At 72.5% G+C, this 57671-nt stretch carries 31 protein-coding genes and 1 pseudogene (2 of these 32 cut by a window edge); 18 read left to right on the top strand and 14 right to left on the bottom strand.

Features of this window, described 5'->3' with window-relative positions; all coding sequences use genetic code 11:
• Window positions 1-275, top strand: partial view of a GH92 family glycosyl hydrolase gene (locus IE225_RS13805; RefSeq protein ID WP_190057768.1) — the final stretch only. The gene continues 3469 nt to the left of window position 1, outside the view; only the last 275 of its 3744 coding nucleotides appear in the window; its start codon lies off the left edge, out of view; its stop codon occupies window positions 273-275.
• Window positions 276-418: 143 nt separating this feature from the next.
• On the opposite strand, the gene IE225_RS13800 is transcribed toward IE225_RS13805, so the two are convergent.
• The 3 genes from IE225_RS13800 to IE225_RS13790 all read right to left on the bottom strand — a co-directional run bounded on the left by IE225_RS13800 (window position 419) and on the right by IE225_RS13790 (window position 8433).
• Complete coding sequence (locus IE225_RS13800; protein ID WP_190057767.1) at window positions 419-3694, bottom strand: GH92 family glycosyl hydrolase; 3276 nt, start codon at window positions 3692-3694, stop codon at window positions 419-421.
• Window positions 3695-4406: 712 nt separating this feature from the next.
• A complete protein-coding gene (locus IE225_RS13795) occupies window positions 4407-5264 on the bottom strand; it encodes an SAM-dependent methyltransferase (RefSeq protein WP_190057766.1) in 858 nt (285 codons plus the stop codon).
• A gap of 319 nt (window positions 5265-5583) precedes the next feature.
• On the bottom strand, window positions 5584-8433 hold the full coding sequence (locus IE225_RS13790) for an aconitate hydratase (RefSeq protein WP_190057765.1): 2850 nt from the start codon (window positions 8431-8433) through the stop codon (window positions 5584-5586).
• 632 nt (window positions 8434-9065) lie between these two features.
• Here IE225_RS13790 and IE225_RS13785 point away from each other — a divergent pair.
• From IE225_RS13785 to IE225_RS13775, 3 genes are all read left to right on the top strand, one after another.
• Complete coding sequence (locus IE225_RS13785) at window positions 9066-9263, top strand: DUF4236 domain-containing protein (RefSeq protein ID WP_190057764.1); 198 nt, start codon at window positions 9066-9068, stop codon at window positions 9261-9263.
• 64 nt (window positions 9264-9327) lie between these two features.
• Window positions 9328-10857, top strand: a complete 1530-nt coding sequence (locus IE225_RS13780; protein ID WP_190057763.1) for a helix-turn-helix domain-containing protein — start codon at window positions 9328-9330, stop codon at window positions 10855-10857.
• Window positions 10858-11063: 206 nt separating this feature from the next.
• The gene (locus tag IE225_RS13775) at window positions 11064-12083 is read left to right on the top strand and encodes an Lrp/AsnC family transcriptional regulator (protein WP_190057762.1); all 1020 of its coding nucleotides are present in this window, start codon (window positions 11064-11066) and stop codon (window positions 12081-12083) included.
• A gap of 78 nt (window positions 12084-12161) precedes the next feature.
• Here IE225_RS13775 and IE225_RS13770 read toward each other — a convergent pair whose 3' ends face one another.
• Window positions 12162-13613 (bottom strand): MFS transporter, encoded by a 1452-nt coding sequence (locus tag IE225_RS13770; RefSeq protein ID WP_190057761.1) that lies wholly within the window; start codon window positions 13611-13613, stop codon window positions 12162-12164.
• A gap of 418 nt (window positions 13614-14031) precedes the next feature.
• Between IE225_RS13770 and IE225_RS33120 the strand changes: the two are divergent.
• The 5 genes and pseudogenes from IE225_RS33120 to IE225_RS13750 all read left to right on the top strand — a co-directional run.
• Window positions 14032-14265 (top strand): annotated as a pseudogene (locus IE225_RS33120) (amino acid permease); the annotation flags it as partial.
• 460 nt (window positions 14266-14725) lie between these two features.
• Entirely contained in the window at window positions 14726-21082 is a 6357-nt protein-coding gene (locus IE225_RS13765; RefSeq protein WP_190057760.1) for a protein kinase domain-containing protein, read from the top strand.
• A gap of 50 nt (window positions 21083-21132) precedes the next feature.
• Window positions 21133-24099 carry a DEAD/DEAH box helicase gene (locus tag IE225_RS13760; protein ID WP_190057759.1) on the top strand — a complete coding sequence of 989 codons (2967 nt, stop codon included), beginning with the start codon at window positions 21133-21135 and terminating at the stop codon, window positions 24097-24099.
• Window positions 24099-28280: an Eco57I restriction-modification methylase domain-containing protein gene (locus tag IE225_RS13755; RefSeq protein WP_190057758.1), complete on the top strand. Its 4182-nt coding sequence runs from the start codon at window positions 24099-24101 to the stop codon at window positions 28278-28280. The genes IE225_RS13760 and IE225_RS13755 overlap by 1 nt, the downstream gene beginning before the upstream one ends.
• 70 nt (window positions 28281-28350) lie before the next feature.
• Complete coding sequence (locus IE225_RS13750) at window positions 28351-28947, top strand: hypothetical protein (RefSeq protein WP_190057757.1); 597 nt, start codon at window positions 28351-28353, stop codon at window positions 28945-28947.
• Window positions 28948-29007: 60 nt separating this feature from the next.
• On the opposite strand, the gene IE225_RS13745 is transcribed toward IE225_RS13750, so the two are convergent.
• From IE225_RS13745 to IE225_RS13735, 3 genes are all read right to left on the bottom strand, one after another.
• Entirely contained in the window at window positions 29008-29199 is a 192-nt protein-coding gene (locus IE225_RS13745) for a DUF397 domain-containing protein (RefSeq protein WP_190057756.1), read from the bottom strand.
• Window positions 29196-30101 carry a helix-turn-helix domain-containing protein gene (locus IE225_RS13740; protein ID WP_190057755.1) on the bottom strand — a complete coding sequence of 302 codons (906 nt, stop codon included), beginning with the start codon at window positions 30099-30101 and terminating at the stop codon, window positions 29196-29198. The genes IE225_RS13745 and IE225_RS13740 overlap by 4 nt, the downstream gene beginning before the upstream one ends.
• 429 nt (window positions 30102-30530) lie before the next feature.
• Window positions 30531-33086, bottom strand: coding sequence for a competence protein CoiA family protein (locus IE225_RS13735; RefSeq protein ID WP_190057754.1), 2556 nt, complete (start codon window positions 33084-33086; stop codon window positions 30531-30533).
• 488 nt (window positions 33087-33574) lie between these two features.
• On the opposite strand from IE225_RS13735, the gene IE225_RS13730 reads away from it, so the two are divergent.
• The 4 genes from IE225_RS13730 (at window position 33575) to IE225_RS13715 (ending at window position 38985) form a co-directional block, all read left to right on the top strand.
• Window positions 33575-35410 (top strand): hypothetical protein, encoded by a 1836-nt coding sequence (locus IE225_RS13730; RefSeq protein ID WP_190057753.1) that lies wholly within the window; start codon window positions 33575-33577, stop codon window positions 35408-35410.
• Entirely contained in the window at window positions 35407-35691 is a 285-nt protein-coding gene (locus tag IE225_RS13725) for a hypothetical protein (RefSeq protein WP_190057752.1), read from the top strand. Before IE225_RS13730 ends, IE225_RS13725 begins: the two co-directional genes overlap by 4 nt.
• Window positions 35688-36320, top strand: coding sequence for a nucleotide exchange factor GrpE (locus IE225_RS13720; RefSeq protein ID WP_190057751.1), 633 nt, complete (start codon window positions 35688-35690; stop codon window positions 36318-36320). The genes IE225_RS13725 and IE225_RS13720 overlap by 4 nt, the downstream gene beginning before the upstream one ends.
• Before the next feature lie 166 nt (window positions 36321-36486).
• Entirely contained in the window at window positions 36487-38985 is a 2499-nt protein-coding gene (locus tag IE225_RS13715) for an Hsp70 family protein (protein WP_190057750.1), read from the top strand.
• A 289-nt stretch (window positions 38986-39274) separates the two neighbouring features.
• On the opposite strand, the gene IE225_RS13710 is transcribed toward IE225_RS13715, so the two are convergent.
• From IE225_RS13710 to IE225_RS33115, 4 genes are all read right to left on the bottom strand, one after another.
• A complete protein-coding gene (locus IE225_RS13710; RefSeq protein WP_190057749.1) occupies window positions 39275-40387 on the bottom strand; it encodes a DEAD/DEAH box helicase in 1113 nt (370 codons plus the stop codon).
• Entirely contained in the window at window positions 40384-42264 is a 1881-nt protein-coding gene (gene drmB, locus IE225_RS13705) for an MrfA Zn-binding domain-containing protein (RefSeq protein WP_190057748.1), read from the bottom strand. Before drmB ends, IE225_RS13710 begins: the two co-directional genes overlap by 4 nt.
• On the bottom strand, window positions 42261-45410 hold the full coding sequence (locus tag IE225_RS13700; protein WP_190057747.1) for a helicase-related protein: 3150 nt from the start codon (window positions 45408-45410) through the stop codon (window positions 42261-42263). The genes drmB and IE225_RS13700 overlap by 4 nt, the downstream gene beginning before the upstream one ends.
• Window positions 45411-45484: 74 nt before the next feature.
• Window positions 45485-46402, bottom strand: a complete 918-nt coding sequence (locus tag IE225_RS33115; protein WP_229879517.1) for a sigma-70 family RNA polymerase sigma factor — start codon at window positions 46400-46402, stop codon at window positions 45485-45487.
• Window positions 46403-47432: 1030 nt separating this feature from the next.
• Between IE225_RS33115 and IE225_RS13690 the strand changes: the two genes are divergently transcribed.
• From IE225_RS13690 to ulaA, 4 genes are all read left to right on the top strand, one after another.
• Window positions 47433-49568, top strand: coding sequence for a UvrD-helicase domain-containing protein (locus IE225_RS13690; protein ID WP_190057745.1), 2136 nt, complete (start codon window positions 47433-47435; stop codon window positions 49566-49568).
• 301 nt (window positions 49569-49869) lie between these two features.
• Window positions 49870-51345, top strand: a complete 1476-nt coding sequence (locus tag IE225_RS13685) for an amino acid permease (RefSeq protein ID WP_190057744.1) — start codon at window positions 49870-49872, stop codon at window positions 51343-51345.
• Between the two features lie 389 nt (window positions 51346-51734).
• Window positions 51735-52517 carry a PTS sugar transporter subunit IIAB gene (locus IE225_RS13680; protein WP_190057743.1) on the top strand — a complete coding sequence of 261 codons (783 nt, stop codon included), beginning with the start codon at window positions 51735-51737 and terminating at the stop codon, window positions 52515-52517.
• A gap of 91 nt (window positions 52518-52608) precedes the next feature.
• Window positions 52609-54255 carry a PTS ascorbate transporter subunit IIC gene (ulaA, locus tag IE225_RS13675; RefSeq protein WP_190057742.1) on the top strand — a complete coding sequence of 549 codons (1647 nt, stop codon included), beginning with the start codon at window positions 52609-52611 and terminating at the stop codon, window positions 54253-54255.
• Between the two features lie 108 nt (window positions 54256-54363).
• Here the strand turns inward: ulaA and IE225_RS13670 are convergent, their stop codons facing one another.
• Complete coding sequence (locus tag IE225_RS13670; protein ID WP_190057741.1) at window positions 54364-55701, bottom strand: lipase family protein; 1338 nt, start codon at window positions 55699-55701, stop codon at window positions 54364-54366.
• Between the two features lie 349 nt (window positions 55702-56050).
• Entirely contained in the window at window positions 56051-56533 is a 483-nt protein-coding gene (locus tag IE225_RS13665; protein WP_190057740.1) for a DUF6299 family protein, read from the bottom strand.
• Window positions 56534-56794: 261 nt separating this feature from the next.
• On the opposite strand from IE225_RS13665, the gene IE225_RS13660 reads away from it, so the two are divergent.
• On the top strand, window positions 56795-56995 hold the full coding sequence (locus tag IE225_RS13660) for a DUF5999 family protein (protein WP_190057739.1): 201 nt from the start codon (window positions 56795-56797) through the stop codon (window positions 56993-56995).
• 359 nt (window positions 56996-57354) lie between these two features.
• Here the strand turns inward: IE225_RS13660 and IE225_RS13655 are convergent, their stop codons facing one another.
• On the bottom strand, window positions 57355-57671 hold the 3' portion of the coding sequence (locus tag IE225_RS13655; RefSeq protein ID WP_190057738.1) for a RidA family protein. 82 nt of this gene lie beyond the right edge of the window; 317 of the gene's 399 nt are visible here — the last part of the coding sequence; its start codon lies off the right edge, out of view; it ends in the stop codon at window positions 57355-57357.

The following is a 57671-nucleotide window of genomic DNA, read 5'->3' as shown; positions in this document are numbered from 1 at the left end:
CCAGCGTGGACCTGCCGGTGAGCGACGCGCCGAAGGCCGTGCAGTACACGCTGACCTCGTCCGCGGACCACACGAAGGCGCCGGCCGCCTGGACCCTGCAGGGCTCGGCGGACGGCACCGAGTGGAAGACGCTGGATACGCGCTCCGGGGAGTCCTTCCGGTGGGACCGGCAGACGCGGGCCTTCACCATCGCCGCGCCCGGCGCCTACCGGCACTACCGGCTGGTGCTGGACGGCGGCGCGGCGACGCTGGCGGAGGTGGAGCTGCTGGCCTGACGGGACGCGGGCGCACGGACGTGTGACCGCGTGGCCGCACGACTGTGTGATCGCACGACCGTGTGACCGTGTGACGCGGAAGGGGGCGGGCCCGTTTCGGGTCCGCCCCCTTCTTGCTTGCTCCGGTCGGTCCGCCCGCTTCGTCAGCCGGTGGCCAGCGTGAAGACGTGCAGGTCGGTGTGGTCCGGCAGCCGCACGCTGCTGATCTCCTTGCCCTCCGGCGCGGTGAAGGGCCGGGTGGCGAAGACGTACGTCGTCACCGGGTCCCGGTCCGCGCCCGCGACGTTGCGGTACGGCGTCCTGGCGACGACCTCGTTGCCGTACCGGACGCCGCCGGCGCCGCCGCCGACCGTCCAGTCGGTGAAGGAGAGGTCGACCGTGCCGGTCGTTCCGTCGGTGTAGGTGAGGGTGGCGGTGTCCTGCTGGTCGCCGTTGACGGCGGAGCCGACGAAGGACAGCCGGCGGGCGGGACCGGCCAGGCGGATGGTCTGGCCGGCGGCGGAGGCGTTGTCGGGCCGGCCGGCCGGCGAGGCGGGCCAGGTGAAGGCGAGGCCGTCTACGGTGCCGTGCGCGCCGGGGGCGAGGCCCGCGGCGGCCAGGGCCTGGCGGGAGTAGCTCCAGCCGCCGCCGTCGTAGTCGGCCTCGTCGTGCTCGCCGTCGTCGTCGGAGGCCCCGGTGTTGTTGTAGGCGGCGAGCAGGCTGCCGGGCGCGGCCACCGTGAGGGAGACCGGCTGCGCGTAGGAGGTGCCCTCGGAGGTGACGGTGACCTTCACGTCGTAGTAGCCCTGCGCGATGTCCTCGGCGGTGGAGAGGGTGATCTCCCGCAGGCCGCCGGTCACCGTGCCCTCGGCGGGGGTGGCGGTGACGCCGGGCGGGGTCTCGACGCGGAAGCGGACCTCGGGGCCGCTGCCGCCGGTCAGGGACAGGGCGCGGACGGCAATCCGGGTGCTCTGCCCGGGGGCGAGGGTGGCCGCGGTGGGGCCGACGCCGATCTGGTAGGGCTGCTCGCCCTTACGGAAGGACGGCGGGGCGTCGGCCGGGTCGCTGCCCCAGGCGCGGTCGGGGATGGTGCCGAGCGTGTAGTCCAGGCGGCCGCCGTCGCGCACGAAGGACGCCGGGAGCCACGGGCGGTCGTGGGTGCGGCCGTCGACCTTCAGGGACTGGACGTACGGCGCGTCGGCCGCCGCGCCCCGGGCCCGGATCGAGATGTCGTTGCCGTACGGCCGGTCGATCTCGATGCGCTCGAACAGCGGGGAGGCCAGGACGAGTTCGGCGCGCGAGGGCACCTGCGGGTACATGCCGAGCGCGGAGAAGACGTACCAGGACGACATCGCGCCGAGGTCGTCGTTGCCGGGGATGCCGCCGGGCGCGGTGGACCACAGCCGCCGCAGGGCGGCGCGGACGGTCTCCTGCGTCTTGTAGGGGGCGCCGGCGTAGTCGTACAGGTAGGGGACGTTGATCGACGGCTCGTTGTCGAGTTCGGCCTTCTCGCCGCCGCTGCCGGTGAAGGCCCAGTCGCCGTCCGCGTCGTGGAAGAAGGCGTCGAGGCGGGCGAGGGCCTTGTCGCGGCCGCCCATCGCGGCGAACAGCCCGGCCGGGTCGTGCGGCACCATCCAGGTGTACTGGGCGGCGGTGCCCTCCACGAAGCCGTTGCCGGTGGCGGGGGTGAAGCCGGTGACCCAACTGCCGTCGGCCTTGCGGTTGGCGATGTAGCCGCCGCTGTCGTCGGCCGCGATGTCGAAGTTGTTCTGCCACCACTGGGCGCGCTTCTGGAAGACGGCCCGCGTGTCCTTCTCCCCCGCGGCGGCGGCCAGTTGGGAGATCGCGAAGTCGGCCGTGGACATCTCCAGCGTCTCCGCGGCGCCGCCCCAGGCGTTGGAGACGGACGGCATGTAGTGCAGCTTCAGGTACTTGTCGAGCGAGGGCCGCTGGCCCACCGACAGCACCGGCTTGCCCGCCGGCGACAGGTCCTGCTCGGTCGGCACGGTCGCCGCCCGCACCAGCGAGGCCAGCGCGCCGCGCAGGTCGAAGCCGGTGCCGCCGAAGGCGCGGATGCCGGCCAGGGCGGTCGGTGAGGGGTCGCCGTTCATGACGTGGGTGCCGGCCGCGCCGTGCAGCCACCGGTCCCACACCCCGCCGTTCTGCCGGGCCAGTTCGTACAGCGACTGCGCGACGTCGGAGCCGGTGCGCGCATCGAGCAGAGTCAGCAGCTGCACCTGGTCGCGGTAGACGTCCCAGCCCGAGAACGTGCCGTACTGCGCCCGGTGGCCGGCGCGCACCCGGTGCACGTCGCCGTCGCTGCCGCGGTAGCGGCGGTCGGCGTCGCTGATGACGTTGGGGTGCAGCAGGGAGTGGTAGAGCGCGGTGTAGAAGGTGGTGCGCTCGGCGTCCGTGCCGCCGCCCACGCGGATCGCGGCCAGCCGGTGGCGCCAGGCGCGGCGGGCCGCCGCGCGGACGGAGCCGAAGGAGCGGCCGGGCGGGTTCTCGGCCCGCAGGTTGGCCTCGGCGCCCTCGGGACTGACGTAGGAGATGCCGACCTTGACGTGGACCGGGCCGGTGCCGGGCGCGAACTCGACGTAGCCGCCGGCGCCCTTGCCGGCCACCGGGCGCCCGCCGTCCGCGAAGCCGCCGGTGCCGCCGGTGGTGTGGGTCGAGCCGGGGCTGAGGCGGTCGTCCCGCCAGGTGCCGGTGGCCTTGAAGGCGCGGTCGAAGCGGGCGGTGAAGTACAGGGTGTAGTAGGCGCGGCGGCCCTCGGGGTCGAGGTAGCCGCAGAAGTTGCCGGAGGTGACCGAGCCGGAGACGGTGCGGGTGGCCGGGTCGATGGTGACCGAGGAGTCCGTGGAGCCGACCTCGGAGTTGGCGGTGCGGATCAGCAGCGAGGCGGGCTTGCCGGCCGGGTAGGTGAAGCGGGCGGAGCCGGTGCGGGCGGTGGCCGTCAGGTCGGCGGTGACGCCCGAGGCGAGGGTCACCTGGTAGCGGCCGGGTTCCGCGGTCTCGTCGGCGTGGTCGAAGCCGGAGGCGTACACCGCGTCCTTGGTGTCGCTCGCGGGCGAGGAGGTGACCTCGCCGGCGTACGGGAAGAACGGGATGTCGCCGCTGCCGCCCGCGCAGCCCGTGCCGGACATGTGGGTCAGGCTGAAGCCGCGGATGCGGGTGGCGTCGTACTGGTAGCCGCCGGGGGCGGCGGTTCTGGTGGCGTCGCCACGGGTGTTCTCCGGGCTGAAGGACAGCATGCCGAACGGGACGACGGCGCCCGGGAAGACGTTGCCGCCGTTCTTCGTGCCGATCAGCGGGTCGACGTAGGGGGTGGGATCGCGGACGAGGTCGGGTGGGGGTGCGGCGGACGCCGCGAGGGCGGGAGTCGAGCCGCCGGCCGCCAGCGCGGCGGCGAGCAGCAGGGACACGGGACGGAAGCGCATGACGCGGCCCCTCCTTGGTCGGACGGGTCGCGCACCACGGGTCGCACAAGCCGCGAGGACAGTAGCGTGGGCCGCGCCCGCCGCGGAAGACCGCGGACGGACCGTGCGGCGGGCGCGCCTCATCCGGGCGTGCGTGCCTCACTCCGCTCGCCGGTCTGCTCGCCGCCCCCTGAACGCGCCTCATCCGGGCGTGCGCGCCTCACCCGGGCGTGCATGCCTTGTCCGGGCGGGTCGGCGGTGAAGTGCCTTGACATCGTTGTCGGTTGGCGCGGTAAGGTCATGTCCGGACCAGTCCCGGATCTCTCGGCCGATGCGGTGGAGGGGTCCGGCCCACCGTTGCGACAACGTTGTCGCGTGCCGCAGCGTCGCCACAAGCCGCACGCCGCATCCGTACCACACCGCACGGACCCGGTGGCCTCACCCCCGGCCACCGGGTCCGCCTTTCGCATCCCGCAACGCCCCGGGACTCCGGGCCGCTTCGGACCGCCGTGGAGCCCCGCCCCTGCGGGTGTGGGGTGGGGGCACACCGGGGCAGGTTCCGGTCTACCCATGGGAGCGCTCCCACCCCACTCCTCCGTGAAGCTAGCCGCCACGGCCACGCTTGTAAACGCCCTTGACGAATAAGTGTGGTGACGATCCGTCAGATTCTGCCTCCGGCTGCCCCGGCTCCGTCCGCCCGTGGGCGGCTCAGCCCCGCCCGTCCGTGGGCGGCTCAGTCCCGCCCGTCCGCCGGCGCGCGGCGGGCCGAGAGCAGGACGTAACCCACCTCGGGGCAGGCGCCGAAGGCGGCGATCACGTCGGCCCCGGCACGGATCGACGCGCCTCCCGGGGTGTCGGCAGCGGCGGCGAACTCCCGCATGACGGAGGTGACATGGTCGTAGGAGGGCCGTACGGCGTCGCCGATGTCGGTGAGCTCCTCCAGCTCCCAGCCGGTGCGCTCCAGCAGGCCGCGCAGGTCGTCGGCGGTGGCGAAGGAGGTGACGCGGAACATCTCGGCCGTCGCGGCGACGGCGGCCGCGGCGGGCCCGGTGACCGGGCCGCGCAGCAGCAGGTCCGCCACGGCCAGGCGGCCGCCGGGGCGCACGGCCTGGTGGAGCCGGCCGAGCACGGTGGCCCGGTCCGGCATGTGCAGCAGCGACTCGACGGCGAACGCGGCGTCGAACGAGGCCGCGGGGAACGGCGGCCGCATGGCGTCGGCGAGCAGGAACCGCGCCGACCACCGCTCCCCTGCGTCCCGGGCCGCCCGGTCCGCCGCCTGCCGGGCCTGCCGGAGTTGGTGGCGGCTGACGGTGATGCCGGTGACGTGGACGGCGTGGCGGGCGGCGATGCGCAGGGCGGGGTGGCCGTTGCCGCAGCCGACGTCGAGGACCCGGTCGCCGGGGCGCAGGGCGAGGCGGTCGGCCACGAGGTCGGTGAGGAGGTCGGCGGCCTCGCCGGGGGAGGCGACCGTGCCGTCCTCGGGCCAGACGCCCAGGTGGACGTTGCCGCCGAGGGCCTGCGCCCACACGTCCGTGAACCGGTCGTACAGTCGGCCCACCGCGTCGGGGTCCGTGTCGTGCTGCCGGGTCATGCCGCATCCGCCTCCCACCGCCGCCGACGACGCGGGCGACCGGGCCGGTCGCCGCGGTGGCCCGTGCCTTCCCTGCCGGGCGGCCGAACATGCCCTTCCGCCGCCGTTTCGACGCCGCTTCACCGCTGCTTCGCCGCTGCTTCGCCGCCGTTCCGACGCCCCTTCACCTCCGTTTCGCCCGTTCCGGCCGGAGGGTGGCGGAAAGCCGACGGGCCGCGGTTCCTGCGGAAAGCCGACGGGCCGTGGTCCCCCTCGCGGAAAACGGAAGGGCCGCGGCCCCCTTGCGGGAAGCCGCGGCCCGGTTGCCGTGCCGGCCGGCCTACTTGCGGATCAGGTTGCGCAGCACGTACTGCATGATGCCGCCGTTGCGGTAGTAGTCGGCCTCACCGGGGGTGTCGATGCGGACGACCGCGTCGAACTCGACACCGGTGTCGGTGGTGACCTTGACCGTGCGCGGCGTGCGGCCCTCGTTGAGCTCGGTGACGCCGGTGATGGAGAAGGTCTCCTCGCCGGTCAGGCCGAGGGACTCGGCGTTCTGGCCCTCGGGGAACTGCAGCGGCAGCACGCCCATGCCGATGAGGTTCGAGCGGTGGATGCGCTCGAAGGACTCGGCGATGACGGCCTTGACGCCGAGCAGCGCGGTGCCCTTGGCGGCCCAGTCGCGCGAGGAGCCGGAGCCGTACTCCTTGCCCGCCAGGACGACCAGCGGGATGCCGGCCTTCTGGTAGTTCTGCGCGGCGTCGTAGATGAAGGAGACCGGGCCGCCCTCCTGCGTGAAGTCGCGGGTGTAGCCGCCCTCGGTGCCCGGCGCGATCTGGTTGCGCAGGCGGATGTTGGCGAACGTGCCGCGGATCATCACCTCGTGGTTGCCGCGGCGGGAGCCGTAGCTGTTGAAGTCGCGGCGCTCCACGCCGTGCTCCAGCAGGTACTTGCCGGCCGGGGTGTCGGCCTTGATGGCGCCGGCCGGGGAGATGTGGTCGGTGGTGACCGAGTCGCCCAGCTTGGCCAGGACGCGGGCGCCGGTGATGTCGGTGACCGGGTCCGGCTGCGCCTTCATGCCCTCGAAGTACGGGGGCTTGCGCACGTAGGTCGACTCCGGGTCCCACTCGAAGGTGTCGCCGGTGGGTACCGGCAGCGCCTGCCACTGGGCGTCGCCGGCGAAGACGTCCTGGTAGGACTTGTTGAACATGTCGTCGCCGATGGCGTGGGCGATGACCTCGTTGATCTCCTGCTCGGACGGCCAGATGTCCTTCAGGAAGACCGGGTTGCCGTCCTTGTCGGTGCCCAGCGGCTCACGGGTGAGGTCGATCTTCATCGAGCCGGCGATCGCGTAGGCCACGACCAGCGGCGGGGACGCCAGGTAGTTCATCTTGACGTCCGGGTTGATGCGGCCCTCGAAGTTGCGGTTGCCGGAGAGGACCGAGACGACCGCGAGGTCGTTGTCGTTGACCGCCTGGGAGATCTCCTCCGGCAGCGGACCGGAGTTGCCGATGCAGGTGGTGCAGCCGTAGCCGACGAGGTTGAAGCCCATCTTCTCCAGGTACGGAGTCAGGCCCGCCTTGTCGTAGTAGTCCATGACGACCTTGGAGCCCGGCGCGAGGGTGGTCTTCACCCACGGCTTGCGGGTCAGGCCCTTCTCCACCGCCTTCTTGGCCAGCAGCGCGGCGCCGACCATCACGGACGGGTTGGAGGTGTTGGTGCAGGAGGTGATGGCGGCGATGGCCACGGCACCGTGGTCGATCTCGAAGGTCTGGCCGTCGGCGGTGGTGACGGTGACCGGGTGGGACGGGCCGGCGCCGGGGACGACGGCGGAGTGCTGCGGGGCGCCGGCGCCGTTGTCCTCGTGGCCGTAGGCCGGGGCGTCGCTGGCCGGGAAGGACTCGGCGCCGGCCTCGTCGACCGGGGAGGACACGCCGTGCGGCTGCTCCTGCTGCGGCACGCCCGGCTTGCGGTCGTCGCCGCCGGTGACGCCGGCCTGCACGTAGTTGAGCACGTCGCTCTTGAACTGCTCGGCGGCGGCGGCCAGTTCGATGCGGTCCTGCGGGCGCTTGGGGCCGGCGATGGACGGCACCACGGTGGACAGGTCCAGTTCGAGCTTCTCGGAGTAGTCCGGCTCGGCGGACGGGTCCAGCCACAGGCCCTGCTCCTTGGCGTACGCCTCGACCAGGGCGACCTGCTGCTCGCTGCGGCCGGTCAGGCGCAGGTAGTTCAGGGTCTCGTCGTCGATCGGGAAGATCGCGGCGGTGGAGCCGAACTCCGGCGACATGTTGCCGATGGTGGCGCGGTTGGCGAGCGAGGTCTTGGCCACGCCCTCGCCGTAGAACTCGACGAACTTGCCGACCACGCCGTGCTTGCGGAGCATCTCGGTGATGGTCAGCACCAGGTCGGTGGCGGTGGTGCCGGTGGGCAGCTCGCCGGTGAGCTTGAAGCCGACGACGCGCGGGATGAGCATGGAGACCGGCTGGCCGAGCATGGCGGCCTCGGCCTCGATGCCGCCGACGCCCCAGCCGAGGACGCCGAGGCCGTTGACCATGGTGGTGTGCGAGTCGGTGCCGACCAGGGTGTCCGGGTAGGCCTTGCCGTCGCGGACCATGACGACGCGGGCCAGGTGCTCGATGTTGACCTGGTGGACGATGCCGGTGCCCGGCGGGACGACCTTGAACTCGTCGAACGCGGTCTGGCCCCAGCGCAGGAACTGGTAGCGCTCCTTGTTGCGGCCGTACTCCAGCTCGACGTTGACCTTGAAGGAGTCCGGGGTGCCGAACTTGTCGGCGATGACGGAGTGGTCGATCACCAGCTCGGCCGGGGCCAGCGGGTTGATCTTCGACGGGTCGCCGCCGAGCTCCTTGACGGCCTCGCGCATGGTGGCGAGGTCCACGACGCAGGGCACGCCGGTGAAGTCCTGCATGATCACGCGGGCCGGCGTGAACTGGATCTCCTGGCTCGGCTGGGCCTGGGAGTCCCAGGTGCCGAGCGCGCGGATGTGGTCGGCGGTGATGTTCGCGCCGTCCTCGGTGCGGAGCAGGTTCTCCAGCAGGACCTTCAGGCTGTAGGGCAGCCGGGCCGAGCCCTCCACCTTGTCCAGGCGGAAGATCTCGTACGATTCGTCGCCCACCTTCAGCGTGCTGCGGGCGTCGAAGCTGTTCGCCGACACGACAGTCTCCTTCATTTATGTGCGCGTACCACCGCAATCCTGCCGCCACGCCGTCCCGGCCGATCAGCTAAGGTAAGGCTAAGTAAGGTCACCCTTACCGCGGTGACGGCTGCGGTGCGCCTCGGCAGATATCTCGATGTCGAGATAACACTAGTACATGGGGGCCGGATGGTCATGCCCAACCCGGAGAACGCCCTGCCCCGGCGAGGGCCGGGCGGCTCCCGGCAGGACCCACGGCCCCGCCTCCCGGGTCACCGGACTCGCGGTTTCGATGCACGGCCGACGGGGCGCCACCTCCCGGCTCGGCACCGCCTCTCGGCTCGGTGCCGTCTCTCGGCTCGGCACCGCCTCTCGGCTCGGTGCCGTCTCTCGGCTCGGCACCGCCTCTCGGCTCACGGGATCCGGCCGCCGGGGAGACGGCACTCCGCCCGGCCACCAAAGCCCTGCCCTGCCACCGAGGGCCCGTCCGGCCACCAAAGCCCTGCCCTGTCGCCAAGGGGCCGCCCGGCCGTCGAGGACCCGGCCGGCCGCCGAAGCTCCACCGACCCCGAAGCCCCGCCCCGCCGCCGAGGGCCGGCCATCAAGGGGCCGACGCGGGGTATCCGCGTGAGCGGGAGGATTTCGGCACCGGCCGGAAGGAGACACGCATGCCGCTCACGTTCCGCAAGAGCTTCCGCATCCTGCCGGGGGTGCGGCTGAACATCAACAAGCGGTCCTGGTCCATCACCGCCGGCGGCGGGAAGGGTCCGCGGTACACCCGCAGCAGCACGGGACGTCGTACGACATCGGTGGATTTGCCCGGACCTTTCGGGTGGCGTCGCACCCGTACGGAGCGCCGTCGTTGACGGCACGTCACCCGAACGGACCCCCCAGGAGGTGCCATCTCATATCTGAGATAACCTCAACCTCATGGCAGACGACTACCTCGTACGCATCGGCAAGCTCATCCGTGACGCCCGCAAGCACCGGGGCTGGACGCAGAGTCAGCTCGCCGAGGCGCTCGGAACCAGCCAGAGCGCCGTCAACCGCATCGAACGCGGCAACCAGAACATCAGCCTTGAGATGATCGCCCGTATCGGCGAGGCGCTGGACAGCGAGATCGTCTCCCTGGGCTACGCCGGTCCGATGCACCTGCGGGTGGTCGGCGGCCGCCGGCTGCACGGCGCCATCGACGTCAAGACGAGCAAGAACGCGTGCGTGGCACTGCTGTGCGCCTCGCTGCTCAACCGGGGCCGCACGGTGCTGCGCCGCGTCGCCCGCATCGAGGAGGTCTACCGCCTTCTGGAGGTCCTCAACTCCGTCGGCGTGCGCACCCGTTGGATCAACGACGGCACCGACCTGGAGATCGTGCCCCCGGCCGACCTCGACGTGGGCGCGATCGACGCGGAGGCGGCCCGCCGGACGCGGTCCATCATCATGTTCTTCGGCCCGCTGCTGCACCGCATGGACCACTTCAAACTGCCGTACGCCGGCGGCTGCGACCTGGGCACCCGCACCATCGAACCGCACATGATCGCGCTGCGCCGGTTCGGGCTGGACATCACGGCCACCGAGGGCTGGTACCACGCCGAGGTGGACCGCGCGGTGCGTCCCGGCCGCCCGATCGTGCTGACCGAACGCGGCGACACTGTCACCGAGAACGCGCTGATGGCCGCCGCCCGGCACGACGGCGTGACCGTCATCCGCAACGCCTCCTCCAACTACATGGTCCAGGACCTGTGTTTCTTCCTGGAGTCCCTGGGCGTGCGGGTGGAGGGCATCGGCACCACCACGCTCACCGTGCACGGCGTGCCCGACATCGACGTCGACGTCGACTACTCCCCCTCCGAGGACCCGGTGGAGGCGATGAGCCTGCTGGCCGCCGCCGTCGTCACCGGATCGGAACTGACGATCCGCCGGGTGCCCGTCGAGTTCCTGGAGATCGAGCTCGCGGTGCTGGAGGAGATGGGCCTCGACCACGACCGCACGCCCGAGTACGTCGCCGACAACGGCCGCACCCGGCTGGTGGACCTCACCGTGCGGCCCTCCAAGCTGGAGGCGCCGATCGACAAGATCCACCCCATGCCGTTCCCCGGCCTGAACATCGACAACGTCCCCTTCTTCGCGGCCATCGCCGCCACCGCGCAGGGCAAGACCCTCATCCACGACTGGGTCTACGACAACCGCGCCATCTACCTGACCGACCTCAACCGCCTCGGCGGCCGCCTCCAACTCCTCGACCCGCACCGGGTGCTGGTGGAGGGCCCGACCCGCTGGCGGGCGGCGGAGATGATGTGCCCGCCGGCCCTGCGGCCCGCCGTGGTCGTCCTGCTGGCGATGATGGCCGCCGAGGGCACCTCCGTGCTGCGCAACGTGTACGTCATCAACCGAGGTTACGAGGACCTGGCCGAGCGCCTGAACTCCGTCGGGGCACAGATCGAGACCTTCCGGGACATCTGAAAGCCTTCGGAAAAAGCGCCGCCACGCCCCACCTGAGCTGCGTGAATACGAAGCGAGAGAGGGGGCGTGGCGGCGCCGCTGGGAGTTTTCTGGGCCTTTTGGCCGGTACCGAAGAATCACCGGTCGCCCTGCGTCCGCATGCTGCGTGATCGGCGAGGTGTCCACCCGAGCCGGTCACGACTGAGCCTCTGCTGAAGGATGTGTGCATGCTGGACGACCTGGACCGTGCCCTGATCCACGCGCTGCACATCGACGGCCGCGCGCCTTTCAGCCGGATCGCCACCGCCCTCGACGTCTCCCCGCAGACCGTCGCCCGCCGCTACCGCCGGTTGCGCGCCGAGGCGTCCTTACGGGTCGTGGGTCTGCCGGACCCCCGTCAGGCGGGTCGGACGCAGTGGCTCGTCCGGCTCACCGCGGCGGCCGGTTCCGCGCAGGACCTGGCCTACGCCCTCGTCCGCAGACAGGACACCTCGTGGGTGAAACTCACCTCCGGCGGCACCGAGATCGTCGCGATCATCCACACCCCGACCGACGCCGGCGCGGGCAACTCCCTGTTGCTGCGCGACATTCCGCGCACCAGCAACATCACCGCCGTGTCCGCGCACTGCATCCTCCACACCTACCTGGGCGGACCGACGAACTGGCGCCGCAGCGCCGACACCCTGGACGAGGAGCAGCAGCGCATCCTGCGCGAGCACGAGGCGGCCGGCACCTCGTACGTGCCGGTGCCGCGCCACCTCACGGACGCTGACGCGGACTTGCTGCTCGCCCTGCAGAAGGACGGGCGTGCCACCCACGCGGAGCTGGCCCGGGCGACCGGCTGGTCCCCGGTCACGGTGGCGCGCCGGCTCGCCGATCTGCAGGCGAGCGGCGCGATCTTCTTCGACGTGGAGGTCGACGCCGGGCACTTCGGGGTCAACACCAGGGCGCTGCTGTGGATGTCGGTGAGTCCTGCCCATCTGGAGAACGTGGCGACGACACTGGCGGGCCACGACGAACTGGCCTACGTCGCCGCGACCACGGGACGCACCAATCTGGTGGCCCAGGCCCTGTGCCGTGACCCCGCCGACCTGCACCATTACCTGACCCGGCGGCTGGGCTCACTGGATGCCGTCCACACCCTCGAGACCACCCCGGTCCTTTGGAACCTCAAAGCGGCGAGCCCCGTCGTCACCGATCCGACCCGCACCAGAAGGCCGCCCGCCCCGGTCCGCCCCCGCGTGTGACGGCCGATGGCCCGGCAACCGCGAGCACGCGGGGGCGGCGGCCCGGAGGCCGCCGCGCACACCGGGGAAGGGGGCAGCCTAGTGCCCCGCTCCCGCATCGTCCGGAGCGTTCTTGCCCGTCATCATCCGGCTGGTCGCGAAGCCGGCCAGGACCAGCGCCACGGCGACCCGGAACGCGACCTGGACGGCGTGCAGGGCGGCCGGCGCACCGCCGTCGCCGGCGCTTTCCAGATAGACGCTGCCCAGCACGGCGACCCCGAGCGTGGCTCCCAGCTGCTGGACCGCGTTGAGCAGGCCCGCGGCCGAGCCGATCTCCCGCGGTTGCAGCGGCTTGAGGGCGATGGTGAAGAACGCCGGACTGAACAGGCCGACTCCGAGCCCCACGACCCCGAGCGCGAACGGCAACGGCGTCGGGTACGTGTGCGGGTCCGCCTCGTGATAGACGGCGACAGCGGCCAGCGCACCGACCAGGAGAACGGTCAGACCGAGGCTCATCATGCGGTGCCCGTAGCGCCGGACCAGGTGCGCGCCGGCCACCCAGGAAGCGACGGCCAGGCCCGCCGACCACGGGGCGAGGGTCAGGCCCGCCTTCAACACGTCGGTTCCCAGACCCAGTTGGAGCTGGAGAACGATGACCGTCATCAGCCCGTTGGTGACCGCGAAGAAGGAGGCCGACGTCATCAGGGCGGCCGGGAAGCCGCGGTGGGCGAACAGGCTGGGCTCCACCAGCGGGCTGCGCCCGGCGGCGGCCACCGCGCGCTGGTGCACGGCGAACACGGCCATCAGGCACAGCCCGGCCACGATCGCCGCCCAGCTCCACCCCGGCAGAGCGGTCAGGTCGGCACCGATCAGCGGGTACACGACGAGACCGACGCCGGCCGTGGCCAGCAAGGTGCCGATCACATCGAGGGTGGGCCGGTCGGGAGCGCGGTTCTCCAGCAGCCGGGGCGAGATCGCGAGGACGATCAGCGACACCGGAACGTTCACCAGGAAGGCCGCCCGCCACGAAGAGCCGAACAGGTCGGCATGCGTGAGCACGCCACCCAGCACCGGCCCGCAGACGGCGGCGAGGCCCATCACCGGGCCGATGCCGCCCAAGGCCTTGGACATCTCAGGCCCGGAGAACATCGCCTTGATCAGGCCAATGCTCTGGGGGATGATCACGGCCGCCGCGGCTCCCTGCACCACCCGGAAGGCGATCAGAAGCCCCACCGTGGGTGCCACGGCGCAAGCGGCGGACGCGACCATGAATCCGGTGACACCGATCACGAACAGCCGCTTGCGGCCGGCGATGTCGCCCAGCCGCCCGCCGGTGATCAACAGCACCGCGAACGGCAGCGTGTAGGCGGTCGTGAACCACTGGATGTCCGAGACCGACCCGCCCAGATCGGCATGGATCTTCGGTGCGGCGACCTGCACGATGGTCGCGTCCAGCAGGTTCATCGCCTCACCGAGCAGCAGGGCGGTGAGCGCCGGCCACCGCCATCGGTACGCCGTGGGAGTCGGCGTCAGCGCACGCTCAGCAGTCATCGGGGTTCCTCTCCACCGTCGTCGACACGCCGGTCCGGCCCCGGTCGGTGGGGCGTCGGGGCCGGCCACGGCTCAGCGTGGGAGGAGAGGAACAGGGCGCTCCAGCCAGAACCGGGAGAGGGAGGATTTCTTCCATCGCCGCCTCCCGTGGCGGCGATTTCCCACACCCCGGCCGCGTGCGTGCGCGTCGCCGACGTCACCGCCGTATCCGGGTGAGCCCGGGCATGTGGTGCGAGGTCCCTTCACCAGGGCCCCGGATGGGAGAAAAGCTCCAGTCCACCGTCGGTCCGTGGAGCGGGACGGTCGGGAATGGGCGCCGGGCCGGGCAGCCCGGGGCCGGACGATTCCCGGCCCGCGGGTCGCGACGGTGCACTTTTTCCGGTGACGGGCGGGGGCGTACGGGACGAAATCGTGTGATTTGGAGCCTCGTCGGGCCGTGTCCGACCATGGGTACCGCCCCGGTGATGCTGGCCGGCATGTCCGGCGCTTCGGGCTGCCCGTCGCCACCGCGCTGGTGATGGGCAACATCATCGGCGGCGGCATCTTCCTGTTCTTGGCCTCCGTCGCCCCGTACGGCACGGTCAGCCTGGTCGCCTTCGGGGTCCTGACCGTGGGGACCGTCGCCCTGGGCCTGGTGTTCGGGCGGCACGCCACGCCCGTCCGCCCCTGGCCCGTGGAGAGGCACACGGGCTCGCGCGAGGTGAACCCGGGGCCGGGCCATCGAGCCACCGCGGCAGGAACATCAGCGACTTGCCGGACCCCGGCCGCCCGGAGGCGCAGGAGGCGTGGAAGCCGCGCAAGTGCGGCAGGCGCGCTTCCGCGAGGTTCCACGACGCGGGAGAGCCCGGGAGGGGTCGAGCGGCGGACTGGCGTCGTCCGGGGCTCCTCGATCCGCCCTGCGGGTTTTCGCCCGGCGCTCGCCTCCGCTCGACGAGGTATGACTACCTGCCGGCCCCTCGTCGGTCATCGGCAACGTACCGGCGCCCGTCAGCCCGTTAATCATCCGTTGACAACGTCAACACGATAATGTGACCTGCCTCAACACGGTGAAGGTGTACTCTCCCTGCGGGGTGCACTCACCTTGCACGCGACAGGTGAACCGGGGAGGGGCGATGGGCTTGGAGACGGTGGGCGGACGCTTCCGGATCACAGGGGCTGTGGGGCGCGGGAACATGGGCGAGGTGCACCGGGCCGAGGACCTCCAGGCCGCCCCGGACTCCCCGCACCGGCAGGTCGCGGTCAAGACCGTGCTGCGCGGCCGGACCGGAGTCGCGGTCGACACCTCGGGGTCCGGCAAGGAGATCGACCGCTTCCGCCGCGAAGTGCGGATCATGCGCATGCTCTCCCAGGGCCACCCGAACCTCACCCTGCTGATCGACGGCGGCGTGGACGAAACGCCGGGCGGCAGCGGCCTGCCCTACCTGGCCATGGAGCTGCTGGACGGCCATCCGCTCGCGGACCTCATCGACGAGGAGCCCCAGCTCCCGGTCTCCTGGGTCGCCGCCATCGGGGCGCAGATCGCCGCCGGTCTGGCCGCCGCGCACACCGCCGGGGTCGTCCACCGCGACCTGAAGCCGGCCAACGTGATGCTGACCCGCGACGGCACCGTCAAGATCCTCGACTTCGGCATGGGCTCGATCGTCGACGATCCCGACCAGACGCGGCTGACCAGCACGGGGGTCAGCGTCGGCACGGCGCGCTACATGGCACCCGAGCAGTTCCGCGCCGAACGGGTCTCCGCCCCGGCCGACCTCTACGCGCTCGGCTGCATCCTGTACGAGCTGCTGATCGGACGGCCGCCGTTCTCCGCCAGGACCCCTTACGAGCTCTCCGAGCAGCACCAGCACGAGCGGCCGCCCCAGTTGACCCTGGTGCGCCCGGATCTGCCCGCCGAGCTGGTCCGGCTGGTGGACCGCCTGCTGGAGAAGGACGCCGAGCTGCGGCCCGAGAACGCCACCCTGGTCCGTGAGGCGCTGGTCCCGCTCGCTCTCGCGCCGGACGACACGGCCGCCCTGCTGGCTCCGTACTGGCGGGCGATGGATCCGGTGGCGCGGCTGCGCGCCCTGCTCCCCGAGCCCGCCCCGGCCGCGCCGGCTCCCGTGCCGCGCAGGGAGCCGCGTCTGCCCGAGGCGATGGACGTCTTCGCCATCCATGCCGATCTGATCCGGGAGTACGAGAGCTTCACCAAGAGCGCGACGGTGATCCGGGACGCCCGGATCGCCGGCTTCGTCGAGGACGACCTGGCGGCGAAGTCGCAGTGGCCCGACCCGTGGCTGTCGCTCAACCCCTTCTTCGCCGACGGCGGCCAGGTCACCGACCTCGTGCGCGACGGGGTGTTGCACCCCAAGTGCGCGGAGATCTTCCAGAGCGGCAAGAAGGAGACCTCGCCGCGCCCGGACGGCCGGCCGCTGACCTTCCACCTCCACCAGCGGCAGGCGATCGAGGCCGCTCAGGCGGGCGACTCCTACGTCCTGACCACCGGCACCGGTTCCGGCAAGTCCCTGTCGTACATCGTCCCGATCGTGGACCACGTGCTGAAGGAGCGCGAGGCGGCGGGACCGGACGCCGAAAGCCGGGTGCGCGCGATCGTCGTCTACCCGATGAACGCGCTGGCCAACTCGCAGCTGGGGGAGCTGGAGAAGTACCTGCGCCACGGTTTCGGGAAGGGCCGCGAGCCGGTCACCTTCGCCCGCTACACCGGTCAGGAGTCCGAGGAGGAACGCCGCGCGCTGCGCAAGAATCCTCCGGACATCCTGCTGACCAACTACGTGATGCTGGAGCTGATGCTGACCCGGCCGGACGACCGGTCGAGTCTGATCCGCATGGCCGAGGGGCTGCAGTTCCTCGTCTTCGACGAACTGCACACCTACCGGGGCCGGCAGGGTGCGGACGTGGCGTTCCTGATCCGCCGGGTCCGCGAGGCCTGCCGGGCCTCCGCGACCCTGCAGTGCATCGGCACCTCGGCGACCATGTCCACCGAGGGCTCCTGGGAGGACCAGCAGCGCGAGGTGGCCAGGGTCGCCGGCCGGCTGTTCGGCACGACGGTGCTGCCGAAGCGGGTCATCGGCGAGACCCTGGTCCGGGCGACCGAGGAGGCCCCCGAGACCGTGCCCGCCGAGCGGTTGCGGGTGCCGGCCGCGCCCCGCTCGTACGAGGCGCTGGTGAAGGACCCGCTGGCCCGCTGGGTGGAGTCCCGGTTCGGCCTGGAGCGCGAGGAGGGTACGGGCCGGCTGCGCCGCCGTGCCCCGGGCACGATCGAGGCGGCCGCGGCCGAGCTGGCCGCGCAGTCCGGGGTGCCCGAGGAGAGTGTGCGCGAGGCGATCCGGACGACTCTGGAGGCGGGTGCGCAGGCCAAGCATCCGGTGACGGAGCGGCCGCTGTTCGCGTTCCGGCTGCACCAGTTCCTCTCCAAGGGCGACACCGTCTACACGACGCTCGAGGATCCGCTGACCCGGCCGCTGACCCGCACCTACCAGCTGGAGCAGCCGGACAGCGGCGGCAAGCCGCTGTTCCCGCTGGCGTTCTGCCGCGAGTGCGGCCAGGAGTACCTGACCGTCTGGCGCACCGAGGAGGGCGGCACGTTCCGGTACGAGCCGCGCCGGGACACCTCCGCCTCCGGGGGCCGCGACGGCGAGGGCTACCTGTACCTGGGCATGCCCGGGGAGGACTACGAGTGGCCGGCCGACCCGCAGAAGGCCGTAGGCGACCGGCGGCTGCCGGAGTCGTGGCTGGAGCCGGACGCGCAGGGCGTGATGGTCGTCAAGAAGTCCTACCGTCACCGGGTGCCCAAGCGCGTCGTCGTGGACGCCTACGGCAACGAGTCGGGCGAGGGGCTGGTGGCGGCGTTCATTCCGGCGCCGTTCCTGTTCTGCGTGCACTGCCAGGTCTCCTACGAGCAGACCCGCGGCCGGGACTTCGCCAAACTGGCCACCCTCGACCAGGAGGGGCGTTCCTCGGCCACCTCGCTGATCTCCGCGTCGATCGTGCGGTCCCTGCGGGCGGTGCCCGAGAAGAGCCTGGACAAGAAGGCGCGCAAGCTGCTCACCTTCGTCGACAACCGGCAGGACGCCTCGCTGCAGGCCGGGCACTTCAACGACTTCGTCCAGGTGACCCAGTTGCGCGGCGCCCTGTACCAGGCCGCGGTGCAGGCCGGTGAGGAGGGGTTGCGCCATGACGACCTCGCCGAGGCCGTCACCGCGGTGATGGGCCTCACCCCCCGCGACTACGCGGCCGGCACAGACCTGACTCCGTCCATGGAGCGCAGGGCGACGAAGGCTTTCCGGGACGTCGTCGGCTACCGCCTCTACCGCGATCTGGAGCGCGGCTGGCGCATCACGATGCCGAACCTGGAGCAGACGGGGCTGCTGCGGATCGACTACGAGGACCTGGGCTGGCTCGCCGCCCGGTCCGAGCGCTGGCAGGCCGCCCACGCCGTGCTGCGCGGCGCCGACCCGGTGCTGCGCGAGGAGGTCGCCCGTACGCTGCTCGACTTCATGCGGCGCGCCCTCGCCATCGACGTGCAGTACTTCCGCGATGACTTCGACGTCCTGCAGCGGGCGAGCGAGGAGCGCCTCACCGGGCCGTGGGTGCTGAGCGAGAGCGACCGGCCGGTCGTCGGAACCGCCTACCCGTACGCCTCGCGGCCGGGCATGGAGCGCTCCGCGCTGTTTCTGTCGGCCCGCGGCAAGTTCGGCAGGTACCTGCGGCGGAACATGCCCAAGCTGCGCGACCTGCCGCTGGAGGACGTCCAGCGCGTCATCGAGGACCTGCTGGAGGTCCTCAAGGAAGCGGACCTGGTGCGCGAGGTGGAGACGGCCCCCGAGCACTCCGGTCCGGCCTACCGCCGCCGCGCGTCGGAGAAGCGCAAGGGCTACCGGGTGTCGGCGGCCGCTCTGATCTGGCGGGCCGGGGACGGCGAGCGGGGCGCGGTCGACCCGCTGGCGCGCACCTACAGCAGCGGCGAGGGCCCCCGCGTCAACCCCTTCTTCCGCGACCTGTACCGGAGCGCGGCCGCCGAACTGGCCGGCCTGTACGCGCGGGAGCACACCGCGCAGGTCGCCCCGGAGGACCGGCTGGAGCGCGAGAGGCGGTTCCGCGACGCCGAACTGCCCCTGCTGTACTGCTCGCCGACGATGGAGCTGGGGGTGGACATCTCCTCGCTCAACGCGGTGCTGATGCGCAACGTGCCGCCGACCCCGGCGAACTACGCGCAGCGCTCGGGCCGGGCGGGCCGGTCCGGCCAGCCCGCGCTGGTGACCACGTACTGCGCCACAGGCAACAGCCACGACCAGTACTACTTCCGCCGCTCCCGGGACATGGTGTCGGGGCAGGTGTCCCCGCCGCGCCTGGACCTCGCCAACGAGGACCTGGTCCGCTCCCATCTGCAGGCCATCTGGCTGGCGGAGACGGGCATGAAACTCGGCAACGCGATCCCGGACGTCATCGACGTCGCCTACGACCCCGACGGCAGCGACCGCCCCGATCCGCAGATGCCGCTGCCGCTCCTGCCCCACGTCCGCGACCTGTCCCTGGACGAGGGCGCCCGCAGGCGTGCCGTCGCCGCCGCCCGCACCGTCCTCGCCCCGCTGATCGCCGATTTCGAGGCCACCACCTGGTGGTACGACGAGTGGATCGAGGACCGGATCGAGCGGGCCCCGAAGGAGTTCGACGCCTCCTTCGACCGGTGGCGTCAGCTGTTCCGGGCGGCCGTCATCGACCAGTACGAGCAGAACAAGCGCGTCGTCGACCACACGCTCTCCCCGGGCGAGCAGAGCCGGGCGCGCTCCCGCCGCCGGGAGGCCGAGACGCAGACGAACCTGCTGCTGAACCGCTCCGCCGACAGCAAGTCGGTGATGAGCGACTTCAATCCGTACCGCTATCTGGCGTCCGAGGGGTTCCTGCCCGGCTACAGCTTCCCGCGGCTGCCGCTGGCCGCGTACATCCCGCGCTCCGGCAACCGCCGCAACGCCGACGGGGACTACCTGCAGCGTCCCCGGTTCCTGGCGATCCGCGAGTTCGGCCCGGGCGCGCTGATCTACCACGAGGGCGCCCGCTACCAGGTCACCCGGGTCCAGCTGCCGCCGGACGCCTCGGGCGACCTGGCGACCTCGGAGGCGAGGCGCTGCGACGGCTGCGGCTACCACCACCCGGTCAGGCCGGGGATGGACAGGTGCACGATGTGCGGGGAGGAGCTGCGGAGCAAGCGCACCGGCCTTCTGCACCTGCACACCGTGTACACCACGCCGCGCGAGCGGATCTCCTCCGACGAGGAGGAGCGCCGCCGGGCCGGTTTCCGCCTGGAGACCTCGTACGCGTTCCAGGACCACGGCGCCCGCAAGGGACGCCTCACCTCGCACGTCACCGACGCCGGCGGCGTGCCCGTCCTCGACCTGGACTACGGCGACTCGGCGACCGTCCGCATCACCAACCTCGGCCGCGTCCGCGACAAGGAGGGCGAACCGGACGGCTACTGGCTGGACCTGGGCGACGGCCGCTGGCTCAACGACCGGGCCGCCGCGGACGCCATCGAGGGCACCGGCATGCCGGTGGTCGACGAGGACGGCAACGAAAAGCGCCGCAAGAAGCGCGTCCTGCCTTACGTGGAAGACCGCCGCAACATCCTCGTGGTCACCCTGGAGGAGCCGCAGCCCGAGCCGGTGGCCCTGTCGTTCCTGTACGCGCTGGAGCGGGGCATCGAGGCGGCGTTCGAGCTGGAGGACTCCGAGCTGACCGCGGAGCTGCTGCCCCCGGACGACGGTCCGCGCCGCCGCATGCTGTTCACGGAGGCCGCCGAGGGCGGCGCCGGTGTGCTGCGCCGGATCCAGCACGACAGGGACGCCCTGGCCAAGGCCGCCCGGACCGCTCTGGAGATCTGTCATTTCGATCCGGAGACCGGCGAGGACCAGGACGGGCCGGCGGGCGGCGAGAAGTGTGCCCGCGGCTGCTACGCCTGCCTGCTGACCTACGCCAACCAGACGCACCACCGCCGGCTGGACCGGCACGCCGCCCGCCCGCTGCTGCTGCGGCTGGCCGGCGCCCGCACCGAGCGGGAGGACCGCGGCGAGTCCCGCAGCGAGCGGTTCCGCAGGCTCGCCCCCGCGGCCGGCGGTGCGAGCGCCGCGCCCGGCGGCGCCCCGGCGTCCTCGCCGACTCCGGCGGAGGCGGATCTGGCGGCCCTGGTCGCCAAGGGCGACCTGCTCGGCTGGCTGAAGGCGAAGGGCTACCGGCTGCCGGACGAGGTCGGCGCCTTCGTCGATGCGGCGGGGGCGCGGCCCGACCTCGTCTTCCGTCTGGACGGCGCCAACCTCGCGGTGTTCGTCGACGTCCCCGGCCGCACGGCCGACTCCACCCGCGATCTCGAGGCCGGCTACCGCCTGGAGGAGGCCGGCTGGGACGTCCTGCGTTTCCCGGCGGACGCCGACTGGGACGCCATCGTGGAGCACAACGCCGCCTACTTCCACCTCCGCTGACCGCCTCTCCGGCTTTCGAACCCCAGGAACCTCAGGAACTGAGACAGCTCATGAGCCTTACGTACACGGCCGGTTCGCTGGTCACCGCCCGCGGCCGGGAATGGGTGGTGCTGCCCGAGAGCGCCCCCGACATGCTGGTGCTGCGCCCTCTGGGCGGGAGCGAGGACGACATCGCGGCCGTCTTTCCCGCTTTCGAGGACGTGTGCCCCGCCCAGTTCGCGGCACCGAGCCCGGACGATCTGGGCGACCAGCGCGCCGCCGGCCTGCTGCGCACGGCGTTGCGCATCGGGTTCCGCTCGGGTGCCGGCCCGTTCCGCTCCCTGGCGTCGATCGCCGTGGAGCCCCGCGCCTACCAGCTGGTCCCGTTGCTGATGGCGCTGCGGCAGCGCACCGTGCGGCTGCTGATCTCGGACGACGTGGGCATCGGCAAGACGGTCGAGGCGGGTCTGATCGCCAAGGAGCTGCTCGCCCAGGGTGAGGCGACCGGGCTGGCCGTGCTGTGCTCCCCGGCGCTGGCCGAGCAGTGGCAGGCCGAGCTGCGGGAGAAGTTCGGCATCGACGCCGAACTGGTCCTGGCCTCCACGGTGTCGCGTCTGGAGCGCGGCCTGGAGCTGGGCCAGTCCCTGTTCGACCGGCACCCGTTCACGATCATCTCGACGGACTTCATCAAGTCGACCCGCCACCGCGAGGACTTCGTGCGGCACTGCCCCGACCTGGTGATCGTCGACGAGGCCCACACGTGCGTGGCCGCCGACGACGCCGCGCAGGGCGGCGCGTCCTCCTCCAGCCAGCTCCGCTACGAGCTGCTGCGGAAGGTCTCCGCCGACGCCGACCGCCACCTGCTGCTGCTGACCGCGACCCCGCACTCCGGCAAGGAGTCCGCGTTCCGCAACCTGCTGGGCCTGGTGCGGCCCGAACTGGCCATCCTGGACCTGGAGTCCCCGGCGGGGCGGGCGAAGCTCGCCGAGCACTTCGTGGCCCGCAAGCGCGCCGACGTCCGCCACTACCTCACCAAGGAGGACGGCCTCGCCGACGACTCCCTGGCCGAGCGGACCGCCTTCCCGTCCGACCGCTGGACGAAGGACGAGCCGTACAAGCTGACCCCCGCCTACCGGGCGCTGCTGGACGACGCCATCGCCTACGCCAGGGACCGCGTCGAGGCGGCCGGCGAGCAGGGCAAGCGGGAGGCCCGTATCGCCTGGTGGTCGGTGATCGCGCTGCTGCGTTCGATGGTCTCCTCGCCCGCGGCCGCCGCGCAGACCCTCAGGACCCGCTCGGAGTCCGCCGCCGCCCGCACCGCGCAGGAGGCGGACGTGCTCGGCGCCCCGGTGGCCGCGGACTCCGCGGACAACGACCGGCTGGAGGGCATGGACGTCGCGCCGGGCGCCGCCGAGACGGAGGAGGCGGGCGCCCGGCTGCTCGAACTCGCCGAGCGGGCCGAGCAGCTCGCCGGCCCGGCCGAGGACGCGAAGCTGAAGGCGCTCATCCGGCACCTGAAGGAGCTGCTCGCCGACGGCTACCACCCGATTGTCTTCTGCCGCTACATCCCCACCGCCAAGTACCTCGCCGAGCAGCTCGACGGCAAGCTCGGCAAGAAGACGAAGATCGCCGCCGTGACCGGCGACCTCTCCCCGCAGCAGCGCCTGGAGCGCATCGAGCAGCTCGCCGCCGCCGACTCCGCCGAGGAGGCCCAGGACCCGGCCGTGCGCCGCGTGCTGATCGCCACCGACTGCCTCTCCGAGGGCGTCAACCTCCAGCACCACTTCGACGCCGTCGTCCACTACGACCTGGCCTGGAACCCCACCCGCCACGATCAGCGCGAGGGCCGCGTCGACCGCTACGGGCAAAAGCGCGACCAGGTCCGCGTCATCACCATGTACGGCGAGGACAACGGCATCGACGGCAAGGTGCTGGAGGTGCTGTTCCGCAAGCACCGGCAGATCAAGAAGGACCTGGGCATCTCCGTCTCCGTCCCCGACGAGACCGCCTCCGGCGTCACCGACGCCGTCGTGGAGTGGCTGCTGCTGCACGGGCGGCAGGGCAGCCAGGAGAGCCTGTTCGACCTGCCCGGCCACCAGGAGTCCTTCGACCGCATCGAGCGCGAGTGGGCCTCGGCCGCGGAGCGCGAGAAGACCTCCCGCTCCAAGTACGCCCAGCGCGCCATCCACCCGGAGGAGGTGGCCCGCGAGGTCGCCGCCGTGCGGGCCGCCCTCGGCGGCGCCGAGGAGGTCCGCGACTTCGTCCTGGAGGCGCTGCGCGACCTGGGCGCCCTGGTCCGCGATCCGCGCGACGGCACCGGCGACTTCACCGCCCAGGTCGGTGGCGCCCCGGCCGGCCTGCGTGACGCGCTCGCCGCCGTCCTCGGCAACCGGCTCGTCGAGGAGGACCGCGAGATCCCCTTCCGCGCCACCCCGGCGGTCGCCCGCGGCGAGGCCGCCCTGGTCCGCACCGACCCGGCGGTCGGGGCCGTCGCCTCGTACGTCCTGGACTCGGCGCTGGACGTGAACGCCCTGGGCCCGCGCCCGGCCCGCCGCTGCGGTGTGGTCACCACGGACGCGGTCACCTCCCTCACCACGCTCCTGCTGGTCCGCTACCGCTTCCACCTCACCCTGCCGTCCCGCACCGGCGAGCGGCAGCTGGTCGCCGAGGACGCCCGCCTGCTCGCCTACGAGGGCCTGCCCGCGCGCGCCCGCTGGCTGGACGACGACGCGGCCACCGCCCTCCTCACGGCCCGCGCCACCGCCAACACCCACGAGCAGCTCGCCCGCAAGCGCATCGGCGAGGCCCTGGACGGCCTGCCGGGCCTGTCCGGGCACCTCACCGAGTACGGCCGGCGCCTGGCCGCCGAACTCGACGCCTCGCACCGCCGGGTCCGCAAGGCCAACGAGGAGATCGTCCGCGGCCTGAAGGTCGTCCCGCAGGAGCCCGCCGACGTCCTCGGCGTGTACGTCTACCTGCCGCAGCAGCCCGCTGCTCCCGTCTCCCCCACCTCTACCGTGTCCGGAGCCGAAGCCTGATGTCCGCCGCCGCCACCCGTAACGCCCTGGCTTTCACCGCCGTCACCACGGTCGGCGGGCTGCTCCCCGCCGACATGCTGCTGCGCATCGCCGAGGCACGGAACCTGCCGGGCACCAAACCCGCCGACTACGGCCTGCCCGCCTCGGTGCCCGTGCGCGACGAGGCCGAGCGCGCCTGGGAGTACCTCAAGCCGCTCTGGCGCGACCTGCGCGCCGCCCTGCCCTGCGACCCGCACACCGGCGCGCCCGCCGCCGACCCCACCGGCCGGGCCGGCACCGACTGGCTCGCCCAGCTCTTCCGCAAGCTGGACTTCGGCGCGCTGACGGAGGTCGGCGCTGCGGGCGTCCCCGCCGACTCCGACCCCGAGAAGCGTTTCCCGGTCTCCCACCGCCACGGCCCGGCCCTGGTCCACCTGATCCCCTGGAACCAGGAGCTCGACAAGCGCCCGGCCCCCGGCCAGGTCCCCCCGCAGTCCATGCTCCAGGACTGCCTCAACCGCACCGAGGCCCACCTGTGGGCCGTCCTCACCAACGGCCGCCGCCTGCGCCTGCTGCGCGACTCCTCGTCCTTCGCCACCGCCGCCTACGTCGAGTTCGACCTGGAGGCCATCTTCGACGGCGAGCTGTTCAGCGAGTTCGTGCTGCTGTACAGCCTGCTGCACGCCTCCCGGTTCGAGGTGCCGGAGGGGACGCCGGCCTCGGGGTGCTGGCTGGAGAAGTGGCGCACGGTCGCCATCGAGTCCGGCAGCCGCGCCCTGGACCACTTCCGCGACGGCGTCCAGGCGGCCCTCACCGTCCTCGGCACCGGATTCCTGCGACACCCGCACAACGACAGGCTCCGCGAGAACCTGGACGTCCACGCCTTCCAGACGGCGCTGCTCCGGCTCGTCTACCGCATGATCTTCCTCTTCGTCGCCGAGGACCGGGGCGCCCTGCTGGACCCCGAGGCGGACGAACTGGCCCGCGAGCGCTTCAGCCGCTACTTCTCCACCGCCCGCCTGCGCCGCCAGGCCCTGCGCCGCCTGGGCACCGCCCACGACGACCAGTACCGCGTCCTGGAGCTGCTGATCGAGGCGCTGGGTTCCGAGAAGGGGCGCCCCGAGCTGGGTCTGAAGGGACTCGGCGGCCTCTTCAACGACACCCCCGCCGACGCGCCCCTGCGCGGTGCGCGGCTGGCCAACCGCGACCTGTTCGAGGCCGTCAAGCACCTGGCCCGCGTGCGCGACGCGGGCTCCGGCCGCTGGCGCCCCGTCGACTACCTGCACATGGGTGCCGAGGAACTCGGCTCGGTGTACGAGGCCCTGCTGGAGCTGGTGCCCAAGCACAGCGCCGCCGACCGCACCTTCGAACTGGTCGACCGTATCGGCAACGACCGCAAGAAGACCGGCAGTTACTACACCCCGACCGCGCTCACCGAGACCCTCCTCGACTCGACGCTGGACCCGGTGATAGACGACGCCGTCAAGCGCGGGGAGCGGCGCGCGAGCGCCGAGGGCCGCCCGGACCCCACCGACACGATCGTCGAGGAACTCCTCTCCCTCACCGTCTGCGACCCCGCCTGCGGATCGGGCCACTTCCTCGTGGCGGCGGCCCGCCGCATCGCCAAGCGCGTCGCCGCCGTCCGCGACCGCAACCCCGAGCCCACGGCCAAGTCGGTGCGCCACGCCCTCCACGAGGTCGTCGCCCGCTGCGTGTACGGCGTGGACCTCAACCCGATGGCGGTCGAACTGGCCAAGGTGTCCCTGTGGCTGGAGGCCATGGAACCGGGCAAGCCCCTCGGCTTCCTGGACGCGCACATCAAGCACGGCAACGGCCTGATCGGCGCGACCCCCGCCCTGATGCGGGACGGCATCCCGGACCGGGCGTTCAAGAAGACCGAGGGCGACGACGAGGCCTGGGCGCGGCAGCTGCTCCACCGCAACGCCCTCGAACGCGAGGGCCAGGGCGGCCTGTTCGAGATCGAGACGGAGGCGAAGGTCGCCAACACCTCCTTCGCCCGCGGCCTGCGCCGGATCACCGCCTCCCCGGACGACAGCCTCGCCGACGTCCGCCGCAAGGAGGCCGCCTACCGGGAGTGGTCCGCCGCGGACGAGTACCGGCACGCCCTGCACCTGGCGGACGCCTGGTGCGCGGCGTTCGTCTGGGTCAAGCGCGAGGACGCGCCGCCGGCCATCACCCACAAGGTGTTCCGGGACCTGGAGGACCCCGAGGGCGACGCGGCCCCGCAGTCGGTGCACGACGAGATCGTGCGCCTGCGCGACCAGTACGCCTTCTTCCACTGGCACCTGGAGTTCCCCGAGATCTTCACGGTCCCGGAGGACGGCGCCGCCTCCGCGGACACGGGCGCGGTCGACCCGGTGACGGGGTGGGCCGGCGGGTTCTCGTGCGTGGTGGGCAACCCGCCGTGGGACAAGGTCGACTTCGAGGACAAGAAGTACTTCAGCGTGGTCGACCCCGAGATCGCGGAGATCTCCGGCACGGCTCGCCGCACCCGCATCCTCGAGTGGGAGCGGGAGCACCCGGAGGCCGGCAAGCGGTACCGGGAGGCACGGCGCGCGGTCAAGGGGACGTTCCACTTCGCGGGGGACTCGGGGGTGTTCCCGCTGTGCGCGAAGGGGCTGACGGTCAAGGGCGTCACTATGCTCCAGACGGATCAGCTCTTCGCCGAGCGGATGGCGAACGTAGTAGCACCTGACGGACGGTTCGGCCTGATTCTGCCGACAGCCATCGCGACAAGCGCGGGCTCCCAGCATCTGTTCGCGGACTTCACCCGGCGGGGCGCGCTGGTGTCGCTGTACGACTTCGAGAACCGCCGCCCGAAGTCGCCCGCGCTGCCCAAGGGCGGCAAGTGGTTCGAGAGCGTGCACTCCAGCTACAAGTTCTGCCTGCTCTCCCTCACCGGCCGGGCCGCACGTGCGGACGCCAGCCGCATCGGCTTCTTCCTGTCCGACATCACGGATCTGGAGGACCCGAACCGGGTCTTCGCCCTGGACCCGGAGGACTTGGCCCGGATCAACCCGAACACGGGTACGCTGCCGGTGTTCCGCACGCAGCGCGACGCGGATATCACGGTCGGCGTGTACCGGCGTGTGCCGGTGCTGTGGAACGAGGGGCGCCGGGACGGCAATCCGTGGCACATGGCGTTCAAGGCAACCTTCTTCCACATGACCGACGACTCCGACCTCTTCCGCAGCCGCGAGCAACTCGAGGCGGAGGGGTGGGAACTGCGGGGCAACGTCTTCGAGCGGGACGGGAAGCGGATGCTGCCGCTGTATGAGGCGAAGATGGTGGACTTTTTCAACCATCGTGCCGCCGATGTCGTCAAGAGCTTGACCGCCGTCAACCGCCAGAACCAACCCAAGTACCTGCCCACCGAAGAGTTGCAAGATCCCGCGCGCCTGGCCCTGCCGCTCAACTGGATTCAGCAGGACGGAACGATTCCCACACGACGCAACAACAAGGATGTTCACGTCAAGGGAGTCGAACTGCGCCTTGCCGAGGAGAACTGGGACCGCGGCTGGCTCTGCGGCTGGTGCGACGTCACCGCCTCGACCAACGAGCGCACCGCCATCCCCGCCTTCCTCCCGCGCACGGCTGTCGGTCACAAATTCCCCCTGATGATGCCCCACGTGGCACCTTCACTGGCCGCAGCCCTAATCGCTACCCAGTCCTCCCTGGTCTTCGACTTCATCAGCCGCCAGAAAATCGGTGGCACGAGCATGGGGCTCTTCATCTGGAAGCAGCTTCCCGTCCCCACCCCCGCACAGCTCGAACCCCACCTCCCCTTCCTGCTCCCCCGCGTCCTCGAACTCGTCTACACGGCCTACGACATGACCCCGCTCGCCCGGGACCTGGGCGACGAGGGTGAGCCGTTCCGGTGGGACGAGGACCGCCGTGCCCAGCTACGTGCCGAGCTGGACGCGTACTTCTTCCATCTCTACGGGATTTCCCGCGAGGACACCGACTACATCCTGGAGTCCTTCCAGTCGGAGTCGGGCGGCCTGAAGAACAACGAGATCGCCAAGTTCGGCGAGTACCGCACCAAGCGGCTGGTCCTCGCCGAGTACGACCGCATGGCCACCGCCGGCCTGGCCCTGGAGAAGCCGCTCACCGAGGGGGAGTCCGGCACGTACCGTTCCCCCCTCACTCCGCCCCCCGGCCAGGGCCCCCGTCACGACTGATCTCGCTCCCCCGGGTGGTCGCACGGACGGTCACCCGGGGCAGGCCGTCCCACACAAGGAACAGCACCACGTGGTACGTCGAAGCCAGACCAGCAACCCCCGCTCGGTCGTCGTCCTGACCTCGGGCGCTGACTGGCGTGGCCGCGTCGCCAGTCAGCAGCGTTCGGGCGGCGGTGACTTCCCCTTGCCCCGGCAGCAGGCCGCGAAGGTTCAGGCGTTGCAGCGCACGATCCAGGCCCTGCGGATAGTCATCAACGCCAAGCGCCGGGCCGAAGCCCGCTATCTCTTCAGCCGGGCCCGAGCCCTCGTCGAAGCCCTTCCGGCTTCGCAAACCGCGCAGGAGCGCCGGCAGTTGTCCGAACTGCGGAGAAAGTTCACAGCAAGCGGCAAGGCCCTCGCCCAAAACAACAAGAAGACCAGATCGAAGCCGGTCCCGAAGGCCGGCCCGGTGGTGAAGTCCACTGTGGCCTCAAGGCCCATCCCGGTCCCGAAGCCCACCCCGGTTCCGAAGCCCGACCTGGCTCCGAAGCCACCCCGGAAGCCCAAGCGGAAGCCCGGCCGGAAGGCGAAGCGCAGTCCCTTCCCCGAGTTCGGCGACCGCTACATCAACCGCGCGGCCCTCGGCTACGCCCCCGTGGACGAGACCAGGAGTCCGGAGAAGCGGTGAGGGGGAGCGGTCCGCCGTTCGAGCACCCTGCACACGGCCGACCGCACCCCCTCGAGTCGCTCAGCGCTCCGACGCGAACCGCACAAATCGGCCCCAGCCTTCGCGGCTCACCGCGAAGGCCGGGCGGCTCACGTCCTTGGAGTCCCGTACGTGGACGGCCTGTTCGGCGATCGCGACCTCCACGCAGCTGTCGCCCTCACTGCCGCTGTAGCTGGACTTGAACCAGGCGAGTTCCGTCGTACCGCTGCTCATAGCTCTCCTCGCAGTCGCTCCAGCAAGGCCCGGGATTCGTTGGGGCTCAGGGCCTGCGAGCGCAGTGTTTCATAGCGCTGGCAGAGCACACTCACCTCTTTCGGGTCGGAGATCAACCGCCCGTTCTTCTGCCCCTCGGCATACCCGAGCCGCCGCCCCTCCGAGGTCTCCAGGACCTGCACCGGCCCGTCCAGACACGCATGCAGCCCGGCTTCCAGCGGAACCACCTGAAGCGTCACGTTGCGTGGGGCGGTGAGCTCAAGGACGTGGTCCACCAGCCCGCGCATCGCCTCCGCGTCCCCGAACCGCCGCCGGAACACGTGCTCCTCGACGATGAAGCTGAACGGCACCGTGGGGCGCTCCCGCATCATCGCCTGCCGTTCCATCCGGGCGGTGAGCTGCACTTCCAACTCCTCGTCGGTCCGTAGCGGGATCGTGCCCTCGAACACCGCCCGCGCATACGCCTCCGACTGCAGCAGCCCCGGCACCAGTCGGCACTCGTACGTGCACAGGCTCACCGCCTCCCGCTCCAGCCGCGCCCACCGCCGGAACCACGCGGCGAACCCCGCCTCGCCCCGGGTGAGGTGCCGGGCGGCCCTCCGCAGCGCGCCGGTGTTGCCGAGCGCTTCCTCCGCGCGCTCCACAAACGCCATGTCCGGCATCCGGCGGCCCAACTCCACCGACTCCACGGTGTGTTTGGAGTACTGGACCAGAGCGGCGAGGTCGACGCGGCTGAGCCCCGCGTGCTCGCGCAGCGCCTGGACGAAGGCGCCGAACGTGCGCAGGCTGTCGGACGGGTGAGGCTCCCGCTCGCACTCCCCCGCCGGAACCGCCCGCGCGCCGGTGTCTCCGGCCGTGTGCCCGGATTCGGCCCGGTCCGCGTCCTCGTCGACGATGTCCATGTGCCGCCTCTCTCTCCGTACCGGACCGCGACAGCTCCCCGCGGCCCTCGTGCTCACCACTCAGAGTGACGGAAGGGCACGCGTACCGTCCACCTTCTGTGCCCGTACGCTGACTCCGCGTACGGGGTTCCGCTCCCGTGTCCGGCCGTCGCGTCGGCGGCGTGAACCGGTTCGCTCCCCAACCAGACGCATTCGCATGCGTTTTCACGAGGCCGCTGTACGCCGCGGAGGCGCGGAGCCGAGTTCGTCCGGCCGCTCGGCGGCGCCGATCCGCAGCCCCGGAACATTCCACAGAGTTTCACGGAGAGTGACAACAGGGAGTGCGGGGAAGCCGTCGTCGCGAGGTGCGCCGCCGATGCCGTCCCCGCGGGGGCGAAGCCGTGGCGCCGTGCTTCGCCCCCGATCGCGGACGCCTGTCCGGCGGCTCGCTCAGCGCCGGTGACGCCAGATCTGCCGCAACCGCAGAACCTCCATCGCCCGATGGGCGTCGAGCTCCGTGTCGGCAACGGGTTCCCGGCCGAGGCCGAGGCGCACCTGGCGGTAGAGCCGGTGCGGCGCGACGTCCGACCCGTCGACCAGTGTGGACAGCAGCGGCTCGTCGGCCGGGGTGTCCCGGTCCACCGCGACGAGCAGCGCGCTCTGGTCGTCGGGGTGCAGGGGCGGCAGTTGTCCACCGGCCCTGCGGCGGAGGTCTCTCCAGCTCAGGGGGGCGCTGCCGGCGCGGGCCAGTTCCTCGAGGATGCCGCGGACCGTGACGGCCAGCTTGCCGATGCTCTCGGCCGGGAGGCGGTCGCCTTGCGGCGGCTCGGCGGTGCGGCCCGCTCCCGCCGTCGTGTTCCGCGGTGCGGTCGCGGGCCGGGCGGCGTGCTCGGCGGACCTTTGGGGCTCCAGTACGCGTCGCCACCGTCTGACCTGTTTGGCCTCCGCGACCGGCAGCGGTTGGGCGAGCTGGTCGCACTGCTTCCCGATCTCGTCGAGCAGTCGCAGCAGGTCCTGGGTGGGCCGGTGCCTGTGGGTCTGGCTCAGCTCGCCGAGCAGACGTCTGATCTTCTTGAGATTCGGGTTCTTCTTCTTGACCGGCTTCGGTCCGGGGGTTCTGTCCTGCCCCGGTTCGGGAGGGGCGACCCGATGCTCCTTCTCGACCGTGATGACGGTGATCGGGCGGCCGATCAGACGGTCGAGAAGGTCCAGGACACGATCGCCCTCCCCCAGCCAGGCATGGAGGACCCGCTGGTGGGAGCGGACTTCCTCGTACCGGCGGAGATGTTCCTCCCCTCGTTGCATCGCCTGGGTCAGGCGCTGGGCACGTGTCCCCTTCGTCCGGGCTCGGGTCCTCGCCGCCTCCTCCAGCTTCTCCCGTATCTCCGCACGTTTCCGGTGTGCGTGACGCAGGTCGCTCTCGGAGGGGGCCCGCCCCTTGGCGACCGCCTGGTCCGCACCGGGCGACGGGGCGGCCGGCACGCGCGCCCGCCGGCCGCCGTACGCCGCGTGCGTCTTCTCGATCTGGGCCGCCGCCCACTGCTGCAGAGCGGCTTCCGTGGCCGGTGCGGCGACCCCGAGCCGGCGCAGTACCTGGCCCAGGTACGGAAGGGGCCTGCCCAGGTGGGTGACGACCAGGACGCTCAGCAGCGGGCGGTCGGGGACCCGCGGCTTGTCCACCTCGACCAGCAAGTCCTGACGCTTGGAATTCGGCGCATCGTCAACCCACTTGCCGAGCCGTTCGGTCAGCTCGCTCCAGGTGATCGTGGTGCCCTTCGCCGCGACCTCCTCCAGTACTCCCCTGAGCACGACGGCCGGCTGACGCGGTGCGGTTTCCGGCGCTTTGCGCTCCTTGGGCGCGGGTTCGGCGAGCGGGGTCCGCTCACAGACGCCGGAGGCGCCGGGCGCCGGGGCGTACCGCTCGTCGAGTGCGACGCCGGGACGCCACAGACCGGTGCGCTCCGCATCCAGGCCGTTGAGCCGTACGAGGTGGTCGGCGCGGACCGCCCACCGGGAGCCACCTCCCTCGACGACGTCCGTGACCAGCAGCCGGACCGGGCCCGCGAGGCGGTAGACGTACTGGTCCGTGGGGGCCGGCACCGTGTCGGGCAGGGACAGGTGGGCCCGGACGATACGGCTTCCCGGCGGCTTGACGAAGCCGGGCACCAGGTACCGGCCGGCCGCGGCGAACGGCGACGAGACGGGGGGCGCCGCTTCGGTGTCCACCGCGAACACGACCTGCCCGCCGGGGAGGGGCATGCTGCCGGGCAGCGGGTCGTGGCCGGCGCCGTCACGGACCGCTCCCTTGGCGCGCAGTTCCTCGAGCGCGGGCGTGACGAGGCCGTCGTCGGTCATCCGGCACTGCTCCAGGGGAGCCCACACCGTCCCCTTCCCGTCGGTCACGGTGCCGATGAGCACACGGCGGTCGTCGTCCTCGGTCTCGCACCGCACCCGCAGCGCGTACCCGCGGCGCGCCACCATGTCGCGGGTGAGCGCGTCGTCCGGGCCGAAGACCCACTCGATGCGCCCTTCCTTCGCGCCCAGGCTGTCCGCCGCCCTGCGCCAGCTCCGGTAGTCCTCCGGGTGGAGCTCGAAGCGCAACTGCGTCTTCGCGCGGGACAGCCGGAAGTCCACGGCGTCCCCGTGGCAGTGTCCCAGGCTGCGCAGCTCGCCCTGGGCCGCATACCCCTGCGCCGCCAGCCAGCGCACGACGTGGGCCTTGATGAACAAGTGGTCGGCGCCGTCCGCGCTGTGGGTGGTCCGGCGGCACTCCGTGCGGCCGGGGCGCGGCTCGTGGGCGAAATGACAGACCTTCTTCACACACCGCTTGGCCTGCAGCCGTTCTCCGCAGCCGCCGAGAAGCCTGCCGCACCAGAAGTTGTCCTTTCCGAACCGCCGGAGGAACTCGTCCAGGTTGTGCGGCTGTTCAGGAAGGATGACCGGCTGGTCCGAATCGGGGCCTCCGATGACCGCGGTCTGGATGAGACGGGTGTCGATCTGTCTCAACTCCGGATCCTCCGACGAACACGTGGAACGACTGCCCCGACACCAGACAAGGGGCGGTGCGGATTTTTGCATGCGCGCGTCGGCCGCGCCGCATGCCCCGCATATGAAAGCCCCTGGTCAGGGCAGAAGTCGAGGCATTTGGAAAATGCTCTGCGCGCATCGGTTCCCGTGCCTGACCCGACTCGGTGCCAGGCATCGGTGTCCGCTGCCGCAGGTGCTCGGGCAGCCGACTGCGCGGTGACGCTCCCGCAGCACCTCGGCGCGCCACGCGACGGCCGTCGCGCCATGCCGTCCGGTACCGCCGGCGGAAGACCGCCGCAGGGCGGCCACCGGACTCGCCCGCCCGCTGCCCAGGTCGGGCGCCGGAAGCGCGCCCGGAGAAACGACGCGTGAGGACCAGCCACTCCATCCAACAGTTCGTTGACAACGCTAACACGCCTCTTTACGGTGGCTGTTGCTGCGCAAGGGGCTCAGGGGGGCGACAGACCGTGCTGGTGAACGACATCGGTGATCCCGGCCGAACCGTCACGGCGGATCGCCTGCTGGACGACGCCGAACGTGCTTTCCTGCGCGCCGAGTTCAACGTCGTACGACCGATTCTGCAGCGCTTCCAGACCGAGTCCGGCCCATCCGGCGCCGGCAGCGCCGCCGTACGGTACGCCGTGCTCCGCGCCGCGCTGGCCGCACGGGTCGGGAACTGGCCGGAGGCAATCCGCCGGTGCCCCGACAGCGACCTGGACCTGGCGTCGACGGGGGTCGTGCACGCCCTTGCGGTAAGTGCCCTGCGCCGACTGGGGGAAGAGGGCGGGCGGCACACCGACGCCGGCACCGCGGCGCTCGCCGTCGTGCTGTGGGCCCACCTCCTGGACGAGGAGGACCCCGGCGACTTCCGCGCGCTGCTCACCGAGCGGCGCGGCGCCCCCGTGCCCGACGAGCTGTGGGAAGAGGCCCGCCGCCGGCTGCTCGGACGCATCACCGACCTGCTGCACGCCCTGGACGTCCGGGCCGGCCGGGACGCCCTCGCCGCCTGGGAGACGGCCTGGGAGGCCGAACGCACCGACCCCGTGGTTTCCCTTGCGGACGCCGGGCCCGACGGCTTGATCCCGCTCGAGTGGGCCGCCCGGCATCTCGTGAGCCATGGCCGCGGCGACGCCCTCCTCGACGCCTGCACCGCACGCCACCCCGACCCCGCCGCCTGGACCGCGGACTCGCCCGACCACCGCGCGTGCGCCGACGCTCTCGCCCAGGCCCTCGCCGAACGGGGCCGGGACCGGGTGCGGGCCGGACAGTGGAGCGAGGCGCTCGAGGACTTCGGCACGGCGGCACGGCTCGGGCACACCCTCGGCGCCCAGGACCGGGCAGCCGTACTCCGCGCGGGGAAGAACGTGGGGCGGAGCTTCACCGGGCACGCCTACTCCCCCATCACACGCATCCAGGGCCTGGAGCTGGCCCACGCGCTGCTGCCCGAGGACGGCTCGCTGGCCGCCGAACTCACCGCCGAACTGGTGCGGCAGGGCCGGAAAGTCTTCGACAGCGACCCCCGGCAGAGCAGGAACCGCTTCGCGCGGGCCCTGGCCGTGTCGCCCCATGACCGGGACGCCAGGTGCGGCCTCGACGACCATCTGAGGACGGACCTGCGCCGGGCGCTCGACGGGGCGCAGCCCGCGGAGAAGATCCGCACGAGCGCGGTACGGGACCTGCTGCGGCGCGATCCGGACTGCGCGCCGGCCCGGGAGTGGCTGACGAAGCACTACATCGGGCAGGCCGTGACCGCCGCGTGCCGCGGACGTACGGCAGCGGCGCGGACCGCCGTGCGCAACGTGCTCCGGTACAGCGAGACCAGGTCCCCCTACAGCGAGGAACTCGTCGACGACGTGCTCGTCGACCTGCTGGTGGACGCCGCCCGGTTCCCCGGAGCCGAGACCACGCGCGCCGGGAAGGAACGCCGCGTCGACCTGCTGAGCGCGGCCGTCGCCGTCGCGGGCCCGGCCCGCGGCCACGTCAGGCAGGAACACGAGGAGGCAGTGCTCGACCTCGCCGAGCACCTGGAGGCCACGGCGTCCCCGTCGGACGTCATCGAGCTGTTCCTGCGGGACCTGGTGCGGGCCGGTGTCAACGCCCGCTTCGACCAGACCGTGAAAGCCGCCTACCTGCGCCGCGCCGCGGCGCGCGAGGAGGAAGGCGACTTCGGCGGGGCGCAGCGCGACCGCGCCTGCGCGGCGCGGATCGGCGACGGACTGCCGGACCAGGTCCCGCTGTTCGGTCCCGCTCCCCGCCGCTTCCTCTCCCACCACCACGACTTCGGACAGGACACCCTCTTTTGACCGTCGACAAGCCCGCCTCGGGCCCCGGGGACACCGAAGCACCCCCGATCCCCTGGTTCGGCCCCACGCTCCACGAGCTCGTCCCCGGCAGCCCGCCGGGCACCCGGCCCCCCGTCCTGCGCAGGCAGGTGGGGCAGGCCCTCGCCGCGGCCCGGCACGACCCGGTCAGGCAGGAGCACATCCGCCGGGCCGACCGGGCCTCCCGCAGCGCCGTCGACTCCCTCGTCGCCGAGATGCTCACCCCGCCCCTGCCCCGCCCCGACACCGAGGAACTCCCGTGAACGGTCCCGCCCCGAGCTCCCCCACCGACCCGCCGTCCGAACTCGACAAACTGCGGCGCCGGGTCGAGGCGCTGTCCCGCAAACGCGACGAGGCCGAGGCCCGGCTGCGCGCGCTGCTGAGCTCCCTGCTGCCGCTGGACGACCTGCTCGCCGACACGCGCCGCCGGACCGGCGCCCTGCACGAGGCGCGATCCGCCCGCGAGGCGATGTCGGCCGCCCTCGCACTGAGCGAGCAGATCGACGCGGCGCACCGGATGCTGCGCAGCGAGTTCGCACGGCACGACGTCAGGCCGATGAACGCGGTGGGCAAGGCCGTCGACCCGGCGGAGATGCGCGTCGTCGGGACGGAAGCCCACCCCTCCGCCCCGCCGGGCACAGTGCTGAGGGAGAAAGTCACCGGCTTCCGCCTGGGCACCTCCACCCTGCGGCCCGCGCAGGTGGTCGTCGCGGTGCCGGGGCCCGCACCGGAACCCGAACCGGTTCCGCCGGCCGGGAACGGCCCGGACCCGTCGGCGTCCGAGGCGGCCCCGGCCGGCGGGCGGACACAACCACGGCGCACCACCCGCTCCCAGCGGCGCCTGCCGCGCAAGCCCTCGGCCGGGCGGAGACGCCGCTCCCGCCGCGCCTGACCCGGCGGCCGCGCACCGCCGGCCCGCACCGTGCCCGGCACACCCACCCGGCACACCCGGGCACGGTGCGGGCCCCACCCGGCCCCGGCCGGACGCCGCAGCCCGCGCACCACGCCTCCCGCGTCCTCACCGCCCACGCACCGCAACGATCAGGAAGCAGCCTTCCATGCACCGCATCCTCGGCATCGACCTCGGCACCACCAACTCCGTCACGGCCTGGCTGCACGACGGCGTCCCCGTCGTCCTGCCCAACCGGCACGGCGACCAGGCCACCCCCTCGGCCCTCGGAACCGACTCCCGCGGTGCCCTGCTGATCGGGCACGAAGCCCTCAACTCGCGTGCCGCGCTTCCCGGTTCCGTGATCACGGAGGTCAAGCGGCTGATCGGGCGGCGCTGGGACGACGAGCTCGTGCAGCAGGCGCTCAAGGCGCGGCCCCACGACGCGCCGCCCGTCCGGGCGAGCGCCGACGGCTCGGTGGAGATCCGGCTCGGCGAGCACTACCTCTCCCCGGTGCAGGTCTCCGCCATCCTGCTGCGCCGGCTCAAGCAGGACGCCGAGAGCGCCGCCGGAGTGCCGTTCCGGCGTGCGGTGATCACGGTGCCGGCGTACTTCGCCGAGCCGCAGATCCACGCGGTGCGCGAGGCCGGCCGGCTGGCCGGTTTCCACGTGGCGCGGATCGTGCCGGAACCGACCGCCGCCGCACACGCCTTCGGCATCGGGCCGGGCGGGAACGACGTCAAGGAGTACGCCACCGTGCTCGTCTTCGACCTGGGCGGCGGCACCTTCGACGTGTCGCTGCTGACGATGGGACCGGGCTACTTCGCGGTGGACAGGCTGGGCGGGGACAACCTCCTCGGCGGCGCCGACTTCGACGCGCTGCTCGACGGCCACCTGCGCGAGCAGCTCGGCGGGCGCGACCACGGCGGCGAGGGGGACGCCTCCCGGATCCGGGCCGCCGCCGAACGCGCGAAGATCGAACTGTCCACCCGGGACGTCTCCGAGGTGGTCCTCTCCCCGCTCGGCCGCCAGGGCGGGTCCTGGTCCGGAGCGGTGCGGCGCACGGTCTTCGAAGGGCTCCTCGAAGACCATCTGCGCCGGATGCGGGAGACGGTCGAGTCGGTGCTGAAGGAAGGCGAGGCGCTGCCCGAGGACATCCACCGCGTCCTCCTGGTCGGCGGCTCCACCCACATCCCGGCCGTCCGGCGCGCCCTGGAGGACCTCTTCGGCACGGACAAGGTGTCGCACGCGGTGGATCCCATGCTGGCCGTCGCCCACGGTGCCGCCGTGGAGGCCGGCCTCCTCGGCACCCTGGACTGCCCCGCCGAGACCTGCACCGTCGAGGGCATTCCCGTCACCGCCGACGCCTGCCCCGGCTGCGCCGCCCCGCTGCTCGGCACGCCCACCGTGGACTGCCCGGTCTGCCACGTCCCCGCCCCCGAACGCACCGCCGCCTGTCCCGTGTGCGCCACGGACCTGTCAGGACTGCGCGCGACCGCTCCGGCGGCCGCCCGCGCGGAGTGCCCCGCATGCGGCCGGGCCGACAACCCCGCCTCCGCGGCCGTCTGCCTCGACTGCGACGCGCCGCTGGGCGCGGGCGGCCTGAAGTGCCCCGGCTGCGGGATGGTCAACGCAGCCGGTCTCAGCGCCTGCTCGTCCTGCGGCAGCGACTTCGGTACCGCCCCCGCCGAACAGGTCACGGCACAGCACCTCGGACTCGAACTCAAGGACGGCACCGTGGAAGTCCTCTTCCCCGGCGGCACCCCCTACCCGACCGACTGGCGCCGGGTGGACGACCTCGTGGTGCGCGGCGACGGCGAATCGGTGCGGTTCCAGATCTGGGAGGGACCGCACACGGGCTCGGCGCAGCGCAACGAGTTCTGCGGCGGCTTCGTCCACGAGCGCACCGACGGACTCCGCGGAGAGGTACCGCTCGCCCTGCTGGCACGGCTCGACGCCGACCGGACCGTCGAACTGAAGTACCGCATCGGCTCCGGCGACTGGCACGGGGCCCGGCTGCGGCGCACCATGGTCTCCACCGCCGTCGGCCGCAAGGCAGCCGAACTCCACGGCCGCTACACCGACTTCCTGCACACCTGGGACCAGGGGATCACCCCTGCCGAGCGTGCCGCCCTCACCGAGGTCATGGCGGACCTGGAGGCCCTCGCCAAGGGGGAGCCCGTGGGCCGTTCCCTGGACGGGCTGCTGGACGCGGCCCGCAGCACTCTGGAGCTGTGCACACAGGCCCGAGAGGCCTCCGCCCGGGCGGCCGTCGCCGCCCGGGGCGGACGCGGACTGCTGCCGCCATCGCTCCTGGAGGAACTGCAAAAAGCCGCAGAGGCGGTCATGGACGCGCGCAGGGCCATGGACGCCGACGCGATGCGGGCGGCCACGGAGCGGGCCGAGGACCTCTGGACCGGGCTCGACCCGGCGGTCCGCACCGCGATCCTCACCATCCGCCTCGCCGAACAGGACGCCTACCCGACGACCCTCCGCAAGGAGATCCTGGCCGCCCGCGACGCCCTGCGCAGTGCCGTGGAACGCGGCGACCAGGCCGCCCAGGACACCCAGCTCGTACGCCTCGGACGCCTCGCCGAACAGGGCCGCGGCCAGCTCGCGGAGGGGAGCGCCCCCACTGTCGGGAGTGTGCTGCCGTCCAGGCGGTGACGGGCCTGGGAATCCGGTGCGGTGCGGGGCCCGTCCGGCTCCGCACCGCACACGTCGAGGGGCCTCAGGCCCCTCCCCTCCGTGAGACGCCGGCTTTGAGAACGCCGGCTTTGAGAACGCCGACCTCGCACTCCTCGGGACGTCGTCCCCATGGCGATCTCCCCGCCCGCCTCGCCCGGCGAGGCCCCTCCCCGCCTCCCGCGCGGCTCCGTCCCGTCGCGGCCGTCAGTCCAACAGGCGCTCGGCGCACCCCGGCAGCCTCGGACGACCGCCGTCCGCGGCTCCCCTTTCACCTCATCACCGCCCACCCCCGCAGCCCTTCCAGATGCCGCGGCAGCCGGCTGCCCTGCCAGCCCAGCACCAGCCGCTCGCGAGCGCGGGTGATCATGACGTAGTAGGCCATGCGGAGGGACGCCGCGGTGGGGTCGGTGTCGGCGTCGGTCTCGGTGTCGGCGATGACGACGGTGTCGAAGTCGAGCCCTTTGGCACTGGCGCGGTGGACGAGGACGACGCCGGGGCGGGCGAGGTCGAGATCGCGGTAGCGGCCCGCGGGGGCCGCCGAGCTGTAGAGCTGGGGTTCGTGGGCGAGGCCGGCCCGTTCCAGGCGCCGCATCAGGTCGGCCGCGGTGCGCAGGGAGTTGACGATGACGCCAACGCGGTGCCTCGGCTGCCGGGCCGCCATGCCGGCGATGTCGTCGGCGAGGTCCTGGTTGCCGGAGTAGCGGCGGATCACGGGCAGGGTGCCGCTGCGGAAGGGCATCTCGGGGGCGGAACCGCCGGTGCGGAAGTGTTCGGCCAGGGAGGCGATCTCGCGGGTGTTGCGGTGGTTGCCGGCGATCCCGGCACGTCCCGTGGCGCGGCCGAGGGCGCCGGTGATCTCGGCGAGGGTGGAGTTCGTCTCGGTGAGGCGCTGGCACTCGTCGGCGAACACCGTGACGGAGGCCGCGGCGAGGCGGATCAGCCGGTAGAACTCCGGCGGCAGGTCCTGGCCCTCGTCGACGACGAGGTGGGGCGTGGCCGGGTCGTCGCCGCCGAAGGTGGCGGCGGCCCGGTGGATGAGGGCCGTCCAGTCGAACCAGCCGTCCTCGGTGCGCGCGGCGTCGCGGCCGAAGCGGCGCAGGACCCAGCCGTGGACGGTGGCCGCTTCGACGGGCGCGCCGGGGACCGTGAGGCCCTGGAGCGTGCCGTGCAGGAGCTGGCGCAGGAGGTTGGAACGGGACAGCAGCAGGGTGGGCCGGCCGGTGAGGGCGAGGTGGACGGCGCGGTGCGCGGCGAGCAGGCTCTTGCCACTGCCGGGCGGGCCGCTGACGACGTGGTTGCCCGTCAGCGGCAGGGCGTCCAGGCAATCGCGCTGGGCCGGAGTGAGATCGGGGTGGAGGACGGGGACGTTCACAGCTGTCACGGAGTTCCTCCCAGGGCGGTGGCGGCCGCGTACTCGCGACTGGCGGTGAGGACGTCGGTGAAGTAGCCGGGGACATGGGCGGAGCCGACGACCAGGGCGCGGTCGAGCAGGGTGTTGCCGGTCTGGCAGCTCGTCTCGGGCAGCAGGGTGCAGGCGTGGCAGGCAGCGCGGTTGAGGTTCCCGAAGCCCTGGCCGGTGTGCTCGGCGCACAGCGGATCGGCGGAGCACCAGGCGGCCGCCTCCAGCATCCGGATGAGCGTCTCGGCGAGGTGCGGTGCCTCGCCCTGCCGGACCAGCCCGCCGAGGGTGCCCTCCGCGTCGCCGGCGGCCGTGTAGACGAGCAGTCCGCGCTGGCCGTACTCGGGGCGGCCGTAGATGCGTTCACGCAGGCTGGCGGTGGTGTAGCCGGAGTCGAAGGAGAGCTGGCGGATGAGCAGGTGGGCGAGGGTGTGCAGGAGCAGGAAGCGCGGGGAGAGGTCGCTGCCGACGGTCTCGGCGAGCTGTTCGCCGCGGAACGACGCGTCGAGGTCGGTGCGGACGCCGCGGACGTGGGCCTGGACGCGGGGGTCGTTCTCCCAGGCGGTCAGGCGCTGTTCGTCGAGGGCGAGGACAATGCCCTCGCCGTAGACCTCGGTCGCGGGCAGCCAGCGCAGGCGCCCGCTGGTGTCGGCGGGCACGAGGGTGCCGCCCGGGGAGTAGCGGCGGAACCCGGCCAGCGCCCGCACCTCACGGAGGCGGTCGACGAGGACGACACCGCCGATGTGCGCGTCGAGGGTGGCCCAGGGCTCCTCCGTCTCCCCCTTGAGGCCGAGTCCGCCGCGGCGGATCGCGAACTCCTTCGTGGGCTCCGGCAGGTGCGCGGCGTCGAAGGCGTACCACTCGTCGCGGCTCAGGTCGATCTCTTCGGGCCCCGGTCGGCCGGCGGGCGGCGCGGGGGAACCCGTGGCCTCGGCGACGAGCTGGTCGATGAGGCTGTCGCAGGCGCCGGTGTCTTCCTTGATCAGGCCGCGGAAGGTGTCGGCCCGGGACGTGCCGAGCGCGTCGAGCAGGATCGTCCAGTACGGGTGGCCGAGGACTGCCTGAGCCGCGTCCTGCTCCGCCCAAGGGGGTTCGGCGGACTGGGGGATGTCGAGGGCCGAGTGGACGACCGGGTAGTACACGTTGCCGGCCGTGCGCTGCACGACGTGGACCTGCTGGCCGCAGGAGGCGTTCTCGTGCCACCGCTGCCAGGGGTTGCGGCCCGAGCAGCGTCCGCCCTGGGGCCCGAGGATGTCGAGCAGGTCGCGCTCGGCGCCGCACGGCTTGCCGTCCTGCCTGGTCGCCGAGCAGCGCACCGAGAGCGCTTCGAGTCCGGAGGCGCGGTCGGCGACCCGGAAGCTGAGACGGCGCGCCTTCCAGGCGTGCTTCGCCTCGGAGCAGGAGGCCCGCACCTCGGGCGCGAGCTTGGAGTGGGCCCAGTACCACCAGTCGACGTCGTCGAGGTGCCCGTCCGGGCAGATCCGAACGAACCGCATCGGGGTGAGGCGGGGTGCGGCGGCGCAGGAAGTGCAGACGGGCGGCTCGCCGGGCTTCTCCCTCTCGTACAGGAAGCGGACCATGGTCCGGCAGGCGCCGCAGAACAGCCAGCCGGGAAAGCGCACATAGGGAACGCCGGGGCGATCGGGCTGGTCGTAGCGGTCGTTGAGGGTGTGGGGCGCGGCGAAGAAACCCTTGACACCGAGGCGGGCGGCGAGCCGTTCGGAGGAGACGGGGGTCTTCAGCCGCGGCCAGGTCTCGATGCCGGCGGCGACGAAGGACTCGCCCTGGATGTCGAGGACGGCGCCGACGCCGAACGGCAGCACGGTCTGCGCCTGGCGGACCCGGAGTTTGCGCTTCACTTTCCTGCTCCCGTCACGGTGATCTGGCACTCGCGGTCGACGCTGCGCATGGAGTTGAGGGTCTCCCACAGGCCGTAGCGCTGCTCGAAGGCCTTGAGCAGGTTGTACTGGCCCTTGCCCTGGCTGCGGTAGTGGAGATCCTTGCCCTCGGCCGCGGCCGTCTCGGCCTGCCGGTACCAGTCGTCCAGCAGGTAGCCGAGTTCCTGGCGGACCTCGGCGCGGACGGCGGCGCCGCCGGCGCCCGCGGCGCCGCTCTCGGCGATCGCGGCGCGTGCGGCGAGGGCGTCGGCGATCCGCTCGGCCTCGTCCTTGTGGAGGATGATCCGCCCGGCCTGGTTCTCGGCGGCCAGGCCGAGGCGGTGGCGGACCAGAATGACGAGCGCGGCGTGCAGGGCGCGGCGGCGTGCGGGCAGGGACCAAGGGGTGATGCTGGCGGGCTCGACGTAGCGGTAGAGCGCCCGGTGGTAGTCGACGAAGGTCTCGTAGTGGGACCGGTCGCGCGGGCGGGTGGCGTTGAAGTAGGTGACGACGAGTCCGGGCACGCGGTGCCGGCCGACGCGGCTGGTGGCCTGGATGTACTCGGCGGTGGTCTTGGGCTGGCCCTGCATGAGCATGTAGGCGAGCCGCTTCACGTCGACGCCGACGGAGAGCATGTTGGTGCACGGCAGGAACGAGACCGACCGGGGATCCGTCCAGGGTTTCTCGAGGCGGTCGAGCAGGATGGGCTGTTCGGCACGCGGCAGGTTGCTGGTCAGTTCCTGTACGTCGCCGTCGCCGAGCGCGCGACTGCCCGCGCCCTCGTCGAGGCTGCGCAGCTGGGCGGGGATGTCGTCGCCGGCCGCGGTGACGGTGCGGCCGAGTTCCCGCAGGCTGTGGTGGTAGGCGACGAGCGTCCAGTAGTCGTCGCGGTGCTCCTCGGGCAGCTGGTGGACGCCCTGGAGCATGGCCGCCGCGGTGGCGACGGCGCCGCGGCCCGCGGTGTGGCCCTGCGCCATGACGCCGAGGTAGAGCCGGCCGGGGCGGCCGGTGTCGGGCACGGCGAAGAAGCTGTCGCGGGCGTCGAGTCCGGACGGCGGGAAGAGCTGGACGTCCTGGTGGTGCAGGGCGCGGACCTGCTCGGCGGAGCGGCGGATGGTGGCCGTGGCGGCGACGATCTTGGGCGGGCGGCCGGCCGGATCGGTGCACAGTTCCAGGATGGCCGCCTCGTAGAGGCCGACGGTGGTGCCGAGCGGCCCGGTGAGCAGGTGCAGCTCGTCCTGAATGATCAGGGACGGGGGCGGGTTGCCGGTGCCGGCGCCGAAGAGACGTCCGGAGTCGGGTTCCCAGGCGAGCCGGGCGAACTTGTCGACGGTGCCGAGGACGAAGGTGGGCGGGTTCTGGTAGATGTACTGGTCGACGACGGCGACGGGCAGGACGTCGTGGAAGGCGCAGTCGTCGCGGGTGCAGTGGAAGGCGAAGCCGTCCGCTTCGGCGCGGACTCCGTAGTCGGAGCGGACGCTGGACCGGGTCGGCGGCAGGATGCGGGTGCCGCACCACGGGCAGCGGTCGAGGATGAAGACGTCCTCGGGATGGGTGGCCTCGCGCTGCTGGTCGAAGGCCTCCCTGGCGGCCTGGAAGCTGTTGGGGGTGGTGGTCTCGCCGACCCACAGGCCGATGGTGATCGGTTCGCCTCCGAGGCCGAGTCCGGGTTCGGTGCGGCGGAGGTGCTCCAGGGCGCAGATCGTGGTGGCGGCACGCTGAAACTGCTGGGTGGTGAGCAGGCTCAGGGTGTAGCGGCTGAGCACGGCGGTTCCGCCGCCCTCGTTGCGGATCCGTCGCAGGGCGATGGTGAAGGCGGCCAGGAGCAGGTAGGCCTCGGTCTTGCCGCCACCGGTGGGGAACCAGATCAGGTCGGTGGTTCCGCGGTCGCGGTGGTCCGGATCGGCGACGCCGTCCAGAGCGAGGAGGAAGAAGGCGAGCTGGAAGGGGCGCCAGGCGGCCTCGGGATCGACGGGCGGGTCGACGGCCACGGGATCCGAGCGGTGGCGCCGCCGGCCGGCCTGGTCGGGAGCGGAGTGCCGCATCTGCAGCAGCATGGCGCGCTGGGCGACGCGGAAGGCGGCGAGGACTTCGGGACGGTCCGGATCGCACAGGGTGCGCACGCCTGCCTCGATACGGGTGACCGCCCGGCGGATGCGGTCCAGGATCCGCTCCGCGGCCTCCCGCCCCCAGGCCGGCACCTCGACGGACCGTTGCCCCACGTACCAGGCGTGGTACGAGGCGGCGAACTCCGCCAGCTCCTCGCGGAGTTGGTCACGACTGACGGACGGGTCGGCCAGGTGGGAAATCTTGAGCACAGGGGCGTCGAGCGGGCCGCCGGCCCGGATGGCGGGCACCTCCGCGCGCGGCAGGACTTCACAAGCGAGGAGCGCGACGCTGCCGTCCTCCCCCCGGTCCTCGCGGACGGCGCAGCCGTGGCCGACGGCATGGGTGACGACGTGCCGGTACTGGAGGCGCAGTTCGCGTTCCTCGGGGTCACGGCTGGCGAGCCGGACGCTGGGGTACGGCAGCACGGCGCCGTCGACGGGGCGGACGGTGAGTCCGCACTGGAACAGCATGTCGTCCCAGCTCGGTGCCTTGCCGTCGGCGCCGTCGTGGCGGGCGGTGTTGACCAGGGCCACGGTGACCAGCGTGCCGTCGCCGTAGGAGCGGCGGCGCAGCCGGATCTCCGCACGGCCGTCGAGGACGGGCACGCTCTCCCGGTCCGGGCCGATGGTGTGCGTCTCGGGTGTCAGCGGGACGCGGCACCAGCGCCGCCCGCGCCCGGGTTCGCCCCGCGACGTCTCGTAGCGGGCGGCGGTGCAGCTCACCTCGACGTGTACGGCATCGGTGTAGAAGCTGAGGCCGAGGGAGGCGGGCAGCCAGCTGTTGGTCTCGGGCACGGGGTCGGAGGCCGGATTCACGTCGGGGGCGTCCTGCTCGGCGCCAGGTGCCTCGGGGTCGTCGGCCGCAAGGGCGAGCTGCCGCTGCAGGTCCGCCTGCTGCGGATAGAGCGTGCCCATCAGGTACTGCCGGTCGGGCGGCGCGTCGAGCACCTCGTCGTCGCCGCCGGCGGGGCCGACGAGCTGGCGGGCGAGGTAGTCGACCAGCTCCTGGCGCGGGTCCATGTGCGGGTTCCTTCGGATCAGGGGTGGTGGACGGAGAGAGGAGGCGGCAGCAATCCGCCGGAGAACCGGCCGGTTCAGCGGGACGACGGCAACAGCCCGTGGCGGGCCAGCTCGCCGCGGAACTTCGCCTTGGCCTTCGACTCGACCTGGCGGATGCGCTCGCGGGTGACACCGAAGACGACCCCGATGTCCTCCAGCGTGTCCGGCTCGCCGCCGTCGAGACCGGTGCGCCGGACGAGGACATACCGCTCCCGCTCGGACAGGTGCTCCAGGACGTGCCGCAGGCGCGCCTGAAACTCTTTGCGGATCAACACCTCGGCAGGTCCGGGCAGTCGGCTCGGCCCGATGATCAGGTCGCCGAGTGCGGCGTCGTCCCCGATGATCCGGTCCAGGGAGTCAGTGGGCCGGCTGATCCTGCGCACCTCCTCCACCTCGGCGAAGGTGAGACCGCTGACGTAAGCCACGTTGTCGATCGTCCTGGCGCGTCCTTCGCCCAAGAGCTTGCGCTCGGCCTTGGCGACCTTGCCGACCTTCTCGTGGACGTACGCGGGAAGCCGGATCAGGGTGCCCTCGTCGGCGATGGCCCGCGTGATGGCCTGCTTGATCCACCACGTCGCGTAGGTGGACAGCTTGTAGCCCTTGGTGGCGTCGAACCTGCGGACCGCGCGCAGCAGTCCGCAGGTTCCGTGCTGGACGAGGTCGTCGATGTCCAGGCCGCGCCCCTGGTATCCCTTCGCGATCTTCCACACGAGTCGCCGGTTGTGCAGGACGAGGCATTCGTAAGCGCGCCACCGCTCGCCGTCGCGGGGCAGCGCCGCGATCTCCTCCGCCGGGACATCGCGGCCGAGGCGGTCGGTACCGCCGCGGAGGAGAACAGCGAGGCCCACCTCCTCGTCCGCCTTCAGCACGACCTTGGCCGGGTTCCTGCGCCACCGGTCCTCCTCCAGCACGGCCCGGGCCGCGCGGACGGCGTCGGACAGCCTGTCGTCCATGACGGAAACAGCAGAGCGGGCGCGCTTCTTACCGGTCTTACTGGTCCTACCGGTCTTACTGGTCTGCGACATCGAGGACGCGGCGCTGGAGGCCGAGGCGGACGCAGGCACCACGGACGGAGCCCGACCGCTCGCCGCCACCGGGGCGGACGTGCCGAGCGGGCCGGGGCGAGAGATCGGGAAGGCGGCGGCCAGTTCACGCGCTTCGGCAGGGCCGAGCCCGTGGAGACGCACCACACCGTCGTGGGCGAGCCTGCTGACGGTGCCGTCGGTGTCGGCGTAGCGGGCCAGCATCCGCCGGGCCTGGGCCAGGCGTCCGGCCGCCTCGGTGGCGGCAGGCCCCGGCTCGAAGGCGACGGAAGGCGGGGCGGACGCCCGTACCGACGGGGCCGCGGACCGGACCCCAGGGCGAGAGGCGGGCGCGGAACGGTGGCTTGCCCGCCCCCTGTGGGAAGGCCTCACATGAATGCCGACAGTGGCGAGCCCGTTGCGGAGCCTTCGCTGCTGCTCGTCGGTCGTGAGCCCGAGTCGCTCCGCTTCCAGGGCGAAGGCCCGGTGACTGACGACTCCCGCACGAGAGGCACAGCTTTTCAGCCTCTCGATGACGGACGGCAACTGCGCCTCGACCGAGCGCCGTTCGATCCCGGCCATCGACTTCCCACCCATAGCGCCCCCCACTGAAGCGACCGAGCACCGGTTCCGCCCGAGAGGGCCAACCGAGTGCATGCACAGCCTAAACAGATGTGTTTACACTGTCAACGGATTGATCGATTCTGATCACGTGTGCGCAGGAGTCGCTTGACGGCGTCAACAGATAAGGTGTGCGGTATTCGTACAGGCCCCGCCCTCCCCGGAAGGTCACTCGTGCCGCATCTCGACCCTCCTCTCCCGCAGGTCACGGTTGTCGACCTCTCCCGAGCCGGGGCAACTCCTGCCGGCTCTACGGGAGATCGCCGGACGCCCGGCCGGAGCCGCCCCACGTTCACCATCGGGAAACGCTGATAGGCAGAAGCAGAAAGGATGGGACCCCATGCCCCGGCTCGCCTTCGCCCAAAGTTTCTGGGACGGCTACGACAGTTTGGAGAAGCCGGTTCGGGCCGGAGTACGCAAGGCCATGGCCAAGTTCCAGGCCATGAGCGTCGCGGAGCTCAACGCGGACAAGGGACTGCACCTGGAGGCCGTCGAAAACGCCCGTGATCCGCGGATGCGCACCATCCGCATCACCGACTTCTGGCGAGGCGTCGTCCTCGCCCCCGACGACGGCAGTGATGTGTTCCTGCTGGTCAACGTCCTGCCGCACGACGACGCCTACGCCTGGGCGGCGAAACGCCTGTACAGCGCGAACACGGCGACCCGAGCCCTGGAGGTGCGCAACGCCGTCGCCCTGGACGAACTGACACCGTTGTACGAGACGGCCGCGCGCACGGCTCCCCGGCTGCTGTTCGCGGATGTGTCCGACGGTACGCTGCGCGAACTCGGCATCGACGACCAGGTGCTGCGTGCCGCGCGTTCACTGGTGGACAAGGCCCAACTGGAGGCGTTCTCCACCCTCCTGCCGGAGGATCAGCTGGAGGTACTGCAGTACCTCGCCGAGGGCTTCAGCCCGGAAGAGGTCTACCGGGACGTCGTGGCCGTCCGTCGGCCCGCCGACGCGCCCGCCGAGCCGGTCGAGGACCTGGCCACGGTGATCGCCAACACTCCCGCACGCATCCGCCTGGTCACCGGGCCGCAGGAGCTGGAGGAGATCCTGGAGAAGCCGTTCGATGCCTGGCGGGTGTTTCTCCACCCCTCCCAGCGGCGCGTCGCCTACCGCACCTCGTACGGGGGTCCCGTCCAGGTCACCGGGGGGCCCGGAACGGGCAAGACGGTGGCCGCCCTGCATCGGGTCAAGCACCTGCTCGGCCGTTCCGACGACGGACGCATCCTGCTCACCACGTACACGAACGCGCTCGCCGCCGGACTGCGCGAGATGCTCGGCCTGCTTCTCGACCAGGACGAGAAGCTGCTGGCGCGGGTCGACGTGACGACGGTCGACGCCTATGCGAACAGCGTCGTGCGCGCGAAGTCGGCAGCGGCGCCCAAGCCGATCGGGGACCGGGAACAACGGCAGTTGTGGGAGAAGGTCGTCAAACAACTCGACCTCCCTTTCACCGCCCAGTTCATGGCCCAGGAATACCGGCACGTCGTCCTCGGCCAGAACCTCCGCGATCTCGACGCCTACCTCAGTGCGAGCCGCCGCGGTCGGGGCACCGGCCTCGGCCCCACGCGCCGCCGACAGGTGTGGAGCGGCATGGCACGGTTCGAACAGTTCCTGCGCGACCGCGGCGAGACCACGCACCTGCACATCTGCGCCCGCGCAGCGGACCTCCTCTCCGCCGAGCCGGCTCCGTACGCCCATGTCGTCGTCGACGAGGCACAGGACCTGCATCCGGCACAGTGGCGTGTGCTGCGCGCCGCGGTCTCCCCCGGCCCCGACGACCTGTTCATCACCGGTGACCCGCATCAGCGGATCTACGACTCCCGGGTGTCGCTCGGTTCCCTGGGCATCGCCACGGCCGGCCGCAGCTTCCGGTTGCGCGTCAACTACCGCTCCACCGAGGAGATCCTCGCCTGGTCGGCACGTCTCCTCACGCCCGTCACCATCGACGCGCTCGACGGCGAGGGAACGGACTCCCTGGCCGGGTACCGCTCCCTGCTCCACGGGCGCAGTCCCCAGGTGCAGGGGTACGCCACCCGGCAAGAAGAGACCGAAGCCCTGGTGGGCCGGGTCCAGGCATTGCTCGCCGAGGGCCTCGCACCGCACGAGATCGGCGTGTGCGCACGCTTCAACCTCTCCCTGGACGCAGCCGAGGAGAAGTTGAAGGCCGCCGGCATCCCGATGCTGCGGGTCAAAGGGCAGGTCGCGCAGGGCCTTGAGGGGGTACGGCTGGCAACGATGCACGCCATGAAGGGTCTGGAGTTCCGTGCGGTGTCCGTCCTCGGCGTCAACGAGGGTGCCGTCCCGTTCGCCCGTGAGATCACCCCGCGCGAGGCGGACCCGCTGCAGCACGACGCCGACCTGCTCCGCGAACGCTGCCTCCTCTTCGTCGCCTGCACGCGCGCTCGCGAAACGCTGAGCGTGACGTGGAGCGGAGCTCCGAGCCCGTTTCTGTCACACGCCGCCTGACCAGCCTGACCAGCCGCTGGTGCGCCCCGGTGCGGGGCGGCACCGGGGTGCCATGTCCTCCCCTCCCCGCCGGGACAGGGGAGGACCATCAGGCGCCGCCGGCCGCGCATTCGCGAGCGCCGGTCGGCTCCCCGGGCCGGACGATTCCCGGCCCGGAGGTCGCGACGGTGCACTTTTTCCGGTGGTGGGCGGGGTTGTACGGGATGAAATCGTGTGATTTGGAGCCGCGTCGGGCCGTGTCCGACCATGGGTGCCGTCCCGGTGATCCCGGACACCAGTTCGAAGAGAGGCGCACCACTCCATGCACGTCCCCGGAACCGTCCCGCCGTCGGCTCCGGCCCCGCGGGAGACCCCCGCGGCTTCCGGTACCCGTACCGACCGCACCGACCGTGTCGACCGTATTGATCGCATCGACGGTATTGACGGTGTCGACGGCACCGATCCCGCCGTAGGCGTCGGCGGCACCGGCAGGCATGTCCGGCGCTTCGGGCTGCCCGTCGCCACCGCGCTGGTGATGGGCAACATCATCGGCGGCGGCATCTTCCTGCTCCCGGCCTCCGTCGCCCCGTACGGCACGGTCAGCCTGGTCGCCTTCGGGGTCCTGACCGTGGGGGCCGTCGCCCTGGGCCTGGTGTTCGGGCGGCTCGCCGAGCGCAACCCGCGCACCGGCGGGCCGTACGTCTACGCCCGTGAGGCCTTCGGCGACTTCGCCGGTTTCCTCGCCGCGTGGGCGTACTGGATCACCACCTGGGTGTCGAACGCGGCGCTCGCCGTGGCCGCGGTCGGCTACCTCGACGTGCTGGTCCCGGTGAACGGCCACCGCTGGACGGCGTGCCTGGCCGCGCTGGTGCTGCAGTGGCTGCCCGCGCTCGCCAACCTCGCCGGCACCCGCTGGGTGGGCGCCGTCCAACTCGTCTCCACGGTGCTGAAGTTCGTGCCGCTGCTGCTCGTCGCGGTGTGCGGCCTGTTCTTCTTCGACCCGCACCACCTCGGGCCCTTCCACGCCGGCGGCGGGAGCACGGTCGGCGCGGTGTCCGCCTCCGCGGCGATCCTGCTCTTCTCCTACCTCGGTGTGGAGTCCGCCGCGGTCAGCGCGGGCGAGGTGAAGGATCCCCGGCGCACCGTGGGGCGCGCCACCGTCCTCGGCACCGCGGGCGCGGCACTCGTCTACCTGCTGGGCACGCTGTCCGTCTTCGGCACGGTCGCGCACGACCGCCTGGTGCACTCCACCGCGCCGTTCTCGGACGCCGTCGACGCCATGTTCGGCGGCGGCTGGGGCGGTTGGGCCGTCGCGCTCGCCGCGCTGGTGTCGATGACCGGGTGCCTCAACGGCTGGACCCTGCTCAGCGCCCAGACGCCGTACGCCGCGGCCCGGGACGGGCTGTTCCCGGCCGCCTTCGCGCGCCGGCGCCGCGGTGTGCCGACGGTCGGCGTCGCCGTCACCGTCGTGCTCTCCTCGCTGCTCACCGTCTACAACTACGCCTCGGGCTCCGGACGGGTCTTCGAGGTGCTGGTCCTCGTCACCACGTTCACCGCGACCGTGCCGTACCTGCTGGCCACCGCCGCGCAGATCCTCCACCTCGGGACGGGGCGGGGCGAGCCGGCCGGCCGGGCGCGGCTGGTGCGGGACGGCGTGGTCGCGGCGGTCGCGGCGGGCTTCTCGATGTGGCTGGTGGCGGGGGCCGGGTACGCGGCGGTGTACCAGGGCGTGCTGTTCCTGTTCGCCGGCGTCGTCGTGCACGCCGTGCTGGCGGGGCGCCGCCGGCGGCGGGCCTGAGCCCGGAGGAGCGGCCGGCCGCGCGGCGGGCGGCGCGTGGCGGGCAGCCGGCAACGAGCGGCGGGCGGCCGGAGGCGCGGCATACGTGTATCCCGCACTGATCATGTACGCTGCGGCCTGATCGTACGACCGGGAGCGCACCTGCGGGGCTGCGGTGCGGGGTCGGGCGCCACGGTGCCGTCCGGGGCGCGGCCCGACAGGCGTGGTCCCGCGCGCCGCCCACCCGACTCCGGCCGCGAACGGGAGGACCATGACCCCGCCCGCTCCCCGTGCCGCGCGTGCGCCGCCGCCACTCCTCCGATTCCGCAGTCATCCCCAGCCATCCCCAGCCATCCCCGTGGCGGGCACGCCAGCCCGCGCTCCGCTCACCCCCTGGGAGCCGACGCGCCATGAACGAGCTCTCCTCGCTCCTGTCCCCCACCGCCGTCCGTCTCGACGTCCAGGCGGACGACTGGCGCGCTGCCGTCCGCGCAGCCGGCCAGGCCCTCGTCGACGCCGGGATCAGCACGGCCGACTACACCGGGCAGATGATCGCCAACGTCGAGGACAACGGCCCCTACATCGTCATCGCCCCCGGCCTCGCCTTCGCGCACGCCCGGCCGTCGCCGGCCGTGCGCAGAACCGGCATGTCCTGGGTGCGGCTGGCCCGGCCGGTGCCGTTCGGGCACGACACCAACGACCCCGTGGGCCTGGTCGTCGCCCTGGCCGCCACCGACTCCGGTGCGCACACCGACGCCATGGCCGCCCTGGCCCGCGTCCTGTCCGATCCCGCCACCGCCCGGGCCCTGGAGCAGGCCGGCTCCCCGCAGGACGTCCTGGCCCTGCTCGGCGACCGCCCGTCCGCGGCGCGGCCCGCCCGCGGCGCCGCCGCGGCCTCCGGGAACGGGCACCACAAGATCCTCACCGTGTGCGGCAACGGCGTCGGCACGAGTCTGTTCCTGAAGAGCACGCTGGAGCAGGTCCTGGACCGCTGGGGCTGGTCCGGGCACGTCACCGTCGAGGCGACCGACACCATCTCCGCCCGGGGCAAGGCGTCCGAGGCCGTCGCCGTCCTCACCTCGCGCGAGATCGCGCGGACGCTGGGGGACGTCGGCGTGCCCGTGAAGGTCGTCGACGACTTCACGAGCGCCGCCGAGGTCGACGCCGTCCTGCGGGACACCTACGACGTCTGACCGTCCGGCCGCGCAAGGCCCCCCGCCGCGTGAACCGACGTGAACCGACGTGATGCGGCGTGAACCGACGTGAACCGAAAGGCCCCACCGCATGAACTGGCTCGTCCACCTCGCCAAGTTCCTCGTCAACGAGGTCCTCAGCCAACCCGCCTACCTCATCGGCATCATCACCGCCGTCGGCCTGGCCGCCCTGCGCAAGCCGGCCGGGCAGACGGCCGGCGGCGCCATCAAGGCCACCCTCGGCCTGCTCCTGGTCGGCGCCGGCGCGACGCTGGTCACCACCGCGCTGGACCCGCTCGGAAAGATGATCCAGGGCACGACGGGCGCGCACGGCGTCATCCCGACCAACGAGGCCATCGCCGGCATCGCCCAGGACCGGTTCGGAGCCCGCGTGGCCTGGCTCATGATCACCGGGTTCCTGGTCAGCCTGCTCCTGGCCCGCTTCACCCCGCTGCGCTACGTCTTCCTCACCGGTCACCACATGCTGTTCATGGCGACCATGCTGACCGTCGTGATGGCGAGCGCCGGGCAGTCCTCCCTCGCCGTGGTCCTCGGCGGCGGCGTCCTGCTGGGCATCCTGCTCGTCGCCATGCCCGCCTTCGCCCATCCCTGGACCAAGCGGGTCACCGGGGAGGACACGGTGGCCATGGGCCACTTCGGCACCGCCGGCTACATCCTGGCCGGCGCCACCGGGCAGCTCACCGGCAAGCTCGGCGGGCGCAGCCGCAGCACGGAGGACATGCGCCTGCCCGAGGGCCTGCGCTTCCTGCGCGACTCCATGGTCGCCACGGCCCTGTCCATGGTCGTCGTCTACCTGGTGATGTCGCTGCTGTTCCTCGCCAAGGCCGGACGGGACACCGCCTTCGAGGCGTTCACCGCGGCCACCGGGCACGCCGCCACCGGCGTCGGCGACTACCTCATGCAGTCCCTGATGGAGGGACTGCGGTTCGGCATCGCCGTCGCCGTGATCCTCTTCGGCGTGCGCACCATCCTCGGCGAGCTGGTCCCCGCCTTCCAGGGCATCGCCCGGCGCGTGGTCCCCGGCGCCAAGCCCGCCCTGGACGCGCCCATCGTCTTCCCGTACGCCCAGAACGCCGTCCTGGTCGGCTTCGTCTTCAGCTTCCTGGGCGGCCTCACCGGCCTCGCCGTGCTCGTCTGGGTCCTCAACCCGGCGTTCGGCCTCGCCCTGGTCCTTCCCGGGCTGGTCCCGCACTTCTTCACCGGCGGCGCGGCCGGCGTCTACGGCAACGCCACCGGCGGGCGCCGCGGCGCCATGGCGGGCTCCTTCCTCAACGGCCTGCTCATCACCTTCCTGCCCGCCCTGCTGCTGAAGGTCCTCGGCACCTTCGGCAACGCCAACACCACGTTCGGGGACGCCGACTTCGGCTGGTTCGGGACGCTGCTCGGCAATGTCGCCAAGCTCCACGGAGCCGCGGGCCTGGCCGGCATGCTCGCACTCGGCGCCGTCGTCCTCGCCGCCGCCTGGACGGTGCAGGTCCGCGTGGTGGACGCGGGGTGGCTCCCCGGCTCGGCCGCGCCCGCCGCCGCCCCGCCCGCCGGCTCCGGCTCCGGCTCCAACTCCGGCTCCGGCTCCGAGCCCGTGACCGCGCCCGTCGGCTCCGCGCCCGTCGGCTCGGTGCCCGTCGGCTCGGTGCCCGCCCAGCGCACCCACGCCAGGATCGCGCCCCCGGCCGGGGCGCCCGTCCCGCCGCCGCCTCCCACGACCGCCGGGGCGTGAGCCGCCGGCACGGCGGCCGCCACCCCCTCCCCGCGGGCCGGAGGAAGGGGCGGCGGCCGCCGTGCCGTTTCTCAGGGCGGGTCCGGCAGGTCCGCGCAGTCCGGCTGCTCAGGGCCGGTTCGGCAGGTCCGCGCAGTTCGACGGGGCCGGTTCGCCGGAGAGGCGGTCGGTGAGCCAGGAGACGGCGGTGCCCTGGTCGGCGAGGAGCGGGCCGAAGTGGTTGACGAGGGCGCTGCCGAGGTCGGGCAGGGCGACGTCCTTGTAGACGACGTCGGCGCCCTTGGCGCACCAGTCGGCGGCGAGTCGCCGTGCCTGGGCGTGCGGGACGAGGTTGTCGTGGACGCCGGTGGCGACGCGGACGGGGCCGGCGGGTTTGAGGGTGCCGATGCGCTGGCCGTCCAGGAAGGTCTGCAGTCGCGGGGTGGCGGCGATGATGTCGCTGATCGAGCGGCCGTCGGTGGTCCACCGGGTGCTACGCCGGCCGCCGTAGGCGAACAGCGCGTCGCCGACGCACATGGTGGACAGGTCGGCGAGGGCGGCCCGGCCCGCGTCGTTGAGGTGGGCCTCGGCGAGGGGGCGCAGGGACGGGTCGGACTGGAGGAAGCCGTTGAGCGACCAGCCGATGGCGCCGACGAGTCCGCTGCCGTCAATGGCCCGGGTGACCTCGGCCAGGTCGGCGGGCGGCGCGCCGCTGTAGGTGCCGGCGAGCCGGACGTCGGGGGCGTAGGCGGGCTGGAGTTCGGCGGCCGCGGCGGTGGCTCCGCCGCCCTGGCTGTACCCGAAGAGCCCCACCCGGGACTGCGCGGTGACCGACGCGCCGGTCAGGCGGCGGGCGGCGCGCACCGCGTCCAGGACGGCGTGGGCCTCGTCGACGCGGTTGACGTAGGTGTGCAGCCGGTCGGTCGCGCCGAGGCCGGCGTAGTCGGTGACGACCACGGCCACGCCCTGCGCGAGGAGGTGGTAGATGGACAGGTCCTCGTAACCGACCGAGACGGTGCGGCCGTTGAACAGCAGCGGGTGCTCCAGGCCCATCGACGCGGCGCACTGGTCGCCCTGGCCCATGGTGCCGGGTGCCACGGCCACCAGCGGGCGCGCGCCGCCGCCCTTCCAGGCGGCCGTGGGCTCGATGTAGGCGCCGGTGACGGCCACCGGGTCGCCGTTGGAGTCCGTCGACCGGTACATCAGGCGGGTGGCCCGGCCGGGCAGCGGCCCGTCGAGGGTGGGCAGGTGCAGCGCGAGCGGCAGGGGCTCGGTGCGGACGAGGGCGCCGTTGTCGGCGGGCAGGGTGGCGGGCGGGGTGTAGAAGGCGGGGATGGTGACCCCGCGGGAGACCACGGGGCCGGTGGCCGTGGCGTCCGTGGCGGTGGCTGCGGCGGCCGGGACGGCCTGGGCGCCGAGGCAGGCGGCGACGAGGACGGCGGCGGCCGGCAGTCTGCGTGCGGGCATGGCGGCTCCTGGAAGCGACTGTGTGGGGAGCGCGCCTTCCGGGGCGGCCGTGGGGCGGCCGCCCGGGACGCGGAGGCGCGACGGCGGGAGCGGGCGCGGTCGTCCCTCCGCGCCCGCTCCCGTCGCTGGGATGCCGGCCACTGGACGGTACCCGTACGGGTGTTACCTGAGGTAGCACCCGGAAGGTTACGGTTGAGTAATGTGACTCGCCGTCCACCGGCGGCCCACGTCCACCGGCAGCCCACGTCCGGCGACGGACCGCATCGTCGCTCGGCTCGCCTCCGTCACTCGGCCCGCCTCCGTCACTCGGCGCACGGGCGCGTCGGCGCGCCCACCGCACCCGCCCGGGTCAGTCGGCCACCAGGGTGATGTCCTGCTGCCGCACGTCGTGGAAGTGCGGCAGCAGCGCAAGCCCCTGCGCGCGCAGTTCCACGAGGGTCGCCTCGACGTGCGCCGCACCGGACCGGAGGGTGGACGGCGCGGTCCGCCCGGTGTTCACCCAGCGGTGCGCGGCGCCGTCGCACACGGCGCGGGTGCCGCCGATGGCGTACTGCACGGAGGCGGCGTGATCGGCGGGCCGGGCGGAGTCCTCGGTGGAGTCCCGAGGGGGGTCCTGGCTGACGGAGGAGCTGACGAACACCGGGCCGGTGGCGGCGGTGCAGCGGTAGGTGCCGGAGAGGGTGAGGGTGCCGTCCGCGGCGAGGCGGCCGACCCGGTCGACGGTCACGGTGTCGCTCGCCGCCGCGGACGCGGGCGCGCCCATGGCGGCGCAGGCCAGCAGCGCGGCGCCGGCGACGGCGCCGAGGACGGGACGCAGGGGAGACTTGATCATCGGGAAACCTCCTGGAGTGGGGCTTCCACTGGTACCGGGCGCTCGGACCGGCGGCCGTGATCGTCACCCCTTCGGTGGCGAGTCCGCCCGGATCGGCGGCGGCCTCGCCACGGCCGTCGCGGGACGGTCAGCGCACTGTCCGGGTCCTGTCACGAATCCCGGCGGGCGCTTTCGGTGCATCAGGCGGCGGGAGCAGGGTCTGTACAGAGGGACGGCACCGCCACCGGGCCGTCCGCCAGGACCTCGACGTGGAGGTGCGCCATGTGCTCCCACCAGACCTCGTCCCCGCGCCCCGGCCACGAGGAGCAGCCGCACGTCGTCGCCGCCCACCCCGAACAGGGCTGGAACCTGCTGTGCGACGGCACGGTCGTCTTCGACGACGGCGGCGAACTGCTCCCGGACGGCCGCGCGACCGCCCCGTGCCGCGTCCTGCCCGCCGACCGGCTGACCGTCGCGGCCTGAGCAGGAAACCACCCGCCCGAGGCCCGGCTGACCGTCACGGCCCGAGCGGAAGACCACCCATCCGAGGCCCGGCTGACCGTCACGGCCCGAGCGGAAGACCACCCATCCGAGGCCCGGCTGACCGTCACGGCCCGAGCGGAAGACCACCCATCCGAGGCCCGGCTGACCGTCGCGGCCCGAGCGGAAGACCACCCGCCCGCCGAGCGACCGCGAGGTCCCGGCACCGAGCCGGCGCCGGGCCCCGCTCCGCCCCCGGCGGCGCGGCCGTATCGCCGGTGTCCTCGTACGCGACGGTTCCGGCGCTCGGCTCGATGTCCGGCATGCCGGCGGAGCCGGGGCAGCACCGATGTCGGCGGTTGCTAGGGCAGCACCGCGAAGCCGTCGAGCTCCACCAGCGCCTGTTCGTCCCACAGGCGCACGACCTCGACGACGGCCATCGCCGGATAGTCCCGGCCCGCCGACTCCCGCCAGATGCGGCCGAGTTCCCGGGCGTAGCGGCGGTAGGCAGCGACGTCGGTGGCGTAGACGGTGACCCGGGCCAGGTCGGACGGGGTCCCGCCGGCCGCGCGCAGCGCCGTCAGCAGGTTGGCCAGTGCCCGCCGGAACTGCTCGGGGAGCGTGTCGCCGACGATCCCGCCGTCGGCGTCCAGGGCGGTCTGCCCGGCGAGGAACACCA

The organism is Streptomyces echinoruber (assembly GCF_014651135.1).
GTDB lineage: Bacteria > Actinomycetota > Actinomycetes > Streptomycetales > Streptomycetaceae > Streptomyces > Streptomyces echinoruber.
The sequence above is the reverse complement of the archived record's forward strand: the minus strand, read 5'-3'. Positions and strand labels throughout refer to the sequence as shown.

What these genes read in the sequence shown, in the direction of transcription:
- IE225_RS13800 (WP_190057767.1), bottom strand. Translation starts at nt 3,694, where the DNA reads ATGCGCTTCCGTCCCGTGTCCCTGCTGCTCGCCGCCGCGCTGGCGGCC.
- IE225_RS13795 (WP_190057766.1), bottom strand. Translation starts at nt 5,264, where the DNA reads ATGACCCGGCAGCACGACACGGACCCCGACGCGGTGGGCCGACTGTAC.
- IE225_RS13790 (WP_190057765.1), bottom strand. Translation starts at nt 8,433, where the DNA reads ATGAAGGAGACTGTCGTGTCGGCGAACAGCTTCGACGCCCGCAGCACG.
- IE225_RS13785 (WP_190057764.1), top strand. Translation starts at nt 9,066, where the DNA reads ATGCCGCTCACGTTCCGCAAGAGCTTCCGCATCCTGCCGGGGGTGCGG.
- IE225_RS13780 (WP_190057763.1), top strand. Translation starts at nt 9,328, where the DNA reads ATGGCAGACGACTACCTCGTACGCATCGGCAAGCTCATCCGTGACGCC.
- IE225_RS13775 (WP_190057762.1), top strand. Translation starts at nt 11,064, where the DNA reads ATGCTGGACGACCTGGACCGTGCCCTGATCCACGCGCTGCACATCGAC.
- IE225_RS13770 (WP_190057761.1), bottom strand. Translation starts at nt 13,613, where the DNA reads ATGACTGCTGAGCGTGCGCTGACGCCGACTCCCACGGCGTACCGATGG.
- IE225_RS13765 (WP_190057760.1), top strand. Translation starts at nt 14,726, where the DNA reads ATGGGCTTGGAGACGGTGGGCGGACGCTTCCGGATCACAGGGGCTGTG.
- IE225_RS13760 (WP_190057759.1), top strand. Translation starts at nt 21,133, where the DNA reads ATGAGCCTTACGTACACGGCCGGTTCGCTGGTCACCGCCCGCGGCCGG.
- IE225_RS13755 (WP_190057758.1), top strand. Translation starts at nt 24,099, where the DNA reads ATGTCCGCCGCCGCCACCCGTAACGCCCTGGCTTTCACCGCCGTCACC.
- IE225_RS13745 (WP_190057756.1), bottom strand. Translation starts at nt 29,199, where the DNA reads ATGAGCAGCGGTACGACGGAACTCGCCTGGTTCAAGTCCAGCTACAGC.
- IE225_RS13740 (WP_190057755.1), bottom strand. Translation starts at nt 30,101, where the DNA reads ATGGACATCGTCGACGAGGACGCGGACCGGGCCGAATCCGGGCACACG.
- IE225_RS13715 (WP_190057750.1), top strand. Translation starts at nt 36,487, where the DNA reads ATGCACCGCATCCTCGGCATCGACCTCGGCACCACCAACTCCGTCACG.
- IE225_RS13700 (WP_190057747.1), bottom strand. Translation starts at nt 45,410, where the DNA reads ATGGACCCGCGCCAGGAGCTGGTCGACTACCTCGCCCGCCAGCTCGTC.
- IE225_RS33115 (WP_229879517.1), bottom strand. Translation starts at nt 46,402, where the DNA reads ATGGACGACAGGCTGTCCGACGCCGTCCGCGCGGCCCGGGCCGTGCTG.
- IE225_RS13690 (WP_190057745.1), top strand. Translation starts at nt 47,433, where the DNA reads ATGCCCCGGCTCGCCTTCGCCCAAAGTTTCTGGGACGGCTACGACAGT.
- IE225_RS13685 (WP_190057744.1), top strand. Translation starts at nt 49,870, where the DNA reads ATGCACGTCCCCGGAACCGTCCCGCCGTCGGCTCCGGCCCCGCGGGAG.
- IE225_RS13680 (WP_190057743.1), top strand. Translation starts at nt 51,735, where the DNA reads ATGAACGAGCTCTCCTCGCTCCTGTCCCCCACCGCCGTCCGTCTCGAC.
- ulaA (WP_190057742.1), top strand. Translation starts at nt 52,609, where the DNA reads ATGAACTGGCTCGTCCACCTCGCCAAGTTCCTCGTCAACGAGGTCCTC.
- IE225_RS13670 (WP_190057741.1), bottom strand. Translation starts at nt 55,701, where the DNA reads ATGCCCGCACGCAGACTGCCGGCCGCCGCCGTCCTCGTCGCCGCCTGC.
- IE225_RS13665 (WP_190057740.1), bottom strand. Translation starts at nt 56,533, where the DNA reads ATGATCAAGTCTCCCCTGCGTCCCGTCCTCGGCGCCGTCGCCGGCGCC.
- IE225_RS13660 (WP_190057739.1), top strand. Translation starts at nt 56,795, where the DNA reads ATGTGCTCCCACCAGACCTCGTCCCCGCGCCCCGGCCACGAGGAGCAG.